Here is a 54,699-nt window from a genome sequence, read left to right on the forward strand (position 1 = left end):
GTTTGCCTCTGCCCATATCATTCAGCTGACCGCGCTCAGCGTCATCGGTTTCGTCATGGTCGGTATTGGTCAGGTGATTTCCGACCGGCCGGTGGTGCGCTTGTCGCTGTTGCTGGATCGGCAATTCGGCGCGGTCACCATCATGGCGGTGATGCTGGGGGTGGTGCTCTACGGCTCTTCCTACATGATCCCGCAGTTCCTGGCCGCGATTGCCGATTATGATGCGCTGCAGGCGGGCAAGATCGTCATGATCTCCGGTCTGCCGATGATGGTGCTGATGGTCATGACCCCGCTGCTGATGCGGCTGTTCGACATCCGCGTCGCGGTGATCCTGGGCCTGATGCTGCTGGCGATGAGCTGTTATGTCGATACGGCACTGAACGCCGATGCCGTGGGCGCGGACTTCGTTGAATCGCAATTGCTGCGTGGCGCCGGCACGGTGCTCGCCTTCGTCTTCCTCAACCAGGCGGCGATCTCTTCGGTACCGGTCCAGAATGCCGGGGACGCGGCGGGCCTCTTCAACGCGGCGCGCAATATCGGTGGCTCGCTGGCGCTGGCGGGCATCGCCACCGTGCAGGATCAGCGGCTGTGGTTCCATTCGCGCCGGATCGAGGAAAGCCTGCCCGCCAACAGCGTGGGTGTGCAGGATTACATGGCCGGCATGGCCCAGCAGCTGGGCAGCGCGGAAACCGCCCTGCGCGCGCTGGGCGGCACGATCACGCGCCAGGCGCTGGTGATGACCTATAACGACATGTTCTGGTTGTTGTTCGTCGGCATTGCCTGTGTCTGCCCGCTGGCCCTGCTGCTGCGCCCGCTGCCCAAAGACATCTCTGCCGCCCCGATGCATTGAGAAAACCATGCGTAACACACTGATCATCCCTGCCATCCTGCTGCCCCCCATCCTGCTGCCCCCCATCCTGCTGCTGGGCGCCTGCACCGTCGGTCCCGATTACGCCGGCCCGCCCGAACTCGCCGGTGCGGCCGCGCCGGGCGCAGGCTTCGTGCGCAATGGCGGGGATTTCGCCACCGCCACGCCGCAACTGGCCGATTGGTGGACCGTGCTGAACGATCCGGTGCTCAACCAGCTGGAACAGCGCGCCCTGGCCGGCAGCCCCGATCTCGCCGTGGCCCTGGCGCGGTTGAACCAGGCGCGCGCTGCGCTGCAGCTGGAAAAGCTGGAAGAAATGCCGCAGCTTGGCGCCATCGGCACTGCTGCGCATATTCGCCTGCCCGGCATCACCGGCGGTGAGGATGGGGAGGGGAGCGATGGCACCTCGACCAATTTCTACAACCTCGGCCTCAATGCCAGCTGGGAAGTCGATCTGTTCGGCGGCCATCGCCGCAGGATGGAAACCGCGCGGGCGCAGCTCGATGCCGCCGATGCCAGCGTGGCCGATGCGCGCGTCAGCCTCACCTCCGCCGTGGCGCAGGCCTATCTCGAATATCGCGATCGTCAGGCGCGGCTGGGGCTCGTGCGTGACGCCGTGGCCCAGCGCGAACAGCTGCTCGATTTCATCCGCCAACGGTTCGATCGCGGCGTCGGCACGCAGAGCGATGTCGAACGCGCGCAACTGGCGCTGGAAAACACGAAGCAGCAGATCGCCCCGCTGACGGCGGACAGCGCGCGCTTTGCCAATGCCCTGGCGATCCTGACCGGCGGCGTGCCCGGCGCGGTGGATCCGCTGCTGCAGGCACAGGCGCCGATCCCGCTGCCCCCGGCAAATGTGCCCGTGGGCGATCCGGCATCGCTGTTGGCTCGCCGGCCCGATATCCGCGTGGCAGAGCGCAAGATTGCCGCCGACAATGCGAAGATCGGCCTGGCAGAGGCGGCCCGGCTGCCCCGGCTCAGCTTCATGGGTATTCTCGGCATCGGCGGCACCCGGCCCGGCGATCTGGTCGATCTGGACGATTTCACCGCCATTGCCGCGCCCATGCTGCAATGGAACTTCCTCGATTTCGGCCGCGGTCGGGCGGAGGTAAATCAGGCAGAGGCGGTGCGCGATGAAAGCGAAGCCGCATGGCGCGGCACCGTGCTGGGCGCCCTGCGCGATGTGGAAGACGCGATGGGCAATTTCCGCGCATCGCGTGAAACCGTCGCCAGCCAGGCCCGCGCCGAAGCGGCCGAGGCGCGGCTGGAACAGATCGAACAGCAGCGCTTCGACGTCGGCACGGGCACGCGGCCGGCCGTGCTGGAAGCACAGCTGGCGCGCAACACCGCCCAGACGCAGCTGAGTCAGTCCAAGGCGCAATTGACGATGAATTTCATCACCTTGCAGAAGGCGCTCGGCCTGGGCTGGACCCCGGCACCCTGACATTCGGGCATTCGCCCGCTGTGAACGCAATCTTCCGTTCACAGCGGGCGAGAACTTTTATGTCCGAAATGGGTTCTGCTCTCTGAAAGAGAAACCAAGGGTCGATCCGCACCCGGCGCACCGCAAGGCGCGCCGGTTCGCGCCGCTGACACCCCGCCGTTTCTCCAACGGAAAAGAGAGAGGGTGACATGCAGGACACAGGCTGGGTTTCGGTAACGGAGTTCGTGCGCAACCCGAATATGGTCGGCTCCGCCTTTCCCGCTTCCGCCCGCATGGTGAACCGCATTCTGGACCCGATCGACTGGTCGACCATCAACCTGCTGATCGAATATGGCCCGGGCAGCGGTCGCTTCACCTTCGAAGCACTCCGGCGCATGCGCCCCGACGCCCGGCTGATGGCGATCGACACGGGCGAGGAATTTGTCGCCAAGCTCCGTTCCCACTGCCGCGATCCCCGGCTGATCATCGTCAACGGATGCGCGGGCGGGGTGAATACCTATCGTCACAATCACGATCTGCCGCTGGCCGATTGCGTGCTGACCGGCCTGCCGTTCTCCACCCTGGATGATGGCGAGGGCGAGGCCATCATGCGCGAAACCGCCGCCGCGCTGCAACCCGATGGCCTGCTGGCTGCCTATCAGATGCGCACCACCATCCGCCCGCTGATCGAACGGCATTTCCGGCAGATTTCGCATGATTTCGAATGGTGGAACATTCCGCCGTGCCATGTCTATCGGGCTACGGGGCCGGTGAGGGAGAGTATCCGGGGCTGGAACACGGCAACGGCAGGGTGATGCGTCATGCGTTTAAGGTGGAAGCCAAGGTCGCTCGGTCAAAAACGACTGGGACGACCTGCCAAGGCCAATTGTTTATGCGGAGGTTTCTTCCGGGGCGGCCCGCTTTGAACGTATCCGACGCAAGACCGACAGGCCAAAATCGAACGTCATGAATACCAGCATCATCGGGATGATCCAGTTGGGCAGGTCGATGCCTTTGGCGAAGCTGAGGGTTATCGCGATCCAGGCGATGAACAACGCAACTGGATAGAGCGCCTTGGATAAATGCTGCAAACCTTTCGCCATGCAGACAAGGTAACATCGCCGGCAGTGGCTGGAAATGCCTTTTTGCACATCGCAAGTCGGCCGCGGACTGAACCCCGCTGAAGTCGCCTTCTTCAATGCAGCCCTCCGCGCCCGCCTCACATTGACACCTTAAAACTGTCAATGGTATCGGTCCCATCAACGATACCATTGGGAAGAATGCAGATGGCCAAACAATCGCTCCGCCAGGTGCTCGAAGCTGCCGATCGCTGCGTGGTGGCGCCCTGCGTCTATGACTGCGCCTCTGCCCGGGCGGTGGAGATGGTCGGGTTTCCCGCCATGATGCTGAGCGGGGGGGAGGTGTCGATCGCCATGAATGGCGTCATCGATTACGGTTTTTCCAATCTGACCGATATCGAATGGATCACCAGCCGCATCACCCAGACCAATGCGATCCCGCTGGCCGCAGATATCGAGGATGGCTTCGGCGGGCCGCTGGCTGTCTATCGCAGCACAAAGCGGATGATCGCTGCGGGCGCCACTGCGCTGCAGCTGGAGGATTCGGGCGATATGGAAGAATCCACCAGCCTGCTCCCGCGCGAAAAATACTATGAGAAGGTCCGCGCCGCGCTCGCCGCGATGGAGGGCAGCGACTGCTTCCTGATCGCCCGCACCAATGCCGATCCGGAAACCGAAATGGATGAAGGCTGCGAACGCATGCGCGCGGCGGTGGAAATGGGCGCGAAGATGAGCACGGTCGTGCGCATTTCCACGCTCGACCACGCCGAATATGTCTCGGCCAGGGTGCCGGGGTGGAAGATGTTCCCCGATGTGCGCGATATCGACGGCAAGCCCGGCGTGACGGTGGAGGAGATCTATCCGCTCGGCTTCAATTTCCTGACCATGCATTACACGCTCAAGGCGGCGATGGATGGCATGCTGGAACATGGGCGGAAGAACTTCGCCCAGCAGGGATGCCATTACACCTGCGCAAAGCAGGATGCGACCGGCATCATGGGCATGAGCGCTACCCCGCTGTTCGATCCGCACAGCTATATGGAACTGGAAAGCCGTTTCGGCGGCCCGAAGAAGGATTTCACCATCGTCGGCAATGCGGTGGAAGATTTCCCCGCCGGCTTCATCCGCAGCCGGATCGACGACCGGCTGTAAGGCGATCAGCCATGCAACGGGCGGTGCCGATCAGCGCCGCCCGGCTTCCTCCAGCACGGCCAGCGCATGTTCGTGAAACGCCTGCCGCACGGGCGCGGCGAAGGGATTGCCGGCCTCGATCGCATGGGTGACATGGATCGTGTCATGCCGCACCATGTCGATCGCCTGCTGCAACAGTTCGAAACTGCGGGTGGTGATCCGGCCTGAGGTCTGGTGACCGGGCGCATCTTCCATCCGCATCATGATCCGCGCGATCAGATGGGTCAGCCCCTGGGCCACGGCGGCCTCCCGGTCATGCTCTTCCGGCGTGGTCAGCACCACATCCAGTTCCAACTGACGGGCCAGGAAGCGGGAAATGATCCGCGCCCGGCGGCCGCGCAACGGGCAGACGGCGATCTTCAGCCCGGCGATGCCATCCTGCGCGCTCTGCGGGCCGAACAACGGATGGGTGGCGATCAGATGCACATGCTCGGGCAGGCCGTCCAGCATGATGCGCGCCGGTTCCATCTTCACCGAACAGACATCCAGTACCACCGCGCCCGGCCGCAGCAGCGGCGCGATGGCCTGCACCACAGCGGCCAGCGTGGTCACCGGCACGGCCAGCACGACAATATCGCAACCCGCCACCGTGGCCAGATCGCCCATGGCAATGGTGGCATCATCGCTGCTGGTTGCGGCGGGATCGTGCACGCAGACGGCAAAATCCGGGCTCAGATGCCGGGCCGCCAACTGACCGAAGGCGCCATAGCCAAAAATGCCGACGCTGGTGCGGGTAAGGGGCGCGACCGGCTGCAGGGCAGGGCGCACGGGCGCAACGCCGCATGCGGGGCCGAACTGCATATCGATACTATCATGGCGCACGGCGGAAACTCCATTGCCGGGCTGCGCGACGATGACGGTTTGGGGGTTACTCAACCGCTGGTCGCGCAGCGGTTGAGGGTGACAAAGAACCTACCGCAAATGTTGCGGGTAATAATAGCGCGCGTTGGGGCAGGTTTTCTGAATCATGGCGGCGCGGCTAACGCCTTCATTTCACGCCGTCAACCGCCCTGCGCCCGATAGCGCGCAGGGGTGGCAGAAGACTGACAATTGTGTCGGTAAGGCCACTGTTTGCAGACGTGACAGCGGGCCTTCAGCACCCGCACTCAACCCACACCCGCCCCCGCACCAACAGCCGCTCAGGCCGAACCCGTCGAAGCATAGCCACCACATCCGCAGCAGATCATCTTGCGGAACAGCCGCCCGCAACGCTAGTTTTCCAACCATGACCATCCCCTCCCTGATCTCGCGCCATGTGCCCCTGCTCGCCGGGCTGATGCTCGCCAGCGCCGTTCCCGCCCATGCCGATGAGGCACCCGCGGCCGCTCTGGGGGAGACAACCCGCATTCTCGATCAGCGCAGCGCCGATCGGCTGGAACAGAACACAGGCCTGACGCTGCAATGGATCACCTGGGATCGGCGCGGGGTCGCGGTGATCAACCACCAGGGCGATCTGTGGAAACTGCGCGGCGAACAGAGTGAGCAGGGCGGACCGGGCAAGGTGGAGCTGGACGGCGTGATCAGCGAGATCGGCCAGGGCTATTTCACCTTCCGCGGCACCATCCGCATCACCGACACGCCGGACAAGGGCCGCGTGTGCGAACAGACCAAGGACTGGCATTTCGCCGTCACCCAGAACCGCCCCTATTACCGCCTGCGTGAATTCGAATGGTGCGACGGGCTGACCGATTACATCGATATCTATTTCTGATCGAACACCCATCCCGGCGATCGCTTGACCCTCAATTGCTTGACCCGGGCCTGTCCGGCTGAAATACGCGGCGGGTCGAGGTTCCCCGCTGGCGCAACCGGCGGGGCTAAGACGGGAAGCCGGTGCGATGCCGGCGCTGCCCCCGCAACTGTAAGCGGAGAGCATGGGCCCGACAAAGCCACTGGAGCGATCCGGGAAGGCGAGGCCCCATGCATTGACCCGTGAGCCAGGAGACCTGCCTCCGACGCGATAAAGTCCACCGGCGGGGTGCCCGGTCTGGTCGCAGATGCGCAACACCCTCTTTCCGGGGGTGCTGGCTCGCGGCTGCCTGCCCTGCCTGAAGATCAGGAAGTGCAGAGCCCGTGAGCGAACAGACCCCAGCCGTGCAGATCATCGATATGGTGTTCCCCGGCGATACCAACCACCATGGCACGCTGTTCGGCGGGGTGGCGCTGGCGCATATGGACAAGGTCGCCTTCCTGGCCGCCACCCGCCATGGCCGGGCCAGCTTCGTCACCGCCGCATCGGAAAAGATCGACTTCGCCAGCCCCGCTTATGCCGGCGAAATGGTGGAGGCGACCGGGCGCATCGTGCGGGTCGGGCGCAGTTCGCTCGATTGCGAAGTCGAGCTCGTGGCCGAAGCGCTGGTTTCAGGCGAGCGGCGGCTGTGCACGCGTGGGCGCTTCACACTGGTGGCGGTGAAGGAACCCGGCACGCGCCTGCCGCTCCCGCCGCTGGACGCAGATCCTGCGCCTGCCGTTCCCGACACCATGCTGCGCACCGTGGACATGGTCTTCCCGTCGCAGACCAATCATTACGGCACGCTCTATGGCGGCGATGCGCTCAAGATTATGGGCAAGGCCGCCTTCATCTGCGCCACCCGCCACACCCGCTCGGTGATCGTCATGGCCTCGAGCGACCGGATCGATTTCGTCTCCGCCATCCGGACGGGCGAGATGGTCGAACTGGCCTCGCAGGTCGTCTACACCGGGCGCAGCTCGGTCGTGGTCGCGGTGGAGCTCTGGGCCGAAGATCTGCTGACCGGCGAAAGGCGGCGCGCGGCCTGCGCCGGTTTCACCATGGTCTCCGTCGATGATCAGGGCCGGCCGACCCCGATCGTCGCCCAATCTGCGCAGGAGCCTGCGCTGTAGGCGCACTCATCCCGCCGTGCGGAAGGTCAGATTGTAACGCAGCGCCCCGGTGGCGGGATGCAGCCCATCCTTCAGCGGGGCAATGCCGTGGAAGTTCATCCGCGACGGTCCGCCCCACACCACCACATCGCCATGGAACAGCGCGTGGCGTGCCGCCCGTCCGGCGCGGCTTTCGCCACCCCACAGGAACACGGCGGGCAGGCCCAGGGACACCGAAACGATCGGCGCGCGCCGGTCCTGCTCGTCCCGGTCCTGATGCAGGGTCAGCTGGGTGCCGGGCTCATACCGGTTGATCAGGCAGGCATCGGGCGCAAAATCGGCAAAGCCGGCCTGCGCGGCGGCATCCTGCGCCAATGTCCGGAACAGCACCGGCATGGCAGGCCAAGGCTCCCCGCTCAGCGGGTCGCGCGCGGCATAGCGATACCCGCCCCGGTCGGAGACCCAGCCGAGCGGGCCGCAATTGCTCATCGCCACCGACATGCGCCGCCCGCCCGGCGTTTCCATATGCCGAAACGGCGCTGCCGCCGTCAGCGCGGCAATCGCCGCCACCAGCGGCTCGGCATGGGACAGGGCAAACCCGCCCAGCAACACGGCCCCCTCCGACAGGCGGATCTGCCGGCGATCCGCCCCAAAAAGATCAGGCTGCATGCTAGTCGGTTGTGGAACCGGCGATGATCGTCAGCCGGCGCGATTGCGGGGTGTAGAGGCTGAAGAGATAAACCCCCCACCATTCCATGCCCGCTTCGAAATAGGGGGAAACCTCGGCCAGGGCGGGGCTGGTCCAGTCGCGGATTTCGGTGATCGCATAGCCGGGCAGAATGAAGCTGCGGATGCTGTCGAACAGATCCTGTATTTCCAACGGCTCGGCCTGCAGGCCATAGGGCGGCTCGGTAAAGGCGAGCGCAAACTGGCCACCTTCGCCGACATTGGGCAGGCCCATGCTGCCATTCTCGACGCTATGCCCCTGCAGATCGATCAGCAGCGGATCTTCCAGCTCGATGCCGCCAGCCAGCGTCCAGGTGCCGCGCTTGAGCAATTGCCCGGCTTCGGGATCGAACCATTCGCCCAGAAACTCCGCCCCGCCGATAACCCGGCTGCCCGATTGCCGCAGCGCATCGGCATCGAACGGCGCGTCTTCGGGCAGAGCAGGGCGCAAAGTCTGCTCGATCGCCTCCAGCACCTCGGCTTCGCTGCCATCGCTGTCGTCGAACACGGCAAAATCGAGCACGCCACCGATGGCGCTGTAACGATCGAAGGCGGCGGGCAGGGCGGTCAGGCGTTCCATAATGGGGTGTGTAGAGTGAATTCGAAGCAGCTGCCATGGTCATCAGGAATGCAGCCGGATCGTGGCTCGCAATCTTGAGTTGGTGCAACAGTTGCACTATCAAGGCGTATGGTGACGATGTTTCGCGGCCCGCGCTGGAAAATTGCGATCTATGCTCGTGATCACGGCATTCCGCATTTTCATATCGAAGGCCCGGATTTTCGCTGCTCGGTGGCGATTGCGTCGCTGGAACTGATAGTAGGAACCGTACCTGCGTCAGTGCTTTCGGGCGCCTTGGAATGGGCTCAACCGAACCAGCAATTGCTCATGCAGACATGGCAGGAATTGAACGGATGAACATCAGCGAAAAGGCGCGAACCATTGCAGCGGTTCAGGTCATCGGTCGGACCTCGCTCCGCCTGTCGTGGTCGGATGAGACGCAGGTCGATCTCGATCTGGCGGCGATGCTCGATGATCCTGCACTGGCTGGTTTGCGTGACGAAGCGGAATTTGCCAGCGTTGCCGTTGGCGACTGGGGACACAGCCTGGTCTGGCCTTCCGGTATCGAATTGGGGGCAGATACACTCTGGCTCGAAACGCTTTCGGCGAAGGGGACCCAGGATGTTCGCCTGTTTCTCGAATGGCGGTTGCGCCATGGTCTGTCCCTAACCAAGGCGGCTGAGGCGTTGGGCATATCGCGCCGCATGGTTGCCTATTATTCCAATGGAGAGAAGCAGGTGCCCAAGGCGATCCTGCTGGCGTGTCGTGGATGGGAAGTCAGCCAGGGGACCTACCAGGCAGCCTGACGATGGTTAGCTGCAATCGGGTGTCCAGCCGGATCATCGGTCTGGTGATGGCGCGTGGCTTCCGGATGGCTGCATAAAAGAGCGTTGGAAAGCCAGCGTTGGCGGCGCTAGGCGCGCAGATCATTCCCTTGCCCGAGAATTGCCGTGCTCTCCGTCCTGCTCATCATCCTGCCCATCTTCGCGCTGATCCTGGCCGGCTGGGGCGCGCGCCGGATGGGCGTGCTGGGGCCGCAGGCGGCGACCGAAATCAACCGTTTCGTGGTGTGGCTGGCGCTGCCCGCGCTGCTGTTCGGCATCATGGCGAAGGCCCATTGGGGCGAGGTGTGGCAGCCCGATTTCATCGGCACCTTCGTCGGCGGGGCGCTGGCGGTGTTCGTGCTGACGCTGCTGTGGCGCCGCCGCAGCCGCCCGCTGGCCGATGCGGCCATCGATGGGCTGAACGCGGGCTATGCCAACACCGCCTTTCTCGGCTTCCCCCTGATGCTGGCGGTATTCGGATCGGCAGGGCTGGCGCCGACGCTGATCGCCACCATCCTGACCGTCTGCGTGCTGTTTGCCGGCGCCCTGATCGTGGTGGATATCGGCCTGCAGACCGGCGGCAGCAAGCGCGCGATGCTGGCCAATCTGCTGAAATCGCTGGCCCGCAACCCGCTGGTGCTCTCGCCAGCGGCCGGCGCTCTGTTCCTGCTGGCCGGGTGGGAACTGCCCGCACCGGTGGATCGCTTCGTCACTCTGCTGGGCGGCGCGGCATCGCCCTGCGCGCTGGTCGGGCTCGGCCTGTTTCTGGCCGATGCGCCCGCCGGGAAGGCCGCCGCCGGGCGCGTGGTCGCCGCGCTGGTGGCGCTCAAGCTGCTGGTCCAGCCGCTGCTGACCTGGCTGCTGGCCGCCCATGTGTTTCACCTCAGCCCGGCGATGACCGGCGCGGCGGTGCTGCTGGCAGCGCTGCCCACCGGCACCGGGCCTTTCATGGCCGCCGAATTCCACGGGCGCGAAGCCGGCGTCACCGCGCGGGTGATCCTGCTCTCAACCATATTGTCCCTCGCCACGCTCACGGTGTTGCTGACCGTGATCGGGTGACGCGTCAGCGGCTGGCGCTCAAACCTACCCCGCTGCGACTGGGTCTGCTGCGCTTCCCGCAAGCGGGAAGGGCTCGATCCAGCGCAACGCGACTCCCCTCCCGCTTGCGGGAGGGGCTGGGGGTGGGCAGGAAGCCACAGTTTTACCAGCAAGCGCCGCCCCACTCACGCGGCGTCGTGAAAAATCACCCCCAGCGTATGGCGCAATCCGCTGGTCAGTCTGCTCACCCCATGGCGCATGGTCACGCGATAATCGCCGCGCGTGCCGCGGTGCGGGCGGATGTTGACGGCAAAGATCACCGCATCGCCCCGGCGCAGCGGCACCACCATCGCGCGGGACTGCATGCGGGGGCGCTGTTCGGTCAGCACGAATTCCCCGCCGGTGAAATCATCGCCGGGTTCCGACAACAGCACGGCAATCTGCAGCGGGAAGACATGCTCGCCATACAAATCCTGATGCAGGCAATTGTAGTCGCCGGTCCGATATTGCAGCAGCAGTGGCGTCGGGCGGCGCTGCCCGGCGGCATGGCAGCGCTCCAGAAAATCGGCATGATCGGCGGGAAAACGCGGCGCCAGTCCCATGCGTTCGTGCCAGCGATTGGCCAGGGCTGACAGCGGCGGATAGGCTGCCTCACGCAAGGCCTGCACCACCGGCGGTAGCGGATAGGCGAAATAGCGATATTCCCCCTGGCCGAAGCCATGCCGCGCCATGTGGATATGGCTGCGAAATCCCTCCCCGGTTTCATACAGCGCGGCCAGATCGCCGCATTGCCCGGCCGACAGCAGGCCCGGAATCACGGCCCATCCTTCACGATCGAGATCGGCGACGATCGCCGGCCAGTCCGCGCCGGTAATGCGCGTGTGCATGTCGGTATCCATCATACGCAAGCTCTGGCGCAGGGCAGGGGGCGGTGCACCCCGTTTCCTGCGCCCGAACCGTCACCCCTTCACAAACAGCGGCGCCCCGACAAAATCCTCCGCCGCCACCTGATCGATCTCGCGCGCAATGCCCCGGGTCAGGGCGGCGGGCACGATCACGCGGAAACCGCGCGCGATCAGCCCGTCGATCGCCCAGCGCACGCAGTAATCGGCGGCAACCCCGATCACCTCGACCTCCTTGACGCCGGCCTGTTGCAGGTCGGCAAAAAAATCCTCCCGCAACACCGGCGGCGCAGCGGCATCGCGCGCATCCTGCATCGTCAGGCCATCTTCCGCCCACATGTCGAACACGGTCTTTTCCAGCCGCCACACGGGAATGGCCGGATCGATCACCCGCTCGTCCAGCATGTTGCGCCAGCCGTCGCTGCCGCGCACGCAGTGGATCGGGAAAGCCTCCGCCTCTGCCGAACCGGCATAGGCCTGCGGATCATGCGTGTCATAGGTGAACAGCACGCCGGCCGTCTTGGCGGGATCGCGCGCGGCCAGCCAGGCGTTCATCGGGTCGATCAGTGCATCCGCACCCGCCACGCTCAACGCGCTATCGGCGGCCATGAAATCCTTCTGCGTATCAATCACGATCACGAAGCGTGTCATCGTCGGTCTCCTTGTTGGCATTGACATATATCCGAATCACACATAAGTAAAGTGCAGATTGAATATAAGGGTGCAGACATGGACGAGCGCGAATTCCTGCAGGGTTATGATCCCGCCGCCTATGACCGGCCATCGCTCACGGTCGATCTGGTGTTGTTCGGCATTAGCCAGGGCCAGCCGGCCGTGTTGCTGCTGCGCCGGGACGATCACCCCTTTGCCAATCACTGGGCCCTGCCGGGTGGCTTCGTCGCGATGGATGAAGGGCTGGAGGATGCGGCGCAGCGCGTGCTGGCGGACAAGGCCCGGTTGCAGGCTGCCCATGTCCATCTCGAACAGCTCTACACCTTCGGCGCCGTCGATCGCGATCCGCGCATGCGCATCATCTCGGTCGCCTGGCTGGCCCTGCTGGACGACACTGCCTTTGCCTCCGCGCTGGCCGGCAATCCGGCGCTGATCCCGGCGCGGGTGGTGCTGGACGGCGATCACGCGACCGTGATCGATCCGGACGGCGCCGCGCTGCCGATCGCCTTCGACCATGCGCAGATCATCGCGCTGGCGCTGACCCGGCTGCGCGGCAAGCTCGACTATTCCGATGTCGGTTTCGCGCTGCTGCCCGCCTGCTTCACCCTGCGCGAATTGCAGCATGTGCACGAAGCGATCCTGGGCACGCCGCTCAACAAGCCTGCCTTCCGCCGGCGCATGCTGGACAAGGGCTGGCTCACCCCCACCGGCACGCGGGAACAGGGCACATCCTATCGCCCGGCCGAACTCTATCGCGTCACCAATTCTGTTTGAGGAGGATATCATGGCAACGATCCGCAACTATGGCTTCATTTCGCAATTGCGCAGCGAAGCGAGCAGCCACATCATCCGCTTCCGCAAGGGGCGCGTGGCCGCCAGCGGGCGCGGGCTGGTGTTCTGGTTCCGCCCGGAAACCGCCAGCATCGCCGAAATTCCGATGGATGACCGCGAAATGACCCTGTTCGTGCGCGGCCGCAGCCAGGATTTCCAGGCTGTCTCCGTGCAGGGCACGATCGGCTGGCATGTGACAGAGCCCGAACGGCTGGCCGAACGTGTTGATTTCAGCATCGGCCTCGCCACCGGCCGGCTGCAGAGCGAACCGGTCGAGAAGATCGAGGCGCGCATCGCCGGCATCGCCAACCAGGCCGTGCTGCAATATCTGGCCGGCCGGCCGGTGCGCGCCTTGCTGGACGAAGGGCCCGAACCCTTGCGGCAGACGCTGGCCGTGGCGCTGGCAGCCGATCCGGCGCTGGTGGAAATCGGCGTGGCGGCAGTGGCCGTGCGGCTGACCGGGCTGGCCCCCAGCAGCGAGCTGGAACGTGCGCTGCAAACGCCCACCTTCGAAGCCCTGCAGCAGAAGGCAGATGAGGCCAGCTTCGAACGCCGCGCGCTGGCGGTGGAGAAGGAACGCGCCATTGCCGAAAACGAACTGGCCACCCGCACCGAGCTGGCCCGCCGCGAAAAGCAGCTGATCGCGGAGGAAGCGGACAATGCCCGCAACCGCGCCACCGGTATTGCCGAGGCCGGCCAGGTGGAGGCAGAGGCTGAAGCCAACCGCATCCGCATGATCGAAGGGGCCAAGGTCGATGCCGAACAGCAGCGGATCGCCGTCTATCGCGATCTGCCCCCCGCCGTGCTGATGGGGCTGGCGGCGCAGCAACTGGCCGGCAAGCTGGACAAGATCGAACATGTGAACATCACACCCGATCTGCTGGCCAGCGTGCTGGGCGAATTCCGCAAACCGCCGGCCCTGCCGGAACGGTAAGGGAGGGGAGCTGCCATGTCCGCCATTCCACCCCGCGCGGTGTTCGTGACGCGCGAAAGCGATTACGAACTGCTGCTCGCCCGCCATGCCACCCGCGATCAGGCGCGGTTCTTCCTCGATACGCGCGGCCAGCGGATAGAGGAGGTGGAGGCGCGCCATCACCATTTCCAGGCCGTGCTCGCCAGTGCGCGCGGGGCGGTGCCGGGCGACTGGCGCCAGGCGCTGGTGCGGCGCGCGGATCTGGACCGCTTCCTGTTCGCGCCGCAGGATGTGGTGGTGGCCGTGGGGCAGGATGGGCTGGTGGCGAATGTCGCCAAATATCTGGCCGGCCAGCCGGTGATCGGCATCAATCCGGCGCCCGATCTCTATGATGGCGTGCTGGTCCGCTTCGCCGTCGATCGCCTCAACCAGCTGCTGCGCGCCAGCGTGGCGCAGGCGGCGGCGGTGGAGCCGCGCACCATGGTTCAGGCGCTGCTCGACAATGGCGAAACGCTGACCGCGCTGAACGAAATCTTCATCGGCCACCGCAGCCATCAATCGGCGCGCTATCGCATCGAACTGGCGACAGAGGCCGAAGATCACAGCTCCTCCGGCCTCATCGTCGCCTCGGGCACCGGCGCGACCGGCTGGGCCCGCTCGATTGCGGAGGCAACGCAATGCGCGCTGTCTTTGCAACCCGTGGAGCCGGCGGTCGGCTACTGGGTGCGCGAGCCTTTCCCCAGCCGGGCGACCGGCACCACCATGCGCGCCGGGCGGCTCACCGATCAGCCCTTGATCGTCACCTCCCGCATGAACGATGGCGGGGTGATCTTCGCCGACGGCATCGAACAGGATTTCATCGCATTCGACTGGGGCCGCCAGGTGCGCCTGGCACCCGCGCCCCGCGCTCTCAATCTCGTGACCGGATAGGATTTTCCATGGCCCTCAACGACATCGCCACCCGCGTCTACAACCACAATTTCCGCCTCGATCCGATCGTGCGCAGCCTGCTGGATACCGATTTCTACAAGCTGCTGATGCTGCAGATGATCTGGCGCGATTCCCGCGATGTGCAGGCGACCTTCTCGTTGATCAACCGCAGCAGGACCGTGCGCCTGGCCGATATCATCGATGAGGATGAACTGCGCGCCCAGCTCGATCACGCGCGTACGCTGCGCTTCACCCGGCGCGAATTGATCTGGCTGGCGGGCAACAGCTTCTATGGCCGGCAACAGATGTTCGCGCCCGATTTCCTGGCCTGGCTGGCCGATTTCCAGCTGCCCGAATACGACCTGCGCCGAACCGGTGACGATGGGCAGTATGAACTGCATTTCGCCGGCGCCTGGACCGATACCACCATGTGGGAAATCCCCGCGCTCTCGATCATCAACGAACTCAAATCGCGCGCTGCCCTGCGCCAGCACGGCCGCTTCGCCCTCGATGTGATCTACGCCCGGGCCAAGGCGCGGCTGTGGGACAAGGTGGAACGGCTGCGGCAACTGCCCGATCTGGTGCTGGCCGATTTCGGCACCCGCCGTCGCCATGGCTATCTGTGGCAGAACTGGTGTGTGGAGGCGCTGAAGGAAGGGCTGGGCAGCCGCTTCATCGGCACCTCCAACGTGCTGATCGCGATGAACAATGATCTGGAGGCGATCGGCACCAATGCCCATGAACTGCCGATGGTCACCGCCGCCCTGGCCGCCAGCGATGCCGAGCTGGCACAAGCCCCCTATCGCGTGCTCGAAGCGTGGCAGCGCCACTACAACGGCAATCTGCTGGTCGCATTGCCCGATGCCTATGGCACCACCGCCTTCCTGCGGCAGGCGCCGGCCTGGCTGGCCGAATGGACCGGCTTCCGCCCCGACAGCGCCCCGCCGATCGAAGGCGGCGAACAGATCATCCGCTGGTGGCAGGAACAGGGCGTCGACCCGCGTGAAAAGCTGCTGATCTTCTCGGACGGGATGGACATCGACACGATCGAGACGACCTGGCGCCACTTCCACGGCCGCGTGCGGATGAGCTTCGGCTGGGGCACCAATCTGACCAATGACTTCCGCGGCTGCGACCCGGACGGCGGCGACGCGCTCGATCCGATCTCGCTGGTCTGCAAGGTCACCAGCGCCAATGGCCGCCCGGCGGTGAAACTGTCGGACAATCCGGCCAAGGCCACCGGCGACCCGGACGAGATTGCGCGCTATCTGCGCGTGTTCGGCGATGCCGACCGGGTGGAAAGCGCGGTGGCGGTGTAGGAAAGGGGCAGGGCGGCTCAGGCAGTCCTGCCTACCCTTCGACAGGCTCAGGGTGAACGGATGTTGTTATGGGACCGGCATAAATGACAGCGTGTTCGCCTACCACATTCGCCCACCCACCACATCCGCTCGGCCTGAGCCCGTCGAAGGCCAGCCACAAGGCTTGCGAAGCCAACCCGCTTCCCATCCGCAAGAACCAGATATTTGATAAAACGTAAAAAAACTCCCCTCCCGCTTGCGGGAGGGGCCGGGGGTGGGCAGCGGAGCCACCACCCCCGAAACCCCTCACGCCGTATAGCGCGCTTCCATCAAATCCAGCTCGGTCACGATCTTGCGCGCCGCTTCGCTGCCCAGTTCGCGCCGGCGTACCCGGCGGAAGATCTCGGTCCGCTCCGCCTTCAGCGCGGCCAGCCGCAGATCGCGCTCCACCGCCTTCATCAGCAGCAACTCGTCGCGATGATCGTCATCGTCATTTTCCAGATGCTCGATCCGCTGGCGATAGAGATCCATGATCCGCGCCGCTGAGGTGACGTAAAGGTCAGCATCGCCGCGCCCGTCGGCCATGCTGTGCTGGGCGCGTTCGACCGCCGCGATGGCAGCTTCGGCAGCGGCGATGCGGGCGGCGTCTTCTTCGGGCGTGTGGCCATGCTCATCGGGCATTTCCAGCCCGCGCAGCAGCCAAGGCAGGCCGATGCTGGCCACGAACAGCGAAGTGATGATCACCCCCATCGCCAGGAAGATCGCCAAATCGCGCGCCGGGAAGGCGGATCCATCATTCATCACCAGCGGAATGGTCAGCACACCGGCCAGGGTGATCGCCCCGCGCACCCCGGAAAAGGACATGGCGCCAACGATCCGCCAATTGGGCGACTTGCGCCGCTCGCCCGCACGGAAGAGCGTCAGCTGGAACGACAGCCACACCCAGGCGAACCGCAGCCCTGCCAGCCCCAGGCTGATCGCCAGCACATAGATGCCCAGCCACCAGGGTTCGTGATGGCCGGTCAGCCGCACGGTATCGGCCGCATTGGCCAGAATGGCGGGCAGCTGTTCGCCCAGCAGCACGAAGATCACCCCGTTCAGCGTGAACTGGATCACATCCCACACCGAATTGCGCCGCATCCGGGTGTTGGCCTCGATCTGGCCGCGCACTTCGACGAAGCCCATGGTCAGCCCGGCGGCCACGGCTGCCAGAATGCCCGAACAGTGCAGATGCTCTGCCGCCAGATAGGATCCGAAGGGGATCAGCAGGCTGACCAGGATCTGCGCCCCGCCATCCTCACCATAACGCTGTGAAAACCAGTTCTTGGCCCGCGCCACGGCCCAGGTGAAACCGACGCCGATGGCAATGCCGCCAAATGCAACCCACAGGAAATTGAGCGCTGCGTCATAGACAGAGAATGTGCCGGTCAGCGCGGCAGCAATGGCAAAGCGCAGGCACACCAGGCCCGAGGCGTCGTTCAGCAGCGATTCCCCTTCCAGAATATGCAGCATGCGCTTGGGGATCGGCACCCGCTGCGCAATCGCGGATACAGCGATCGGGTCGGTCGGGGAAACCACCGCTGCCAGGGCGAATGCCACCGCCAGCGGCATGGCCGGGATCATCCAGTGAATGAACAGCCCCATGCCCACCACTGTCAGGATCACCAGCCCCAGCGCCAGTTCCACCACCGTCTTGCCGTCCTTGAACAATTCTTCGCGCGGGATGCGCCATCCATCCAGGAACAGCAGCGGCGGCAGGAACAGCAGGAAGAAGATCTGCGGATCAAGCTCCACCTTCCACCCCGATACCATGCCGATCAGCCCGCCCAGGGCGATCTGGAACAAAGGCACCGGCAGCGGAATGGGGATCATGCGTGACGCGATCCCGCTGACGATGACCGCCAGCAACAGCAACAGGACAATGGTGATGGTTTCCAAGAATGTCTCCCTACGGTCAGTTGGAGGATCCCGGTCCGGACGGATCGCGATCGCGGCAAAAGATCGGGCGATTTCGGCGCAGGTGAACACACCTGCCAACAATGAAATCGCGGCGTGCGATCTCACGGCAGATGGAACCATCCGCTGGGTCGGAAATCGCGGCAAGCGGATTGCTGCAGGACGCGGCATTCCGTCGATGTGGGTTGGAACCGCCAGCATGCCGGCGGATCAGCGATGACCGGAGTATTGAGGGGAAACTGCCCGGGCGCAAGGGCGAAACGAGTGTTTTTTGCGATTGGTTGATGACGTGGCTGGGGCCTGCGCTCAAGCCGTCGCGCGGGCCAAATCGACCGGGCGTCAGTCTTCCGAAAAACCCTCCGGCGTCATGGTCGTGTCGCGCATGTCATTGGTGGACATTTTCTGCATGTCGCGATGCACCGCGTCGGACAATTCGCGCATCTGATCGGGGTAGGGGCCGCGCACATAGGCTTCTTCCAGCCACAGCCCGGCCGTGATCAGCCGCAGATCGGCCTGGATCTGGCGCTGTTCGTCATTCTGCCGTTCCAGCGGATCACCGCGCAGCTTGGCCGTCACCTGCCGCAGGATCGCGGCATGGTCGGCCGGGGTCAGCTTGCGGCCATTGGCCAGTTCCCATGCCACGCCGAACATCAGCGCGGTGGGCCCGGCCAGATTGTCGGCCGGATAATTGCGCGCCGCCAGTTCGCGCTGCCAGACGTTGCGCACCTTGCCCGATCGAACGAATTCGCCGGCATCGGCCAGCGCAAACCGCAGGGTGAAATCCTTGGCCAACTGCCCGGCCATCGCCGTTTCCACCCGCCCGGTCAGCCTGTCCGACCGGTCGAACGGAATGCCCGCACGCGGATCGTCACTGGCTGCCACCTGCGCCGTGTCGGCGGGCGGATTGGCCTGTGCCTCGGCCGCCGGCTGCGGCGCGGCCCCGTCGAACCCTTCGGCAAACAGCGTGGGCACGATGCTGACATCCACCTCTTCCTCGTCATCGGAACGCGAACAGCCGCTCGCCAGAAGCAGCATGATGGGCAGCAGCCCGGCCCATGCGCGACCCGTGTGAGCGAATGTGCGATCCCTTGTGCGAAGAAGCGTCAAACCCGATCCTCTCTTGCCATCACGCGGCATCATCCGCCGATTTTCCTGTTCTGAAATAGTTGTTCCGATGAATCGATCCCTGGCAGCGATGGGGCGTTGCCGGAACGGCGCGGGGCAATCCGGCGTTCAGGGGCAAACCGGTCAAATCGCCGGTGAAGGAGAGATGCCGTGCGAAACTGTCTTTTCGGTCTGGCCCTGGCGATGACCGCCGCCGGTGCCCTGCAGGCGCAGGAAGTGTCCGTGCCATCCGTCACCACCGCCAGCCCGGGCGGTTATGCCAATCCGCTGCAGCTGGATACCGATCGTTATCAGCGCGAACAGCGCGGCAACAATCGCAGCGAACGCCGGGCGCAGACCCGCGAATGTTCGGCCGATGCGCTGCCGGCGGCCGATCGCCAGCGGATGGAGGCGGAATATGCCCGCCGTTTCCGGTCTGATGGCAAGGCCAGCGCAGATGCCTGGGTGCGCGAACAGGGCAAGCAGTTCCATCTGCGGCTGGTGGCAGAAGGTGTCTGCCTCGATCCGGCGGCAGGCAATCGTTCCGGCACGCAGACCGCCCGCAATGACCGGTCGGAATCCGGTGAGGGCTGCAAGATGGTGATGCGTCCGGTTGCCGGGCTGGGCGGCGGGCCGATGACCATGGGCATGGTCCCCGATTGCGGTGACGACGACTGATCGGTCGACCACTATTGCTTGATGGAGCGGGGCTCACCTAATCGTGATGCCCCGGCACCTTCGGCTCCCGCCCCAGCACCTGCCCGATATAGAGATGCTGGATCATGATATAGACCACCACCGTCAGCGGGGCGGCCAGGATCACCCCCAGCGGGCCGAACAGCGCCCCGGCGGCGAAGATCGAAAACAGCAGCACCAGCGGTGGCAGTTCCACCGCGCGTTTCTGCACCAGCGGCGTGATGACATAGCCTTCCAGCTGCTGGATCACGACATACAGCACCAGCGTCCATAGCCCGGTGGTGGGATCGACCGACAGGCCCAGGATGATCGCCGGAATGGCCGCCAGAATCGGCCCGACATAGGGGATCAGTTCCAGCACCGCCGCGATGATCGCCAGCGCTGCGGCTGACGGCACGCCGATCATCGTCAGCCCGACATAGGACAGCACGCCCACGAACACGCTCGCCACGGCCTGCCCGGCCAGCCACAGCTTCAGCCCATTGCCGCTGTCATCCAGCGTGCGGGCGGCCACCGGCTCGGCCGATCGGGGCAGCAGCCGCAGCACGCCCTTGCGATAGAATTCGGGATTGGCGGCCAGGAAGATCGCCCCCACCAGCACCAGCAGCATATCGGTCAGCACGCCGCCCGCCGTCAGCACGAAGCCGCCGGCGCGCTGGAATATGGTGGAGGCCTGCTGCGATGCCGCCTGCGCCACGGCCTGCAGATCGAAGTCCAGCCCCCAGCGGTTCAGCTGCCGCTGCACCTGCGTCGCGGCGCCGGGAAACTGTTCATAGAGCAGGGCGAACTGGCTGGAGATCAACCCGCCGAAAATCCACAGCAATCCTGCCAGCGCGCCGAAGATGCACAGCACCGCAATTGTCGTGGCGATGCCCTGGCTCAAGCCGATCCGTTCGAATTGTCGCGCGATCAGCCGGATGACCACCGCCACCACCACCGATCCGAACAGCAGCAACAGCAGATAGGTCATCTTGTAGGTCAGCGCGACCAGGGCCAGCAGTGCGATCAGCACCAGTACCCGGCGCACGAATTCCGCCATGCTGCCCCGTTCGCCCATCATTTGCTCCCGCTGTTTTGAACCCAACGCGTTCCGGCGTGGTTTTGTGCCCAGTGTGCAGGGATGGCTTGTCAGATCGTTGTAAAATTAATCGAAAATTTGAACATTTGATTCAGCTTGCAGCAGTCGGTTGAACTCGGCGTCCTGCGGCACTTGTCGATCTGAAAATATGACCTGTCCATGTGACGCCTTGATGGGAAAGCATCGTGTTTTGATGGGATCGTGGGCGCGACTGACACGCTTCGTGATTGGCATCTGTCTTGTCATGGCGATGCCGGTGCCAGCGGCGGCCTATTGCCTGGGCAGCGATGATGCCTTGGCAGAACGGATGATGCGGGAAGCCAGCCGCAATCCGGTTTCGGCCATTCGCAAGATTGATCAGGCCATTGCAGCCACTCCTGCCGAACAGCGCGACCGCATGGTTCGTTTGCAAATTGTGCGCAATCACGCTCGCCAGATGGCACTGCACCTGGATGGCGATTTTCTCAGCTTCGCCGAAATGGAAACAAAGCGGCTGTCCGACGATCAGCCCCTGTGGGTGATGCTGCGTCTGTGGGCCATCGACGCGCAGGATGGGCGGCAAAGAGATGCGATCAAGTCCATCATGCCGCAAATCCAGGCCTTGCCCGATACGAGCCCGGCGGGAATGTGCGCGCGATCGCTGGCGGCATTGTTCCTGCTGAACAGCGATTATCCCGAAGACGGTTTTCCCCTTGCCGCAGATGCCTATCGCAACAGCGCCGCCGGCAACAGGCCGGGGGAACACGCCATCGCGGCCTCCATCCTGGCGCAGATCGTTCGCTATCAGGGGGATTATCGCTACGCCATCGCTCTCAATACAGAGGCTCTCCGCCATTTTGAGCGCCAGGGTCTCAACGATCTGATCGTGAATGAGCTGTATATCCGCGGCTGGGTTTTCTGGCGCCAGGGGCAGCATGAATTGGCTTTGGCTGATTTCGAAAGATCACGCGCGCTCGCGATTTCAATCGGCAATCCTCTGGCGCGCGATCTGGCCGATACAGGATTGTGTGTTGCCACGCTGAAAACGGGGCCTCGGTCAGAAGCGATACGGCTGTGCGAGCGCGCTTATCGCGGAATGATCGGGGTAGGCAGCGCCTATGAATCACGGATCGCTGCGATCTATGCGGAAATTCTGGTCGATGAAGGGCAGCCAGGCGAAGCGCTGGCTATGCTCGACCGGTTGATCACGCACGATGATGGCTCCCTGGGATCCTTCTATCTTCCCGATGTCCATGCAACGCGCGGCAAGGCCTATGCAGCGCTGGGCGACAATGCGCGCGCCTTTGCCGACATGACCCGCGCCAACGAATTGATGCAACAGCGGGAAGATCAGGCCGCGATCAAGAGCATGGCGGTCACCCGCGCCCGGTTTCGGGCCGAAGAATTGCAGAACAGCCTGACGGTGCAGGAGGTTCACCATCGGCAGGATATTCGCCTGTTTGCCTTTGCTGGCGCGATGGGGGCGATCATCATAGCTCTGTTGGGGGCCTTGGCCTTTCTCCTTTACCGTCAGCGCCGGCTTTATCGGGAACAGGCCACGGTGGATCAATTGACCGGTCTGCCCAACCGTCGACATGCGGAAGAGCGGGCGACAGCGATCATTGCCCATGCTGCGACACGGGGCCGGCAAGCTTGTGTTGCAATTCTCGACCTCGATCATTTCAAGCTTTGCAATGACAGTCATGGCCATGATGCGGGCGACGATGCGTTGCGGACCTTCGCTGGCGTGGTCCGGCAAACCATGCGGCCCGGCGATTTCTTCGGCCGCTGGGGCGGGGAAGAGTTTCTGATGGTTATCCCGCAGGGCGGCGTGGCGGAGATGCGCGTTCTGCTCTATCGTGTCGCGGCGGAGGCTGAAACGGCCCCGATCGCGCTGGCGCCCGATTTCGTCCTGCGGTTCAGCGGTGGCGCGGTCGAAGTTCCTCAGGGCGGGGCGTCCCTGGCGGAGGTGATCGCCGAGGCTGATCGTCTGCTTTATGCGGCCAAGGCGTCAGGCCGCGGCCGTGTGCATTACGGCCCCAATCCGTAGCAAGCGCCACATTCAACCTACTGGCGGAAGTCTTGCCTGCACGCTTTCGGGAAACAATTGCATGATCCGCCGCCGGATGATCTGCCACCAGGCAGACAGCGCCAGCAGCGCCGAACCGATCACCAGCGCCGTCAGCGCCACATTCAGTTCCACCGCGCCATAGAGCTGGAACAGCTGGGCCAGCGCGATCAGCACATAGGCGAGCGCCGACACCAGCAGCGCCCGCCGGTCCACTGCCAGGGCAATCGCGGCAAAACCGACATAGATCGCCAGCACGCCGATGGCGGTCACCATGCTGATGCTCTCCCCGCTCGTCACGCCCATCCAGTGGAACAGCGGATGGGCGATCAGCGGCGCGGCCACCAGGTGCAGCCAGAATGCGATATCGGATCGCTGGGTGGTCCGCGCCCGGTCGGACATGTCCCACCACATGGCATAGGCGAACACGCCGATCCCGCAGATCAGCGCCGCCGGGGCGATCAGCGCATTGTCGTCCCATGGCTGGTTGCGCAGCGCCGCGACGGAGGCGAGCACGAACAGCGTCAACGCCGCAACGGCGGCTGCAATCGTGATCGCCACATGGAACCGGCGCCAGTGCAGCAGGGCGCCGATGCCGGCTGCGGCTGCAGCAGCGATCTGCATCACGGCAATCTGCCAGGGATGGTGTTGCCAGCTTTCGTATCTTTGCCGTTCGCCGGCGTAATCGTAATATTCGACGAGGCGGTGTTGCGGGATCGCCTGCTCCAGCCCGGACAGGACCGCCAGGCCCAGGCCCACCACGAAGGCTATCAGCAGCACGATCGATGGCAGCGCCATGCGCCGCTTGCGGGTGAAGGCCTCGGCCATGGCCCAGGCTGCGATGGCGACAAAGATCCCGCTGCAGGCCGCCAGGGGCAGCGGCTTGCCGACAGCAGCAGCGGCGAAGATCACCAGCAGGCAGGCAATGGTGACGAAGATATCGTTGAACCCGGTGATCAGGCGGAACTGTTCCTCGTCCACCGCTGGGCTGGCATTGATCCGGGCGACATGATCGCGCAGCGCCTGCGCCGCCTCGGCACTGATCGCGCCGGCTGTCACTGCGGACTGAACATCGCTCTCGCTATACATCGCATCCCCTGTCGGCTGCTTTTATTCACCGCGGAACCGGCGATAGGCAGGCATGGCCAGCAGCAGCATCACCACCATGATCGGGGCGGCGGTGCCGATGACCACACTCATGGAATAGCGGATATCGGCCGGGTCGCGAAACACATAGTCGGTCATCAGCCCGATCACCGTTGGCCCCACGCTGAGCCCCACCAGCGTGGTGAAGGTCACATAGATCGCACTCACCTGGGCCCGTGCCCGGTTCGGCACGATCAACTGCAGCGATGTCGCCGCACAGGGGAAGGGCATGTTGCAGAAGAACAGCGTTGCCGCCAGCAGCGCCAGCGCCAGTTCGCCACTCGGCATCAGCGGCGCCAGCGTGCCGCAGACCCCGCCAATGGCAAAGCCGCCCGCCGCCACCTTCAGCGGGGCATCGCGATGCCCCCGTGCCGCCAGCCGGTCGCTCAGCAGCCCGGCCACATACACGCCCGCCGTGCCAGCAATGATCAGCGCCAGGCCGAAGCCCAGCCCGATCCTCGCCGGGTCCCAGCCATAGCTGCGCTGGAACAGCGCCGGGGCCCAGATGGTCACCGAATAGGCAACCAGCAACACCATCGCGAAACCGATGAACATCGGCACAAGCGCCCGCCAGCGCTCCCCGACCAGCGAAACCACCTCGCGCGCAGGCAGCGCGCGTTCAGGCGGGGGCAGGGCGTGCTCCTGCGCACCCCGCCGCGCCGGTTCACGGCACAGCAGGAACAGCGGCACGAGCAGCAGGCCGGGCGCACCGACGATCAGAAAGGCGGCCTGCCAGGGAGCAAAACCGTCCAGCATTCCGCCATGGATCAGCGACGATCCGGCCAGCATGGTCAGCAGGCTACCCCCGCCGATGAAGGCCAGGCCCTGCCCCATCGGGGCGCTCATCAGAAAGCCGGATACCGGCCGGCCCAGCTTTTCGGGCGGGAAGTGATCGGCCAACATCGACAGCCCCGCCGGGGTCAGGCTCGCCTCACCAACAGCCACCCCGATCCGGGTCAGAAACAGTATGGCATAGCTGCGGGCCAGCCCCGATGCGCAGGCAAAAATGCTCCAGAAAAACAGGCAGATGGCGATCAGGTTCTTGCGCGAATGGTTGTCCGCCATGCGGCCCAGTGGGATGCAGGCGAGGACATAGAATATGCCGAAGGCGACGCTCTGCAGGGCTCCAAAGGCGGTGTCGTTCAACCCGAATTCGGCCTTGATCGGCTCGACCATCAGATTGATCACCGTGCGGTCGAATTGCGACACGATCGATGCCAGCGCCAGCAATCCCACCAGCAGCCAGCCGCGCCAGGGCGCCGGCCAAGCGTCAATCGTTTCCGCTCGAGTGGGGGTAGCCATCTCGCCCGTCATGCTGGCCATGCGGAATCCTCTGCCTCATGTCCGGTCCGGTCTGTTCCGGATCCATGTTAACGGTAACATGACGCGGCAGATGACAATGTCAACCGCATGGAAATCATGCGGCTCAACGGCTTGGAATGCTAAGGTAAAAGATACGCTGGCGGCCCCGCCGCCAGCGATTTTCGCGCGGCTTGTCTTCAGGCGGCCATGCGTGAGTTCAGGCTTGCCGCAGCACCTTGGCGCCTTTCGAATTCCTGCTGATCGGGCAGCTGGTCGAAGGCTGGCGCAAAGCCGAGCAGCTCATAGAGGGATCGGATCAGGAATGGATAGCCATCGCCTGATTTGGGGTCGGTTCTGGCGCATTCTCCAAGCACGGGATCAACCGTGCGATAGAGCCCGCGCCTCACAGGTTGGGTTCGCATGGCGGCCGCCTAACAGCGAGTCATGCGCCGCGCCATGGGCAGATGTGTGGTGTCATGGAGTCGTCACAAATGGCCGATTTGTGCGGCACACAGGCCCATCGGAGCGCAGAACCACCCCCTGTGCCGCTTGGCTCGCCCAAGCAATTGCTTTGCTGCCACGGGCGCTGCCCTGTGCCACGGCCGGGCAGATATGTTGTGGGTTCCCATCACCATCGCAGGTGCCGTGGCGCAAGTGCTGCGCAATGGCGCCCAGGCTTCGCTGACCGGCCGCATCGGCACGCTTGGCGCGACTCAGGTTCGCTTCGTGTTCGGCCTGCCGTTCGCGCTGCTGTTTCTGGGGCTGGTGCTTGCGGTCGGCGGCCAACCCCTGCCGCATTTCACGATGGATGTCTGGGGCTGGGCGGGGCTGGGCGCATTGGCGCAGATCTTCGCCACCGCGCTGATGTTGGCGGTGATGCGGCGGCGCGCCTTTGCCGTGGCATATGCCTATATCAAGACCGAACCGGTGGTGGTGGCGGTGCTCGGGGTGATCCTGCTCGGCGATCATTTGTCGGTGCTGGCCTGGATCGCCGTGGTGATCGTCACGGCCGGCGTGCTGATATCCTCCATCGCGCCACAGGATTTGCGCAACCTCCTGAAAGAAGGGCGGATGATGGCCGCGGGCGTGGTGTCGGGCGGGCTGTTCGGCCTGTCCTCGATCGCCTTTCGCGGCGCCATCGATGGATTGGAGGGCGGTGGCTTCGTCCTGCGGTCGATGACCATTCTCGTCACCTCCCTCACCATCCAGACTCTGCTGCTGGGCATCTGGCTGGCCCTGCGCGATCGGCAGGCATTCATCGGATCACTGCGCGAATGGCGCCGCAGCACCGGTGCAGGTTTTCTGGGGGCGCTGGCCTCTGCCTTCTGGTTCATGGCCTTCGCGCTGACCCCGGCCGCGAATGTCCGCACCCTGGCGCTGATAGAAGTTCCGGTGGCGGCCTTGCTGTCCCGCCGGGTATCCGGCCGCCGACTCTCGCTCCGGGAAATGGCCGGTCTCGTCATCATCACACTGGGGGTGGCACTGCTGTTTCTGTCTGCTGCGCTATGACCGCTGCCGTTGCACGGGCCGCCGATCCGTGCCTTGTATGGCGGAATTTCTCCCCGTTTGATGGGCAATCTGCCGGATTATAAGGAACCGCCATGCGCAAATGGATCATCATCACCGTGCTGGCGCTCTGCGCGGCGGCGGGCTGGGTCTATGCTTCCCCCTGGCTGGCGATGAGCGGCTTGCGCGATGCGGCCATGGCGCATGATGCTGATGGCCTGGAACAGCGGGTGGATTTCCCGGCCGTGCGGCAATCGCTGAAGGGGCAGTTGCAGGGCCAGATCTCGCGGGAGGCGCGGCAACGCCGGGATGATCCGATTGCCGGCGTGGGTGCGCTGCTGGCGGGAACGCTGGTCGGCAGCGTGGTGGACCGGATTGTCACGCCCGATGGCGTGGCCAATCTGCTCGCAACCGGGCAACTGACCCCGCAAACGCCGGGGCAGAGCGAGCCTGAGGCTGAATGGCAGGTGTCGCGCCAGGGGCTCACCCGCTTCACTGCGACCCCGAAATCCGGCAATGGCGATCCCGCACCAGTGCTGCATTTCGAACGGCAGGGCCTGTCCTGGAAGCTTGTCGGCGTGGATGTGCCGCAGCTGGATCGATAAGATCCCGCGCCCCTGCCTCAACGCGCTTGCTGCCAACGCCCCGGCTTGTCGAATTCGGGGCGGCGACCTATGCCGCGCGGCATGACTGATACGCCTCTGCAGCTGTTCAACAGCCTGACCCGCCAGCTGGAAACCTTCCAGCCCGTCCATCCGGGTGAGGCGCGCGTCTACAGCTGCGGGCCGACCGTCTACAACTATCCGCATATCGGCAATATGCGCGCCTATGTGTTTGCCGATGTGCTGGGTCGCACGCTCAGCTGGAAGGGCTATGCGCTCACCCATGTGATCAACATCACCGATGTCGGGCATCTGACCGATGATGCCGACGCGGGTGAGGACAAGATGGAAAAGATGGCTGCGCAACAGGCGCAGTCGATCTGGGATATCGCGGCGCATTACACCCAGGCCTATTGGGCCGATGTGAAGGCGCTGAACATCCGCCAGCCGGCGCAATGGTCGATCGCGACCGAATATGTCCCGGCGATGATCGAATTTGCCGAAAAGATCGCGGACAAGCACTGCTACGAACTCGACAGCGGGCTTTATTTCGATGTCGCTTCGGTCGCCGACTACGGTCGGCTGGCGCGTCACAGCACGGATGAGGGCGAAGGGCGGATCGAAGCGGTTGCCGGCAAGCGGCAGGCGGCCGATTTCGCGATCTGGCGCAAGACGCCGCCGGGCGAGACGCGGCAGATGGAATGGGATTCGCCCTGGGGTCGCGGCGCGCCGGGCTGGCATCTCGAATGTTCGGTGATGAGCGGGCAATTGCTCGGCTTCCCGTTCGATATCCATACCGGCGGGATCGACCATCGCGAAATCCACCACCCGAACGAGATTGCCCAGAACCAGGCGTTCTGCTGTACCAACGGGCTGGATGTCGCCGCCAACAGCGGCGCGCGCATGTGGATGCACAACAATTTCCTGGTCGAGCGGAGCGGGAAGATGAGCAAGAGCTCGGGCGAATTCCTGCGCCTGCAATTGCTGATCGACCGTGGCTATCATCCGCTCGCCTATCGTCTGATGTGCCTGCAGGCGCAGTATCGCAGTGAGCTGGAATTCAGCTGGGACGGGCTCGGCGCCGCGCTGGTGCGGTTGAAGCGCATGCTGATTGCCGTGGAAAAGCTGGGCGATGCCGCAGCGGGCGATGCCGATCACCCACGCTTCGCGCCCATGCTGGACAAGTTCGACGCTGCCATCAGCGACGATCTCAACACCGCCATCGCCCTGACCGCGTTGGAAGAGGTGCTGGCGCTGAAGAAGGTCGATGCCGGGGCCAAGCGCGCCGTCATCGCCCGCATGGATGCGGTGATGGGGCTGGGCCTGTTCGACATCACCCGCAGCGATCTGCGCCTGCGTCCGAAGGCAGCGGCCATAACGGAGGACGCGATCGACCAGGCACTCACCCGCCGCCTCGCCGCCCGTGCAGACAAGGATTTCGCTACCTCCGATGCGATCCGCGACGAACTGTCCGCCGCCGGGGTGGAGGTGATGGACGGGGATCCGATCGGTTGGGAATGGCGGCTGGGTGAGGGCTGAATCTCAGCGCGGCTGCGGCACGATCAGCAGCTTGTAAGGGATATACAGCAAAACTTCGGATGGGCTGGATCGTGCCCATTGCACGGGCATGTTCAGCCCTTCGATCTGCACGGCATAATCCGCGCCGATGCTGCCGGCCATTTCGTGTGCGTCGGCAGCAATCGCCTTGGCGATGTCGGCGCGGTAGCTGTCCGGCCCGATGATGGACAGGGTGGCGTCGCCCAATTCATCCATCTGCGCCCGTCCCACCTCGGGTACTGCCTCGATATAGCGGGCAATTCTCGCTTCGGCAGAACTGCCCGTTTCCGATCCGGATAGCGGGGCCTTTACCAGGAATATCAATCGCTCGCTGTCCGGCCGGTTGTCGTTCTGCAGCGAGATTTCGTCGATATTGTCCAGAGTCAGCGCGGTGAGAACATAATCGCCATAGGCCAGCTGCACCCCTTCGCGAGCGGCGATCTGCACCGCCCGGCGCAACATCTCGCGGATTTCCTGCCGCCGCTGGGTCTGATCGCGCGTGTCGCCACGGATGATCACCTGCTGGACCAGGAAATCGGCCTTCCGCCGCAGTCCCACCGCCGGCATGTCGCGCTCGTAATCATCCTGCTCTATGCGCGATCCGGTCACCACGATTTCCGCGCTGCGCAGATCCTGCGCCACGGCCGGCGCGGCCAGGCAGGCAGACAACAACAATGCGCCAATAAGCCTTTTCATCACTGCAACTCCCCCGTTACGGTGCCAGCGTCCTGCAAAGACCATGGGGTGTCAATTGACCATTGCCGTTCTGCCGGAATCGCTGCGCGCCACGCTGGAGCCGCGCCTGCCCGCTTGGGTGGTGCCGCGCTGGTGGGCCGATGTGGCGCAGATGCATGATCTGGCGCCGCAGGCGGAAATCGGCTGGTTCGATCTGCATGTGAAGCCGCCGGCCTTGCGCGCGGTCGAACTGGCGCAGGACCTGCGCTGGCTCAATTGCGGCTATGCCGGGGTCGACTGGCTGCCGCTGGCCGAACTGGACCAACGCGGCGTGGCGCTGACCTGCGGGGCCGGGCTCACCGCCATCCAGGTGGCGGAATTTGCCGTGATGGGCATGCTGACCATTGCCAAGGATTATCGGGCTGTCGTGCGCGCGCAGGATCGCCACGAATGGCTGGCCGCGGCACCGGGCACGCGCGAACTGGCGGGCAGCCGGGCGCTGCTGCTGGGCTATGGCGCGATCGGGCAGGCAATCGCCCGCATGCTGCGCGGTTTCGATGTCGATGTCGTCCCCGTGCGCAGCCGTTCGGGGGAGGGGGCACTGGGCCCCGATGAATGGCGGGCGCAATTGGGAAGTTTCGACTGGATCGTGCTGGCCTTGCCGGGCACGCCCGACACGGCGGGTATCATCGGTGCGGCCGAACTGGCAGTTTTGCGCCCCGATGCAGTGCTGATCAATTTCGCGCGCGCCGATTGCATCGATCAGCCGGCCCTGATCGACAGCCTGCAGCAGGGGCGCATCGCCGGTGCCATGCTCGATCTGACCGATCCGGAGCCTTTGCCGGCCGATCATCTGCTGTGGTCGCTACCCAACGCCCACATCACCATGCATCTCTCAGGCATTCCCACCCCGGCCAGCCGCCAGCGGGCGGCCGACCGCTTCATCCGCAACTGCGATGCCTTCCACCAGGGCGTGCCGCTGGAAGCCCAGGTCGATCTGTTGCGCGGATACTGATCCCCGCTCGCGCGTTCCCTTCCGGGAAGGGCCGCTGCGCGGGGTGACAGGCACCCCTCCGCTGGCTAGGCTGTCCCAAAATGGGAGGGATTCTTGACCGAACACACCGCCAGCCAGAAGGCATCCGACTTGTTTGTCGAATGCCTGGAAGCCGAAGGGGTGGAATATATCTTCGGGGTTCCGGGCGAGGAAAACCTCGATTTCCTCGATTCCCTGTCCCGTTCCGGTAAGATCCGGCTGGTGCTGACCCGCCATGAACAGGGCGCCGGTTTCATGGCTGCCACCTATGGCCGGCACACGGGCAAGGCCGGTGTCTGCCTGGCGACACTGGGCCCGGGGGCGACCAATCTGGTCACCAGCGCCGCTTATGCCCAGCTTGGCGGCATGCCGATGGTGATGATCACCGGGCAGAAACCGATCAGGAAATCCAAACAGGCGCGGTTCCAGATCCTGGACGTGGTTGCGATGATGGATCCGCTGACCAAATTCACCCATCAACTGGTGTCGGCGGACAATATACCCAGCCGCGTGCGCGAAGCCTTCCGCCTGGCGCAGGAGGAAAAACCCGGCGCCACCCATCTCGAACTGGCGGAAGATATCGCGGCGGAGCATGCGACATCCCGCCCGATCGCGGCATCGCATGCGCGGCGCCCCTCGGCAGACAGCAAATCGGTACGCCGCGCCGTCGCCGCAATCCAGAAGGCAAAATCGCCGCTGCTGGTGATCGGGGCCGGGGCCAATCGCACCATGACCTGCCGCATGCTGCGCCGCTTTGTCGACAAGACCGACATCCCCTTCATCACCACCCAGCTGGGCAAGGGGGTGATCGATGAACGCCATCCGCAGTTTCTGGGCTGCGCCGCGCTGTCCGCCGATGATTTCGTGCATCGGTCGGTCAAGGCGGCCGATGTGATCATCAATGTGGGTCATGACGTGATCGAGAAACCGCCGTTTTTCATGAAGGAGAGCGACGAGGGGCCGACCGTGATCCATGTGTCGACCCGCACGGCGGAGGTCGATCCGGTCTATTTCCCGCAGATCGAGGTGATCGGCGATCTCGCCAATGCCATCTGGCAAATCAAGCAGGGGCTGGAGCCGCAGAACCACTGGAACTTCGATGCCATGCTCGCCTTCCGCAAGGCAGAGGTGAAGCATACGGCGGCGCTGGCAGCGGATGCCCGTTTCCCCATCTTCCCGCCGCATCTGGTGCAGCAGGTGAGGGAGGTGATGCCCGATGACGGGATCATCTGCCTCGACAATGGCATTTACAAGATCTGGTTCGCCCGCGGATATGACGCCTATCTGCCCAACACAGTGCTGCTCGACAATGCCTTGGCCAGCATGGGCGCGGGCCTGCCCAGCGCGATGATGAGCGCCATGCTGTTCCCGGATCGCAAGGTGATGGCTATCTGCGGCGATGGCGGTTTCATGATGAACAGCCAGGAATTGGAAACCGCGGTCCGGCTGGGGCTGAACCTGACCGTGCTGGTGCTGCGCGATGATGCCTATGGCATGATCCGCTGGAAACAGGCGCATATGGGCTTTGCCGATTTCGGGCTGACCTACGGCAACCCCGATTTCGTCGCCTATGCGCAGGCCTATGGCGCGAAGGGTTATCGGGTGGAAAGCAGCGTCGATCTGGCCCGGTTGCTGGCCCATTGCCGCAGCGCGCCGGGCGTGCATCTGATCGATTGCCCGGTCGATTATTCGGAAAACGACGCCATACTCAACAATGACATCAAACGGCTAAGCGCGGCGCTCTGACAGCCGGTACCGACCGGGAAGAGGATATTTATGCCCAAATTGAAAGACGTCTATCCGCTCTATCTGAACAACAAGCCGGTGCAGCCCAACACCGATCTGGTGGTGACGGACAAATTCACCGGCGAAGTGGCCTTCCGCACCGCGCTCGCCACGCCCGATGTCATCGAGGAAGCGATCGCCGGTGCCGTGCGCGCCGCCGGCCCGATGGCGCGGCTGGCCAGCTATGAACGCCAGGCCGTGCTGCAGCATTGCGTGGACCGGTTCCGCGAACGCTTCGACGAACTGGCCTATGCGCTGTGCGTGGAGGCGGGCAAGCCGATCAAGGATGCTGAGGGCGAGGTTACCCGCCTGATCGATACCTTCCGCATCGGCGCGGAAGAGGCGGTGCGCAATTATGGCGAGGTTCAGCCGCTCGATATCTCGCCCCGGGCGAAGGGCTATATGGGCATCTGGCGGCGCGTGCCGATCGGGCCGTGCAGCTTCATCAGCCCGTTCAATTTCCCGCTCAACCTTGCCGCGCACAAGGTCGCCCCGGCCATCGCCATGGGCTGCCCCTTTGTGATGAAGCCCGCCAGCCTCACCCCGCTTGGCGCGATCATCATGGGCGAAGTGCTGGCCGAAACCGATCTGCCCGAAGGCGCGTTCTCGATCCTGCCGGCCCATCGCGACGGGGCCGATCTGTTCACGACGGATGAACGGCTGAAACTGCTCAGCTTCACCGGTTCGCCCGAGGTGGGTTGGGCGCTGAAGGCGAAGGCCGGCAAGAAGAAGATCGTGCTCGAACTGGGCGGCAATGCCGCCGCCGTGGTCGATCGGGATGCCGATCTCGATCACGCGGTCGAACGCATCGTGTTCGGTGCTTTCTACCAATCGGGGCAGAGCTGCATCGGGGTGCAGCGGATCATCGCCCATGCCGATATCTATGACGAATTGCGCGATCGATTGGTGGCGAAGACCAAGACATTGATCGCCGGCGATCCGAAAGATCGGGATACCTTCATCGGCCCGATGATCTCCGAGAAAGAGGCAAGCCGGCTGAAGGGCTGGATTGATGAGGCCGTGGCAGCTGGGGCGAAACTGCTCTGCGGCGGCGGCCTGACCGGCGCCATGCTGGAGGCGACACTCCTGGAAGATGTCCCGGCAGAATGCGCCGCCAACACCGAGGAGGCTTTCGGCCCGCTGGCCAATCTGTCCCGCTTCACCGATTGGGCCGATGCGCTGGCCCAGGTCAATGATAGCAAGTTCGGCCTGCAGGCCGGCATCTTCACCCGCGACATCCACCAGGTGCTGGAAGCCTGGGACGATCTGGATGTCGGGGGCGTGGTGGTGAACGATGTGCCCAGCTATCGCGTGGACAACATGCCTTATGGCGGGGTCAAGGATTCCGGCCTGGGCCGCGAAGGCATCCGCTTCGCGATGGAAGACATGAGCGAAATCCGCAATCTGGTGATCCGCCGCCTGTGACCTAGGGGGGAGGCGGCATGATGTTCCGCCTCCCCACTCATCACGCCTCTTCCAGCAACAGCAATTCGCACGACATCAGCAGCACCGGCGGGTGCATCTGATGATCGACCTCGCACACCCGTGCCTCTGCCACAAGCTGGCCGGGGATGGTGAATTCATGATCGGGCAGCTCCGCGATCATCTCTTCGGCCACGGCAATCGCCGCTTCGCCTTCGAACCGCAGATCGAACCGGTGGCGCGTGCCGGCGAAGCTGATGCTGGCCCAGTCGGTTTCCCGGTGGCGCAGCACGCAGCCGCGTCCATCCATCATTTTTTCCAGCGCATTGCGGGCGCGTTCGCCGGCGTTGCGGCGCGGGCGGTGGCGGCCGGAGGGGCGGATCGGTTCAATCTGCATGGGCATTCTCCCGGTATATGTTCATGAAATGTTCCACCCGTCTTTCCGTGGCAAGGCGCGGCTCCCGCCCGTTGCGCAGGCTGTAGACGAAATTGGGATCGCGCGTCGCCAGCCGGCCGAATCGGCTGGCGGGCATGCCGGTCTGGCGGAGAAAGACCTCGATCTTGCGGATCAGCATCCTTAAAATCCTCATGTTTGAATGGTCTGGTTCAGGGCAGCTGCGAGAGGGTGGAGTCGATGGAACCCTGTGTCGGATGAAATTTCCTACTTGTCTAGGAAAAATACTACGTATAGGGTGACTGTCCTATGATGACGCAGGATGATGCTCATGGACGCCCGTCAGACACTCGCCGAACTCGCCCGGCAACGTGGTACCAGCCTTGCCGCGCTTTCCCGTATGATCGGCAGGAATGGTACGTATTTACAGCAATATATAACCAAGGGTTCGCCCAAGAAGCTCGAAGAGGACGACCGGCGCAATCTCGCCCGTTTTTTCGGGGTGGATGAATCGCGGCTCGGCGGTGGGCCGGGCGGGGCGGGGGATAAATCCTACGAAGCTGCGCCACGCGATGATTGGGTCGATGTCCCGCGGCTGTCGCTCCGCGCCTCCGCCGGGCCCGGGGCTGTGGGGGGCGGGCAGGAAGTGGCCTTCGATGCCTTCCGCTTTTCCCGCCGCTGGCTGCGCGAACAGGGGCTGGAGCCCGGCATGCTGTCCGCCATCCGCGTGATGGGCGATTCCATGGAACCGCTGCTGCGCGACGGGGATGAGATCCTGGTCGATCGCAGCCAGCGCCCGTTCCGCGACGGGGTGCATGTGCTGCGGCTGGGCGATGTGCTGCATGTGAAGCGGGTGCAATCCGGGCAGCCGGGCCGCATGCTGCTGATCAGCGCCAACACCGCGTACGAACCGCTGGACGTGTCGGCGGGCGATGTCGAACTGGTCGGTCGGGTCGTGTGGAAGAGCGGGAGATTGTAATCCGGCGCCCGATTGGCCACTTACCGCCCATGACCGAAACCACCACCCAGGCCGCACTGCGCGCCGCGATCATTCCCGTCACGCCCTTTCAGCAGAATTGCTCGCTGATCTGGTGCAGCCGGACCATGCGCGGCGCCTTGGTCGATCCGGGCGGCGATCTGCCCAAGCTGAAGGACGCGGTGCAGCGCGCCGGGGTGACGCTGGAAAAGATCCTGATCACCCATGGCCATGCCGATCACTGCGGCCAGGCCGGCATGCTGGCGGCTGAACTCGGCCTGCCGATCGAGGGCCCTGCCGAGCCGGACCGGTTCTGGATCGCCCGGCTGGAAGATGATGGCCCGCGTTTCGGCATCGAGACCAAGGTGTTCGAACCGACCCGCTGGCTGGTCGATGGCGACACGGTCACCGTCGGTGATCTCGAACTCGAAGTGATCCATTGCCCCGGCCACACCCCGGGCCATGTGGTGTTCTTCCATCGCGGCACCAGCTTCGCCTTCGTCGGCGATGTGCTGTTCGCCGGCTCGATCGGGCGCACCGATTTTCCGATGGGCAATCATCAGGATCTGCTCGACGCAATCACCGGCAAGCTCTGGCCCTTGGGCGACGGCGTGACCTTCGTGCCCGGCCATGGCGATGTCAGCACATTCGGACAGGAACGCCAGACCAACCCCTATGTCAGCGACCGGGCGATCGCTGCGGGGTAAATTGCCCGGCGATCAAACGGCTGCGATGAAGCTTTCGCTGTCCTGCAGCCGCTCGATATCCTGACGCGGCGGCGCGCCGAACAGGCGGCGGTATTCGCGGCTGAACTGGGACTGGCTTTCATAACCCACCGCAAATCCGGCGGCGCCCGCCGGGGCGCTTTCCGTCATCATCAGTCGGCGGGCTTCCTGCAGGCGCAACTGCTTCTGATATTCCAGCGGCGTCAGGCGCGTGATGGCCTTGAAATGGGCATGCAACGATGATGCGCTCATCCCGGCGGCTTCGGCAATCTCCTGGATCCGCAGCTTTTCGTGGAAGCTCTGCCGGATAATCGCGATGGCGCGGCTGATCTGGCTCAGGTGATTGTCGGCGGTCGACATCTGCCGCAGCAGCGGGCCGTGCGGTCCATGCAGCAGCCGATAGAGGATTTCCCGCTCCACCAGCGGGGCCAGCGCGCCGATGCTGGCCGGTTGTTCCAGCAGTTCGATCAGCCGGCACGCGGCATCGATCAGCGCAGGCTCCCCCGGATAGACGGCCAGCACCGGCAGATCGGATCGGACGGGGGCCGCACCTTCGGCAATTATCAGATCTGCCAGCGCCGCCATGTTCAGGTCGATCTTGGCACAGAGATAGGGCCGATCCGGGCTGGCATCGATCACATGGCCGACCAGCGGCAGATCGACCGAAACCAGCAGATAGCGGGAGGCATCATAGACGACACTGTGATCACCCAGCGATGCCTGCTTGGCGCCTTGGGCGATAAGGCAAAGCGATGCCTCATAGACCGACGGCACGGGCACGGTCGGATGATCGGCCCGGATCACGGACAGCCCGGCTATCGCTGTCCCGCTCATTCCGGATGGCGGCGCATGCTGCAGGATGGAATTGGCCAGATCGGTAATCGTTCGCATGTCGCCATACTTTCCCAAGCTGCCCGCTACCCGCAAGCGCATTCTGGCTGATATGGACAATCAGGCAAAGATCCCGGTCGATCGATCTAACGCATGGCCGCCGCTGTCCGGCACAAGTGCTGCATGATTGAACGGAAGGATTGATGTCATGAACGGAATTGACGGCAAAACCATTCTCATCAGCGGCGCGTCGAGCGGGATCGGCGAAGCCAGCGTGCGCGAACTTGCTGCGGCCGGGGCGCGGCTGTTCATCGGTGCGCGGCGGGCAGACCGGCTGCAGGCACTGGCCGATGAACTGGGGGACAATGTCGCCTGGCGGCCACTCGACGTCACCAGCCCGGACAGCTTCGCCGCTTTCGCCGATGCTGCAGAGGCGCGGTTCGGCCGCATAGATGTGCTGGTGAACAATGCCGGCATCATGCCGCTGTCCCCGCTCGCCGCGCTCAAGCGGGACGAATGGGCGCGGATGATCGATGTGAACATCCATGGCGTGCTCAATGGCATTGCGGCGGTTTTGCCGCGCTTCACCGCCCAGGGCGCAGGGCATGTGGTCAATGTCGCATCGATCGGCGCCCATCTCGTCGTCCCGGCCGCGGCAGTCTATTGCGCCACCAAATATGCGGTCTGGGCCATCACCGAAGGGCTGCGGCAGGAACATGACGATATTCGCGCCACAGTGATTTCCCCCGGGATTGTCGCGACCGAACTGGGCCATGACATCACCGATCCGCAGGTGTCCGATGCCCTGAAGGGCTGGCGACAGCAAGCCCTGACCCCGGACGCCATCGCGCGTGCGATCCGCTATGCGCTGGAACAGCCCGAAGGCGTCGATGTGAACGAGATCATCGTCCGCCCGACCGCCGCGAATATGTAGGACATGCCAAGGGGCGGCGCAGGGCTGCCCCCTATTTCGATCAGCTGTGGCGGGATCGGTCAGTAATGAAACCGGCACTGGGCGATTTCCAGCTGCTGGTTGGGCGCCGTGCCGGTGACGCGATAGACCAGCCGATCTTCCAGCGTGATCCGTCTGGACCACCAGCCCTTCAGATCGCCTTTCAACGGTTCCGGCTTACCGGTGCCCTTGAACGGCGTGCACTGGCATTCATTGATCAGATCATTGACTCTCCGCAGCGTGTTGGGCGCATGGGCCTGCCAGTGAAGATAGTCTTCCCAGGCCGTGTCAGCGAAAACGAGCTTCATGGCTCGATAAGATCACGCGCCTTGCCTTTGCCGCCATCCAGCTGATCCACCGCATCCAGCAGTCGTGCACGATTTGCCTTGCTCGAAAGCAGATGCATCGTTTCTTCGATCGCATTCCAGTCCGACAGGGAAATCATCACCACCGATTCCGCCTTCTGGCGAGATACGATCACGGGCGATCGATCCGCGACCACGCGGTCCATGATTTCTTTTAGATGAGCGCGGGTATCGGAATAGCTGATCACATCCATGGCGGTCTCCTGGCGTTAATATGTACAGTAACTTGTACAATTGCAAGATCGGCAGGTGTGGAACGCCCGACGATCTGCCGCGCTACCGCACCAGCTGATCCAACCCATTTCGCCCCAGTACAAAAATACTGCGCCCTCATGCAGGCCCGCCGGAAATGCGCCGCCTATCGTCATGTCTGAACCCAGCGACCCGCCGGATGCCCTCTGGCCCGGGTTTCAAAAGCTGGAATGACGGAGAGGCTTGAATGGCAAATGCAATATTGGACCAGCTGATCGCCGGCATGCGTGCCGGTGGGCCGGACTTCAGCGATCCCCCGCTCGAAGTGCGCGCAACCTTTGCTGCTTTGCTGGATACCATGCCCGAACCCGATGGGGTGGTTTTCACCGAAACCACGCTGGGCGGGGTCCCTGCGCTTGAATGCCGGGCGGATGGCACGTCAGATGATGGCGTGCTGCTCTATCTGCATGGCGGCGGCTATGTCGCGGGCAGTGCGCGCGGCTATCGCGGCCTGCCGGCGGCGCTGGGCCGGGCGGCGGGCATTCGCGCCATCGCGCTCGATTACCGCCTCGCGCCGGAGGCTCCCTTTCCCGCCCCGGTCGATGATGTTCTGGCCGCCTATGATGCGCTGATCGATCAGGGTGTTCCCGCCGCCCGCATCCTGCTGGCCGGGGATTCGGCCGGCGGCGGGCTGACCATGGCAACGCTGATCGCCCTGCGCGACGCTGGCAAGCCGGCGCCCGGCGGGGCGCTGCTGCTGTCCCCCTGGGTCGATCTGACCGGGCAGAGCGCCAGCTGGCAGAGCAAGGCCGATGCCGATCCTTCGCTCACCCCGGCCGGGCTGGCCGCTGCGGCGGGGCATTATCTGCAGGGGCAGGACGCGCGCGCGCCGCTCGCCTCACCGCTGTTTGCCGATCTCTCCGATCTGCCGCCGCTGATGATCCAGGTCGGATCGTCCGAAATCCTGCTCGACGATGCCACCGGGCTTGCGGCCCGCGCGGGCGCGGCGGGCACCTCTGTCCGGCTGGAGGTCTGGCCGCAGATGATCCACGTCTGGCAGGCATTTTCCTTCATGCTGCCCGAAGGCCAGCAGGCAATCGATGCCGCCGGCCAGTTCTTCCGTGATCGCTTGGCGGGGGCACAGTGACATGGCTGAAACTGTGAAACTCGATGCGCTGGTGGTGGGCGCCGGCTTTGCCGGGCTCTACATGCTGCACAAGCTGCGCGAACAGGGCCTCTCCGCCCAAGTGGTCGAAGCCGGCAAGGGTGTCGGCGGCACCTGGTACTGGAACCGCTATCCCGGCGCGCGCTGCGATATTCCCAGCGTCGAATACAGCTTCTCCTTCTCTCCGGAACTGGAGCGGGATTGGCGCTGGAGCGAACGCTACGCCCCGCAGCCGGAAATCCTCGCCTATCTCGAACATGTCGCCGATCGGTTCGATCTCAACCGCAATATCCAATTCGAAACGCGGGTGACGGCGGCGCAATGGGATGAAGCGGCCACCTACTGGCATGTCGAAACCGACCGGGGGCAGGCCTATACCGCCCATTATCTGATCCTGGCCACTGGTGCCCTTTCGGCACCCAATCTGCCCGATCTGCCGGGGTTGGACAGCTTCACCGGCACAGTGCTGCACACCGCGAAATGGGATGAAAGCGTCGATCTGACCGGCCGCAATGTCGCCCTGTTCGGTACCGGATCTTCGGGAATTCAGGTCACTCCCGAACTCGCGAAGCGGGCCGCGCAACTCACTGTGTTCCAGCGCACCCCGAATTTCGCGGTGCCCGCTGGCAATCATCCGCTGAGCGATGAATATCTGGCCGAAATCGCCCCGCAATTGCCGGGCCTGCGCGAACAGGCGCGGCAATCCCCGCTTGGCTTCTTCGCCACCCCCAGTCCGGGCCTGGCGAAGGAGGCGACGGCCGATGCCCGTGCGCAGCGGCTGGAACAGCATTGGGCCGCCGGCACCACCGGGCTGCTGCTCGCTTACGAGGATCTGCTGTTCGATGAAGAATCGAACAGCCACGCCGCCGAATTCGCGCGGAGCAAGATCGCCGGGCAGATCAACGATCCCGAAACCGCCCGCAAGGTCACGCCGCAGGGCTATCCGCTCGGCTCCCGCCGCCTGTGTTCGGAAATCGGTTTCTACGATGCGCTGAACCGCGACAATGTGGCCGTGGTGGATGTGCGCGAAGAACCGGTCACGCAGATCACCGGCGATGCGATCCAGACGTCGGATGGCACCTATCCCGCCGATGTGATCGTCTTCGCCACCGGCTTCGATGCTGTCGTGGGCGCGATCAATGCGATCGACATCCGTGGGGAAGGCGGGCGGTCGCTGCGGGAAGAATGGGCCGATGGGCCACGCGCCTATCTCGGCCTGGCGGTGGCCGGTTTCCCCAATCTCTTCACCATCACCGGCCCCGGCAGCCCGTCGGTCCTCAGCAATGTCGTACTGTCGATCGAACAGCATGTCGAATGGATCGCGCAATGCCTGTCCGATCTGGATGCACGCGGCGTTACCCGGCTGGAAGCGCAGGCAGATGCGGAACAGGAATGGATGGAACATTCCGATGCCATCGCGCAGCAGACGCTCTTTCCGCGCGCCAACAGCTGGTACCACGGCCGCACGCGTGACGGGCGGCGGGTGTTCCTGCCCTATCTGGGCGGCTGCGGCGCCTATCGGGACAAATGCAATGCGGTGGCCGCTGACAATTACGCCGGCTTCGATCTGGGGAGGGACTGATGGGACGTTTCACAGGCAAGGTGGCGCTCGTCACCGGAGCAGCCGGCGGGCTGGGCGGCGCATCGGCACGCCTGTTTGCGGAAGAGGGCGCGCAGGTCGTGCTCACCGATGTCGCGGCGCAGGCCGGGCAGGCGATCGCGCAGGAGATCGACGGGCGCTTCATCGCCCATGACGTATCCGATCCCGCGCAATGGGATGCGGTGGTGGCCGAAACCCTGGGCATCAGCGGGCAGATCGACGTGCTCGTCAATGCGGCGGGGATAGAGGGCGATCTGGGGCAGGGCGGCCTCGCCACCAGCTATGCAGAATTTCGCCGCGTGCTGTCGATCAATCTCGACGGCACCTTCCTGGGCTGCATGGCGGTGATGCCGCATATGATGGAACAGCGGCGCGGCGCGATCGTCAACATCGCCTCGATCGTGTCCTTCATGGGCACGCCGTCTGGCCTGGCCTATGGCGTCAGCAAGGCGGGCGTCGAACAGCTGACCCGATCGCTGTCGATCATCGGGGCGGAAGACGGCCGGCGCGTGCGCTGCAATTCGGTTCACCCCGGCGTGATCCGCACCCGCATGACCGACAGCATCATCGCCACCTTCGCCGCTGCGCAGGGAATTACGGAGGATGAGGCGGAAGCAATCGTCAATTCCGCCGTGCATTTCCGCGAACGCGGATCCCCGCGCGACATCGCCGAAACGGTCGCCTTCCTCGCCAGCGATGCGGCCGGCTATGTCACCGGCGCCGCCTTCCGCGTGGACGGCGGCTGGAGCGTCACCAGCGCAGGGTGAACTGAGCGTAGACTGCGGAGGGCTTCAGACAGGGTTGCCAGCAGGCTGGCATCCCTGTTGGCCTGCAATCAGTACGGGGGCCTTGATGCTGAGACTCGCGCCCCCGCACAAACACTGTTAACATCCCCTCATGACTGCCGAACGCGCCATTTTTGACCGTCCTGATCAGGAAGATGCGGATTCGCAGGCCGATATCGAGGCGGACGCAGAGGATAGAGCGGGCAAGGTCGTCGACCACGCTGAGGTCGCTGCGTAGCTGAAGAAATGGGGAACAGATGCTGAAACAGGCCTGCCCCCTGAATGGCTCAGGTAGTCTGGACGCAGCGGGCTCTGCGTCGGCTCGAAGCCGATCTGGCTGACCCTTTAGTCGCCTCCCAAGAGACGCCCGGAGAACCCGCCTCGCATGCTCCAATTGCATCAGAGGTGCCAGCCAGACCGGAGCGCAAAATACTGTCGCGCCGTGACATTGTAAATAATCTGGGTCAGAAAATGGGCGGGCGCATCACGTTCACCGAGAGTGAGCGGATCGCTGAACTGTTTAAAACCCGCAATCTGTCCATCGCGCTGCATGAGCTGCGGTACCGGAAAACGCAGCCCACGCCTTCTCCCGCACGCGAGAGCCCCTATCTGGTCACTTCATCCGCGCTCGAGGACCAGTCCCATCTCCCATCTCTTCTTCGCAATTCCCTGCGCCTATGTTCTTGCGCGCTGGCTCTGGCCGCTTTCCATCCCGATGGCATGGAAGGCCGGTTTGGGCGTGCTGCTGCTGATCGGTTCGCAATATCATCTGTGGAGCAGGCTTTCCTCCGGCTCGATCTTCGATCCGGAATTCCCGCGCGAAATCGTGATCGCGTTCAATGGGCTTTTCGGCGCGCTGCTGATCCTGGCGGTGTTGCAGATCCTGCTCGATCTGGGCCTGATCGCCACCGCCATTGTGCGGCGCGGTTTCATCGGCGCGCCGGACTGGCTTCGTTTCGCCATGGGTGGCACTGCGGCCATTCTTTCCGGGATAGGCGTCTGGAACGCGATCCGCGTGCCGCCGGTCAAGGATGTGGAGATCGCCATTGCCGGCCTGCCGCCCCGGTTTGACGGCTATCGCATCATCCAGCTGACGGACATGCACATCAGCCGACTGTTCCCCGCGACATGGACGCGCAGCGTGGTGGATCGCACCAATGCCGCCGGGGCGGATCTGATCGTCGTCACCGGCGATTTCATCGATGGTTCCGTCGCCCTGCGCCGCGCCGATGTCGAACCGCTGCGCGATCTGCGTGCGCCCGATGGCGTCTATGCGATCCCCGGCAACCACGAATATTACTTCAGCTACCCCGACTGGATGCGCCATCTGACGGGCATGGGTTTCCGCATGCTGCCCAATGCCCATGCGGTGCTGTCACGCGGCGCTGACCGGCTGGTGCTGGCGGGAGTAACCGATCTGTCGGCGCCCGCCATCGGCCAGCCAGGCCCCGATCTGCGCGCCGCACTGAATGGCGCGCCGCAGGGCGTACCGGTCATCCTGCTGGACCATCAGCCCAAGCTGGCACGCAAGGCCGCCGATGCCGGGGTCGCGCTCCAGCTGTCGGGGCACACGCATGGCGGGATGATCACCGGACTCGACCGGCTGGTCGCCCCGGCCAACAATGGCTTCGTGTCCGGCCGCTACGATCTCGGCGGCATGGTGCTTTATGTCAGCAATGGCACGGCCTTGTGGCCCGGTTTCGCCCTGCGCCTTGGCCGCCCGTCAGAATTGACCCGCATCACCCTGCGCCGTCGATGATGGAGGGTGCGTGCTGGAAGAATCGGGGGCATCACAACAGCTTCGAGTCGAATTGAAACCCGTAAGCCAGCTCTCAGTCGAACAATTGCTTCATTATGTCGTCGCTTTGCCGCAATGGGCGCCTATTCGAGAGTGTTGCCCGGGCATAACCCCGCGCAGCATCGCTTGCGCCGCCGCGAAAAATCGGTATAGCGCGCGGCTTCACCGCATGGTCGCTTCGTCGCCGTTTCCCTTGCGAATGCAGGGGGCATGGCCTAGGGGCAACCGTCAAAGCTGACCTAAAGATTTCAAGGAACAGGTGCCGAAATGGCTGTCCCTAAAAGAAAAGTATCCCCGTCACGTCGTGGCATGCGTCGTTCGCACGATGCGCTGAAGGTTGAAGCCTTCCATGAATGCGGCAATTGCGGCGAACTGAAGCGCCCGCACAATCTGTGCAATGCTTGCGGCCACTACAACGGTCGCGAAGTCGTTTCGGTCGGGCTCTAAGCCCTTACTTAGCCAAGGAATTCGCGCATGAGCTTGCCGCGTATCGCCGTCGATGCGATGGGCGGGGACGAAGGCGTGGGGGTAATGGTGTCCGGCGCGGCTCTCGCCCGCCGGCGGCATGACCGTTTCAAATTCCTGCTTGTGGGTGATGAAGAGCGCATCAAGCGGGCGCTCGATTCTCACCCCAACATGCGCGAAGCATCCGAAATCCTCCATTGTGAGGATGTTGTGGCGGGCGATGAAAAGCCCACCCAGGCGCTTCGTCGTGCCAAGACGACATCCATGGGCCTTGCCATCAATGCGGTAAAACGCGGCGATGCGGGGGCCGCCGTCAGTGCCGGCAATACCGGCGCGCTGATGGCCATGTCCAAGCTGGCCCTGCGCACCATGCCAGGGATCGACCGGCCCGCGCTCGCCGCGCTGATGCCCACGCTCGAAGATCACGATGTGATCATGCTCGATCTGGGCGCGAACACCGAATGCGATGCCCGCAATCTGGTGCAGTTCGCCATCATGGGGGCGGCTTATTCGCGGATCGTGACCGGCAGCGATGCCCCGCGTGTGCGCCTGCTCAACATCGGCACCGAAGACACCAAGGGCACCGAATCGCTCCAGGCTGCCGCCACGCGGCTGCGCGAAGCAACCGGCCTGGCGCTGCGTTTCGAAGGCTTTGTCGAGGCGGACAAGATAAATCGCGGCAATGTCGATGTGGTCGTGACCGACGGATTTTCCGGCAATATCGCCCTGAAGGCGATCGAGGGGGCGGCCCGTTTCGTCACCGATCTGCTGAAAGATGCGTTCCGCAGCTCCGTCCGTTCGAAGATCGGCTTCCTGATCTCCCGCCCGGCGACCGAATTGCTGCGCCATCATCTCGATCCCAACAACCACAATGGCGCCGTTTTCCTCGGCCTCAATGGTGTGGTGGTGAAATCGCACGGCAGCGCCAATGCTGCCGGCGTTGCCAATGCGGTCGCCGTGGCCGCTCGCTTGCTGGAAGAAGACCTGACACACAGGATTGCTGCCGACCTCGCCGAATTGGGGGAAGACCGCCTGCGCGATCATGGCAATGGGATAGTCTACAAGTGATCCGTTCCGTGCTGAAGGGTGTCGGTTCGGCCTTGCCGAAGCGTGCCGTGTCGAATGATGAACTGGCCAGCCAGGTCGACACCAGTGACGAATGGATCCGGGAACGCACCGGCATCACCGTGCGCCATATTGCAGGGGAGGGGGAAACGACCTCCAGCCTGGCAACCGATGCGGCCCGCGCCGCGCTGGCCGATGCGGGCATCGATGCCTCCGCCATTGATCTGATTGTCGTCGCCACGGCCACGCCGGACCAGACTTTCCCCGCCACGGCCACGCTGGTGCAGAATGCCCTGGGCTGCAACGGCGGCGCGGCGTTCGATGTGGCGGCGGTGTGCTCCGGCTTTCTATATGCCTTGAGCACGGCCGATTCGATGCTGCGCTGTGGCATGGCCCGCACTGCGCTGGTGATCGGGGCAGAAACTTTCAGCCGTATTCTGGACTGGGAAGATCGCGCCACCTGCGTGCTGTTCGGCGATGGCGCGGGCGCCTTCGTCCTGGCGGCAGAGGATGTGGCGGAAGATGGCCCGGGCGTGCTCGCCTCGCGCTTGCATGCTGATGGCGCGCACAATCAGTTGCTGTTCGTCGATGGCGGCCCGTCCACCACCGGCACCGTGGGCAAGCTGCGGATGAAGGGGCGCGAAGTGTTTCGCCACGCCGTGGTCAATCTGGCCCAGGTGCTGCAGGAAGTGCTCGAACTCGGCGGTAAGGCGCCGGCGGATATCGACTGGGTCGTGCCGCATCAGGCGAATATGCGCATTCTCGATGCCACCGCCCGCAAGCTCGGCCTGCCGTTCGAAAAAGTGGTGGTCACCGTGGATCGGCATGCCAACACCTCGGCCGCTTCGGTACCGCTGGCGTTTGATGTCGCCTGGCGCGACGGGCGGATCCAGCGCGGCCAATTGGTCATGCTGGAGGCCATGGGCGGCGGCTTCACCTGGGGTGCAAGCCTGCTGCGGGTCTGACCGGAGCATCGCGTTAACCACTCAGGCCGCAACGCTGCATCCCGGCGCGAAATTTTCTAACTAATCCGAGCCATGCGGCGGTTAATTTGTAACCCGCGCCGCTTGCCAGACCATTGCATTTCCTGCATCAAGTCCGCCTTACTGCAAGCAGGTAGAGGGAAGGTTTCGCAATATGATGCGATCCGTGGGCACGCTGACTCGCGCCGATCTGGCCGAAACAATCAACCGTCGCATGGGATTCTCCCGTGCCGAAAGTCTGGCTCTGGTCGAAGAGATCCTGGGCAAGATGGGCGATGCCATGGCTGAAGGCCAGAATGTGAAGATTTCCGGTTTCGGCAGCTTTGTTCTGCGTGACAAGAAGGAACGTATCGGCCGCAACCCCAAGACGGGCGTCGAGGCTGCGATCACGCCCCGCCGCGTGATGACCTTCCGTGCCAGCCAGAAGCTGAAAGACAGGATTTCGGAGGGCGAGTGAGCGACGACCGCCAACTGCGTTTTGACGACGGTAAGGACCCGGGCGCGCTGCGCACCATCGGGGAGCTTTCGCAGGCACTCGACATTCGTCAGCATGTCTTGCGCTATTGGGAACAGCAGTTCCCCATGCTCAAACCGCTCAAGCGCAGTGGCGGCAGGCGCTATTATCGCCCCGAAGATGTGACGCTTGTCGAAACCATCAATCGACTGGTCAATCACGAAGGCTACACGCTGAAGGGGGCCCGCCAGGCGATCGCCGCAAAATCGGTTTCGGAGGCAGAAGCGCAGGCTGCACCGACCGCCCCGATGGCAGAGCCGGCGGCCGTTCTCGCCGCCAGTATCCTGCCTGAATTGCGCCAGATTCGCGATCGGCTTGCTCGCGCACTAGCGGCCTGACCGGCTCGACGCCGGTCATCTCACTCCATCACTGGATCCAGCACCAGCAGCAGGCGCTGCGTGCCAGTTCCCGCAATCGGCGGGGACCGGTGGAGCACGGCAGGCTCCTCCGTCAGCAATCTGCCTTTCAGCACAGCGACATCGCCGGTTTGCAACTGTGCGATATCATCAGGATGCTTTGCCCTGATCCATTGCGTGGCCGGCCCGCGATAGGTGGTGAGCATTCGGTAGGTGACATAATCGGCGTGAAACCGGCGGCAGGCATCGGTCTCGATGATTTCCAGCCGCAGTTTCATTCGCGCGCAGCCGCTGATCTGCGCCAGATGATGGGCCAGTTGCGCAGCATCGGCGGCCAGCAGTCGCGCGGATGGGGCGTCATAACCGGCAATCACCAGATTGGCGGCCAGCCCATCTACCGTGACCGGCAGGTCCAATGTCAGGGTTACGTCGTCGAGTCCGTCCAGATCGAGTGCAGGGAGGGCATCAGCCAGATCTGACGGCAGCGGACGTTGCCACACCGCCATTTCGGCCGCCTCATTACGCAGCGCTTGCAGAGCTGCCGAAGAGGGAGACTGGAAAACCGGGTCGGTGATTGTATTTAAATGATATAACATATCATTCCGTTTAGAGCGATCAGCGCCGCCTGTCCAGCCGCCCCGCATCGCCAGGGTGCTAGGCGAACAGCGTTCCGCTGGCACAGGTTACGCAGGCCCCGCCGATGGAAATGCTGCCCTGGGCGGAAATCCGGACCGCAACACGGCCATCGCGCCCGGTGCGGATACCCTGTGTCGCCGAATAGCGGCCGCCCGCGGGCAGGGCACCGTGCAACTGGCGATAGGCGGCGATGCTGCCATTGCCGCTGCCGCACACGGGATCTTCATTCACCCCGCAGGATGCGGCGAAGGATCGCACTTCGATATCCGCCGAATGACCGTCTGCATGTGCGCCGAAGAGGGAAAGGCCCGTCGCCCCCAGCCTGGCCTCGAAAGCGGCCGATCGGGCGAAGTCGGGCTCAAGGGCGAGCAGGGCCTCTGCACTGGCCGCTTGCGCCACCACCCAGATGGCGCCGACATCGACGATGGCCGGCGGCAGGCTGCGATCCACAGGGGCACCCAGCACCGCCTCCAACTCGTCCACATCGTCTGGCGCCAGTGTGGTTATCGCTGCCTCCGGCAATCCGAGGTGCAGCATCCGCTCCGCGCCCGTCCCCTCGATCGCGATGGTCACCAGCCCCTTCGCGCATTGCTGCACCAGCATGCCGTCGCGTGGCTGGATCAGCCCGGCCTCCAGCACGGCATGGGCGCTGCCCAGCGTGGGATGGCCGGCAAAGGGCAGTTCGGACCGGGGCGTGAAGATGCGCAGCCGATAATCGGCGCCAGCCTGCGTGGCCGGCAGGACGAAGGTCGTCTCCGACAGATTGGTCCAGTTGGCGATTGCCTGCATTTCGCCATCGCTCAGCCCGTCGGCTTCCAGCACCACCGCGACCGGGTTGCCCTTGAACGGCGTGGCGGAGAAGGCATCGACGACGGTGTAGGCGCGCATGATCGGGGTCCGGTTCAAGTGGTCCTGGGGCGGGGCGACTGCATACCAGATCGGAACTGGAACGTCCGGCCATTTCACGGGTTTCGCCCCCATGCAGATGCTCACCGTTCATTCCGGAACAAACCCATGACAGCGGTCACCACGGCGACGCTGACTGTAAATGGCACCGATCGCGCGTTTGAGGGAGATCCACGGCGGAGCCTGCTTGATTTTCTCAGGCTGGATCTGCAGCTCACTGGCACAAAAAAGGGCTGCGATCACGGCCAGTGCGGGGCCTGCACGGTGCTGGTGGATGGCAGAAGGATCAATTCCTGCCTCTCGCTCGCCATCATGCATGATGGGCAGCAGATCACGACGATTGAAGGAATCGGGACACCGGAGGCGCCATCCGCCTTGCAGTCCGCGTTCGTTTGTCATGATGGGTTCCAGTGCGGCTATTGCACCCCCGGGCAAATCGTTTCTGCCACCGCCATGGTCGCCGAACTGGAATGGGGATGGGCCAGCGATGCGGGGCACGATGTCGCCGATGCACCCTTGTTCACCGAAGAGGAAATTCGCGAACGCATGAGCGGCAATCTCTGCCGTTGCGGCGCCTATCCCAACATCGTTGCGGCCATTCGCAGCACCATGGACGATCCGGCATGAAGGCCTTTGCCTATGCCCGCGCCGCCGCCCTTGCCGATGCGCAAAGCGTGAGGGAAGGGGCCAGGATCATCGCTGGCGGAACCAATCTGCTCGATCTGATGAAGCTGGAGGTGGAAACGCCTGACCAGTTGATGGACATCAATCACCTGCCCTTGAGCGGTATCGATGCACATGGTGAAGGTCTTGCCATCGGTGCCCTGGTTACCAACAGCGATTGCGCCGCCGATCTGCGGGTTCGCCACGATTATCCGCTGCTGGCCCAGGCAATTCTGGCCGGTGCCAGCCCGCAATTGCGCAACAAGGCCACCACCGGCGGCAATCTGTGCCAGCGCACCCGCTGCACCTATTTCACCGATACCACGCAGCGCTGCAACAAGCGCGCGCCGGGATCGGGTTGTGGGGCCCAGGGCGGGTACACCCGCCTGCATGCCATTCTGGGGGCCAGCGACGCCTGTATCGCGACCTATCCGGGGGACATGGCGGTCGCGCTTGCCGCGCTCGATGCGCAGATCGTGGTGGAAGGGGTCGCAGGCGAACGCATGGTTGCCGCGCGGGATTTTCATCGACTGCCGGCGGATCATCCTGAACAGGACAATGTTCTTCAGCCCGGCGATGTCATAACGGGGGTGCGCCTTCCTGCCCCGGCAGGCGGGCGGCATATCTATCGCAAGATCCGTGATCGGTCGTCCTACGCGTTTGCGCTGGTTTCGGTTGCTGCGATCGTGACCATGGCGAATGGCCGGATGGATCGCGTTCGAATTGCCTTTGGCGGGCTTGCGCACAAGCCGTGGCACGATCCGGAGGTGGAGGCAGCTCTCGTCGGGCAGGTGCCTGACCCTGCCCTGTTCGATCGGGCGGCCGACATTCTGCTGCGCGACGCACAGGGGCAAGGCAGCAATGATTTCAAGATCCCGCTGGTCCGTCGCGCATTGATCGCGACCCTGATCGAAGCGACCTCCAACGCACCGACGGGAGCGTGACGAATGTTCGGCATGTACAACAAGCCTGATACGGACAATTTCCTCGACACCACCGCCCAGGGGCTGATCGGTGCTCCGCTTGACCGGCCGGAGGGGAAGCTCAAGGTCACCGGGACAGCGTGCTACGCTGCCGAATATGTGCTGCCGGATTGTGTGGAAGGCGCCTTTGTTCTGGCCCCCATCTCTGCCGGCACGGTCAAATGGATCGATCGCGCTTCCATCGCGGGCATGCCCGGCGTCCTCGGCGTTTTTGCAGATGATGCCATGCTTCGCCGCGCTGCCCAGGGGACTGCAGGGAAGGCGCCGGCCCAGGGCGTGCAGACAGTGGATTACTTCGGTCAGCCCGTGGCCCTGGTCGTTGCCGAAACCTTCGAACAGGCTGTCGCCGCCGCCAATGCGCTGCAAATCGAATATGCTGCGACCGATCCCGTGCAACTCGATTTCGATCCCGAGGCAGAGACCACGCCCGTTGTTGATGCGCGCGAAGACAGCGCAGTCGACCAGGGCGATCTGGATCAGGCGATGCGCGACGCCATTCACAGCGTCGATGTCACCTATCGGACGGAAGCGCATGCCGCCGCTGCCATGGAACCGCATGCGGCCATGGCGGAATGGAACGATGATCATCTTACCCTGCGTGGCAGCTACCAGATGATCGGGCACAATGTCGCAGAACTGGCAGACAGCCTGGGCATTTCCGAAAAGAATGTCCGCATCCTCGCACCCTATGTGGGTGGCGGCTTCGGTTCCAAACTCGGCATTTCCTATGAAGCGGTTGCTGCGGCCATCGCCGCGCGGGAACTGGCGCGGCCGGTCCGCGTCGTGCTCAGCCGGCAGCAGGTGTTTCGCGCGGTCATGCGCCGTTCGGAAACCCGCCAGCACATCCGGCTTGCCGCCGATGCCGAAGGGCGGCTGACCGGGATCGGGCATGAGGCGCTGACGTCCAATCTGCCGGACGAGGATTTTGCAGAGCCGGTAACCCAGGCCACCGATTTCCTGTATCGCGGGGAGCATCGACGCCTCGCCGTAAAGCGGGCCAAGATCGCGCGCACGCCGGCAGGTTCGGTGCGCGCCCCTGGCGAAGCTGTCGGCATGCAAGCACTCGAAGCGGCGATGGACGAACTGGCCGAACGCGTCGGCCTGGATCCGGTCGAACTGCGCCTGCGCAACATCCCGGAACGGCATCCGTCGAGCGGCACGCCCTACAGTTCTCGCATGCTGGCGCAGGCCCTTGAAGAAGGGGCGCGCAGTTTCGGCTGGGATCGCCGCAAGCCGCAGCCTTGCGCCAGGCGGGAAGGGGATTGGTGGATCGGAATGGGCATGGCCTCCGCCGCCCGCGTCAACATGATGATGCCGGCAAAAGCCCGCGTTACCCTGACCCCGCAGGGTGGCCTGGTGGTGGAAAGCGACCAGACCGATATCGGCACCGGCAGCTACGCCATTCTGGGTCAGATCGCCGGCGAAACTCTTGGGATTCCCATCGATCATGTCAGTGTGCGCCTGGGTGACAGTGCCCTGCCGACCGGTGCCGGGTCAGGCGGCAGCTTCGGCGCTATTTCCACCGGTTCAGCGGTGCTGAGCGCCAGCCGCGCGATCCGTAAAACGCTTGCGTCGCGTTTGGGTTGCCGGACGGATGAGCTGGTGCTGCGCGACGGGCACGCCGCTGGGGGCAACCGCAGCGCTTCCATCGCCGATCTCGTCGGAGAAGAGGCGTTGGTCGAAACAGGCCGTATCAAGCCGGGCAAGACGGCGATGCAATATACGCAGGCCAGCTACGGCGCGTTTTTTGCAGAAGTGGCCGTGAATGTCTGGACCGGGGAGACCCGCGTCCGCAGGATGACCGGTGCTTTCGGATTTGGCCGGGTGCTGAATGCGAAAACGGCACGGTCCCAGTGCCTGGGCGGTATGGTGTGGTGCATCGGCAGCGCGCTGACGGAAGAGCTGGCATTCGACCGGCGCGATGGTCATCTCGCCAATCCGGATCTCGCCGAATATCACGTGCCTGTTCATCGCGATGTGCCCGATCTTGATGTCATCCTGCTGGAAGAACGCGATCCGGCCGCCAGCCCGCTCCAGGCCAAAGGCGTGGGCGAGCTCGGGATTTGCGGTGGAGCAGGCGCCATCTGCAACGCCATCTACAATGCCTGCGGGGTGCGGGTGCGCAGCTTCCCGATGACGCTGGACAAGATCATCGAACACCTGCCCGACCCGCTGGCAAACTGATCGGGCAGGGTGATCACGAGGTTGCAAATTGTTCCTTGTTTGTTCCATACTCATTGGATGGAACGAATCGACCCGCTTATCGTGTGTGAGGCCATTCTGACGGTGCCGGACTGGGCTCGTCTCGGCATCGCCACGCCAGACAAGGCCATGCGTCAGAAAGCTGCCCAGGAAATGGCAGAAAGCGTTATCCGCGCTCTGACCACGCAATCGGATGATGATCGCTGCCAATTGGCCCTGCCTCTGTGATGCGGGCAGGAATATGGGCAGCCCCGCAAATTTGAGATGGCGGACGCTGAATGATTACCGGCGACAGCAGGCCAATCTGGCGGCCACTTGCGGCAAATGCCGACGGACTGCCATCCTCGACATCAACAAGCTGATCCACTGGTTCTTCCTGCAACAGTGGAATGACGCCATCCCGGTTGTCGAACGCCGGCTGTACTGCGTGAAGTGTCGCCGGCGGCCAAGTGATCTCAAGCCCACCACCCAGGCGCCCGATCATCTGCCGTTTTTCCCGCGCAATGATATGGAATGGCGAAGTGTGATCCGGCGGTTGCGGGATTAGCCGGGGGCAGGGGTACCCTGCGCGGCGCGTCGTTCTGCGATCAGCGCCACGTAGCGTCCGCGCCGTTTGGCCGGCGAGGTGGCAATGAGTCTCCTTCCAGCCATAGGTTGAAGCGATGATATTAATGTCGTGCAACAGCCGGGCTAAGGTATTGTCGATGTCGTCCGCCACCAAGATGACAAGATTCTGCCGGGTCCGGATTGCTTCTCCGCACTGTGAACAGGTTGTTTCGACTGTTCAGTACCCTGGCAGTGGATTGCCGGTGGGCAAGAAAAAAGGCCCAACCGTTGCCGGCGGGCCTTGGAGTTTTGGGAGAGGATGCCTGAAAGGCACCCCCTTTATCCATCAGCGAGCCCGGATCCTCAAACGCAAAAGCCGCATCAACTGATGCAGTTCTTGCAACTCAGGGGAAAGGGCGCAGGATTTTAGGCCGTCTTCAGCATCCGCTCGGCAATCTGCACTGCGTTCAGCGCGGCGCCCTTGCGCAGATTGTCGCTCGCGACGAACAGCACCAGCCCGTGTTCGACCGAACGATCCGGGCGCACGCGGCCTACGAAAACGGGGTCCTGGCCCGTCGCATCGAGCGGGTTGGGCACGTCGACCACTTCCACGCCCTCTGCCTGGTTGAGCAGTTCCAGCGCGCGTTCCACGTCGATTGCGCTGTCGAATTCGGCATTGATGGACAGGGCATGGCCGGTGAACACCGGTACGCGCACGCAGGTGCCCGATACGGCCAGGTTCGGCAGCTTCAGGATCTTGCGGCTTTCATCGCGCAGCTTCAGTTCTTCTTCGGTGTAGCCGTCTTCGCCCAGCACATAGTTCAGCGGCACCACATTGTAGGCGATCGGCACGGCCCACTTGCGCACTTCGCCCAGATCCACGGCCTTGCCGTCGCGCGCCAGACCGGCGCAGCCATCGGCGCCCGCCACGGCCTGATCGCGCAGCACTTCCACGCCTTCCACGCCGCCGCCGGACACCGCCTGATAGGTGCTGGCCACCAGCCGCTTCAACCCGGCTGCATCATGCAGCGGCTTCAGAACGGGCATGGCTGCCATGGTGGTGCAATTGGGGTTGGCGACGATGCCCTTGGGCAGGTTGGCCAGCGCATCGGGGTTCACCTCTGCCACCACCAGCGGCACTTCGGGGTCCGAACGCCAGGCGCTGGAATTGTCGATCACCACCGCGCCGGCCGCTGCCACGACCGGGGCCAGCCGCTTGGAGGTGGAACCACCGGCCGAAAAGAACACCACGTCCAGCCCGGCGTAATCGGCGGTATCGGCATCCTCGACCGTCACTTCGCCACCGGCAAAGGGAATGGTCTTGCCGGCCGAACGGGCAGAGGCGAACACGCGCAGCGATGCCAGCGGAAATCCGCGTTCTGCCAGCAGTTCCAGCATCATGCCGCCCACCAGACCGGTGGCACCGACGATGCCGACGTTGGGATTGGCGGGAAGGTTTTGAATTGACGTCATGCTATGGTCTCCTGGCTGGGCAGAGACGCGGGGCATCACATTCCTGATGGAAGGCCCCGCGTTCCGCAGGGCTGTGTCCGGGGCTGGCTTGTCAGTTAGCCAGCGCAACCCGGACCGCCC

Annotated in this window: 61 protein-coding genes and 1 riboswitch (1 of these 62 only partly in view); of the genes, 40 read left to right on the plus strand and 21 right to left on the minus strand. The window is 64.0% G+C overall.

The genetic code is table 11. The features are described 5' to 3' along the window. The 3 genes from GRI97_RS06205 to GRI97_RS06215 all read left to right on the plus strand — a co-directional run. Positions 1–850 carry the 3' portion of a DHA2 family efflux MFS transporter permease subunit gene (locus GRI97_RS06205; protein WP_161390201.1) on the plus strand. It extends 737 nt beyond the left edge of the window, so 850 of the gene's 1,587 nt are visible here — the last part of the coding sequence; its start codon lies off the left edge, out of view; it ends in the stop codon at positions 848–850. Positions 851–857: 7 nt separating this feature from the next. Then, on the plus strand, positions 858–2,312 hold the full coding sequence (locus tag GRI97_RS06210) for an efflux transporter outer membrane subunit (RefSeq protein WP_161390202.1): 1,455 nt from the start codon (positions 858–860) through the stop codon (positions 2,310–2,312). 188 nt (positions 2,313–2,500) lie between these two features. After that, on the plus strand, positions 2,501–3,106 hold the full coding sequence (locus tag GRI97_RS06215) for a class I SAM-dependent methyltransferase (protein ID WP_161390203.1): 606 nt from the start codon (positions 2,501–2,503) through the stop codon (positions 3,104–3,106). A 75-nt stretch (positions 3,107–3,181) separates the two neighbouring features. Here the strand turns inward: GRI97_RS06215 and GRI97_RS06220 are convergent, their stop codons facing one another. After that, complete coding sequence (locus GRI97_RS06220; RefSeq protein WP_161390204.1) at positions 3,182–3,394, minus strand: hypothetical protein; 213 nt, start codon at positions 3,392–3,394, stop codon at positions 3,182–3,184. Positions 3,395–3,577: 183 nt separating this feature from the next. On the opposite strand from GRI97_RS06220, the gene GRI97_RS06225 reads away from it, so the two are divergent. Next, complete coding sequence (locus tag GRI97_RS06225) at positions 3,578–4,522, plus strand: isocitrate lyase/PEP mutase family protein (RefSeq protein WP_161390205.1); 945 nt, start codon at positions 3,578–3,580, stop codon at positions 4,520–4,522. 30 nt (positions 4,523–4,552) lie between these two features. On the opposite strand, the gene GRI97_RS06230 is transcribed toward GRI97_RS06225, so the two are convergent. Further along, complete coding sequence (locus GRI97_RS06230; RefSeq protein ID WP_202392593.1) at positions 4,553–5,437, minus strand: prephenate dehydrogenase/arogenate dehydrogenase family protein; 885 nt, start codon at positions 5,435–5,437, stop codon at positions 4,553–4,555. Between the two features lie 349 nt (positions 5,438–5,786). Between GRI97_RS06230 and GRI97_RS06235 the strand changes: the two genes are divergently transcribed. Together GRI97_RS06235 and GRI97_RS06240 are read left to right on the plus strand one after the other, a co-directional pair. Continuing rightward, complete coding sequence (locus tag GRI97_RS06235; protein ID WP_161390206.1) at positions 5,787–6,272, plus strand: hypothetical protein; 486 nt, start codon at positions 5,787–5,789, stop codon at positions 6,270–6,272. 61 nt (positions 6,273–6,333) lie between these two features. After that, a riboswitch (cobalamin riboswitch) is annotated at positions 6,334–6,530 on the plus strand. Between the two features lie 104 nt (positions 6,531–6,634). After that, positions 6,635–7,423 carry an acyl-CoA thioesterase gene (locus GRI97_RS06240; protein ID WP_328598504.1) on the plus strand — a complete coding sequence of 263 codons (789 nt, stop codon included), beginning with the start codon at positions 6,635–6,637 and terminating at the stop codon, positions 7,421–7,423. Between the two features lie 6 nt (positions 7,424–7,429). Here the strand turns inward: GRI97_RS06240 and alkB are convergent, their stop codons facing one another. Then, positions 7,430–8,071: a DNA oxidative demethylase AlkB gene (gene alkB, locus GRI97_RS06245; protein WP_161390207.1), complete on the minus strand. Its 642-nt coding sequence runs from the start codon at positions 8,069–8,071 to the stop codon at positions 7,430–7,432. 1 nt (position 8,072) lies between these two features. Beyond that, positions 8,073–8,708: a hypothetical protein gene (locus GRI97_RS06250; protein WP_161390208.1), complete on the minus strand. Its 636-nt coding sequence runs from the start codon at positions 8,706–8,708 to the stop codon at positions 8,073–8,075. Between the two features lie 108 nt (positions 8,709–8,816). Between GRI97_RS06250 and GRI97_RS06255 the strand changes: the two genes are divergently transcribed. The 3 genes from GRI97_RS06255 (at position 8,817) to GRI97_RS06265 (ending at position 10,570) form a co-directional block, all read left to right on the plus strand. Next, positions 8,817–9,044, plus strand: coding sequence for a DUF4160 domain-containing protein (locus tag GRI97_RS06255; RefSeq protein ID WP_202392594.1), 228 nt, complete (start codon positions 8,817–8,819; stop codon positions 9,042–9,044). After that, positions 9,023–9,493, plus strand: a complete 471-nt coding sequence (locus tag GRI97_RS06260) for a DUF2442 domain-containing protein (RefSeq protein ID WP_235917625.1) — start codon at positions 9,023–9,025, stop codon at positions 9,491–9,493. The genes GRI97_RS06255 and GRI97_RS06260 overlap by 22 nt, the downstream gene beginning before the upstream one ends. Positions 9,494–9,637: 144 nt before the next feature. Continuing rightward, positions 9,638–10,570 carry an AEC family transporter gene (locus GRI97_RS06265; protein WP_161390209.1) on the plus strand — a complete coding sequence of 311 codons (933 nt, stop codon included), beginning with the start codon at positions 9,638–9,640 and terminating at the stop codon, positions 10,568–10,570. 164 nt (positions 10,571–10,734) lie between these two features. Here GRI97_RS06265 and GRI97_RS06270 read toward each other — a convergent pair whose 3' ends face one another. After that, the gene (locus GRI97_RS06270) at positions 10,735–11,436 is read right to left on the minus strand and encodes a 2OG-Fe(II) oxygenase (RefSeq protein WP_161390210.1); all 702 of its coding nucleotides are present in this window, start codon (positions 11,434–11,436) and stop codon (positions 10,735–10,737) included. A gap of 72 nt (positions 11,437–11,508) precedes the next feature. Beyond that, entirely contained in the window at positions 11,509–12,102 is a 594-nt protein-coding gene (locus tag GRI97_RS06275; protein ID WP_161390211.1) for a cysteine hydrolase family protein, read from the minus strand. 78 nt (positions 12,103–12,180) lie between these two features. Between GRI97_RS06275 and GRI97_RS06280 the strand changes: the two genes are divergently transcribed. Genes GRI97_RS06280 through pncB form a run of 4 tightly spaced genes read left to right on the plus strand, consistent with a single transcriptional unit; the run spans position 12,181 to position 16,116 of the window. After that, complete coding sequence (locus tag GRI97_RS06280) at positions 12,181–12,897, plus strand: NUDIX hydrolase (protein WP_161390212.1); 717 nt, start codon at positions 12,181–12,183, stop codon at positions 12,895–12,897. Between the two features lie 10 nt (positions 12,898–12,907). Beyond that, positions 12,908–13,888 (plus strand): band 7 protein, encoded by a 981-nt coding sequence (locus GRI97_RS06285; protein ID WP_161390213.1) that lies wholly within the window; start codon positions 12,908–12,910, stop codon positions 13,886–13,888. A 15-nt stretch (positions 13,889–13,903) separates the two neighbouring features. Further along, positions 13,904–14,797 carry an NAD(+)/NADH kinase gene (locus GRI97_RS06290; protein WP_161390214.1) on the plus strand — a complete coding sequence of 298 codons (894 nt, stop codon included), beginning with the start codon at positions 13,904–13,906 and terminating at the stop codon, positions 14,795–14,797. A gap of 8 nt (positions 14,798–14,805) precedes the next feature. After that, entirely contained in the window at positions 14,806–16,116 is a 1,311-nt protein-coding gene (pncB, locus tag GRI97_RS06295) for a nicotinate phosphoribosyltransferase (protein ID WP_161390215.1), read from the plus strand. A 285-nt stretch (positions 16,117–16,401) separates the two neighbouring features. Here pncB and GRI97_RS06300 read toward each other — a convergent pair whose 3' ends face one another. Then, a complete protein-coding gene (locus GRI97_RS06300) occupies positions 16,402–18,033 on the minus strand; it encodes a Na+/H+ antiporter (RefSeq protein WP_161390216.1) in 1,632 nt (543 codons plus the stop codon). Here GRI97_RS06300 and GRI97_RS06305 point away from each other — a divergent pair. After that, positions 17,966–18,271 (plus strand): hypothetical protein, encoded by a 306-nt coding sequence (locus tag GRI97_RS06305; protein ID WP_202392686.1) that lies wholly within the window; start codon positions 17,966–17,968, stop codon positions 18,269–18,271. The two genes, GRI97_RS06300 and GRI97_RS06305, sit on opposite strands and share 68 nt — an antisense overlap. Positions 18,272–18,390: 119 nt before the next feature. Here GRI97_RS06305 and GRI97_RS06310 read toward each other — a convergent pair whose 3' ends face one another. Further along, positions 18,391–19,086: a hypothetical protein gene (locus tag GRI97_RS06310; RefSeq protein WP_161390218.1), complete on the minus strand. Its 696-nt coding sequence runs from the start codon at positions 19,084–19,086 to the stop codon at positions 18,391–18,393. A 240-nt stretch (positions 19,087–19,326) separates the two neighbouring features. Here GRI97_RS06310 and GRI97_RS06315 point away from each other — a divergent pair, with 240 nt between their 5' ends. Next, complete coding sequence (locus tag GRI97_RS06315) at positions 19,327–19,833, plus strand: hypothetical protein (RefSeq protein ID WP_161390219.1); 507 nt, start codon at positions 19,327–19,329, stop codon at positions 19,831–19,833. A gap of 37 nt (positions 19,834–19,870) precedes the next feature. Here the strand turns inward: GRI97_RS06315 and GRI97_RS06320 are convergent, their stop codons facing one another. After that, on the minus strand, positions 19,871–20,911 hold the full coding sequence (locus GRI97_RS06320; protein WP_161390220.1) for an AI-2E family transporter: 1,041 nt from the start codon (positions 20,909–20,911) through the stop codon (positions 19,871–19,873). Positions 20,912–21,173: 262 nt separating this feature from the next. Between GRI97_RS06320 and GRI97_RS06325 the strand changes: the two genes are divergently transcribed. After that, entirely contained in the window at positions 21,174–22,958 is a 1,785-nt protein-coding gene (locus tag GRI97_RS06325) for a GGDEF domain-containing protein (RefSeq protein WP_161390221.1), read from the plus strand. Between the two features lie 12 nt (positions 22,959–22,970). Here the strand turns inward: GRI97_RS06325 and GRI97_RS06330 are convergent, their stop codons facing one another. The 3 genes from GRI97_RS06330 to GRI97_RS06340 all read right to left on the minus strand — a co-directional run bounded on the left by GRI97_RS06330 (position 22,971) and on the right by GRI97_RS06340 (position 25,846). Beyond that, entirely contained in the window at positions 22,971–24,065 is a 1,095-nt protein-coding gene (locus GRI97_RS06330; RefSeq protein WP_161390222.1) for a hypothetical protein, read from the minus strand. A 21-nt stretch (positions 24,066–24,086) separates the two neighbouring features. Then, complete coding sequence (locus GRI97_RS06335; protein ID WP_161390223.1) at positions 24,087–25,445, minus strand: spinster family MFS transporter; 1,359 nt, start codon at positions 25,443–25,445, stop codon at positions 24,087–24,089. A 176-nt stretch (positions 25,446–25,621) separates the two neighbouring features. Then, on the minus strand, positions 25,622–25,846 hold the full coding sequence (locus GRI97_RS06340) for a hypothetical protein (RefSeq protein WP_161390224.1): 225 nt from the start codon (positions 25,844–25,846) through the stop codon (positions 25,622–25,624). 190 nt (positions 25,847–26,036) lie between these two features. Here GRI97_RS06340 and GRI97_RS06345 point away from each other — a divergent pair, with 190 nt between their 5' ends. The 3 genes from GRI97_RS06345 (at position 26,037) to cysS (ending at position 29,071) form a co-directional block, all read left to right on the plus strand. After that, positions 26,037–26,933, plus strand: a complete 897-nt coding sequence (locus GRI97_RS06345) for an EamA family transporter (RefSeq protein ID WP_161390225.1) — start codon at positions 26,037–26,039, stop codon at positions 26,931–26,933. A 92-nt stretch (positions 26,934–27,025) separates the two neighbouring features. Then, on the plus strand, positions 27,026–27,535 hold the full coding sequence (locus GRI97_RS06350; protein ID WP_161390226.1) for a DUF2939 domain-containing protein: 510 nt from the start codon (positions 27,026–27,028) through the stop codon (positions 27,533–27,535). 81 nt (positions 27,536–27,616) lie between these two features. Beyond that, positions 27,617–29,071 carry a cysteine--tRNA ligase gene (gene cysS, locus GRI97_RS06355; RefSeq protein ID WP_161390227.1) on the plus strand — a complete coding sequence of 485 codons (1,455 nt, stop codon included), beginning with the start codon at positions 27,617–27,619 and terminating at the stop codon, positions 29,069–29,071. A 3-nt stretch (positions 29,072–29,074) separates the two neighbouring features. Here the strand turns inward: cysS and GRI97_RS06360 are convergent, their stop codons facing one another. Then, positions 29,075–29,785, minus strand: coding sequence for a TonB-dependent receptor (locus GRI97_RS06360; protein ID WP_161390228.1), 711 nt, complete (start codon positions 29,783–29,785; stop codon positions 29,075–29,077). A 55-nt stretch (positions 29,786–29,840) separates the two neighbouring features. On the opposite strand from GRI97_RS06360, the gene GRI97_RS06365 reads away from it, so the two are divergent. The 3 genes from GRI97_RS06365 (at position 29,841) to GRI97_RS06375 (ending at position 34,007) form a co-directional block, all read left to right on the plus strand. Then, a complete protein-coding gene (locus tag GRI97_RS06365) occupies positions 29,841–30,779 on the plus strand; it encodes a D-2-hydroxyacid dehydrogenase (RefSeq protein ID WP_161390229.1) in 939 nt (312 codons plus the stop codon). 93 nt (positions 30,780–30,872) lie between these two features. After that, the gene (locus GRI97_RS06370) at positions 30,873–32,543 is read left to right on the plus strand and encodes an acetolactate synthase large subunit (RefSeq protein WP_161390230.1); all 1,671 of its coding nucleotides are present in this window, start codon (positions 30,873–30,875) and stop codon (positions 32,541–32,543) included. Positions 32,544–32,573: 30 nt separating this feature from the next. After that, entirely contained in the window at positions 32,574–34,007 is a 1,434-nt protein-coding gene (locus GRI97_RS06375) for an aldehyde dehydrogenase family protein (protein WP_202392595.1), read from the plus strand. A 40-nt stretch (positions 34,008–34,047) separates the two neighbouring features. On the opposite strand, the gene GRI97_RS06380 is transcribed toward GRI97_RS06375, so the two are convergent. Beyond that, a complete protein-coding gene (locus GRI97_RS06380) occupies positions 34,048–34,401 on the minus strand; it encodes a hypothetical protein (protein WP_161390231.1) in 354 nt (117 codons plus the stop codon). Continuing rightward, positions 34,391–34,579 (minus strand): hypothetical protein, encoded by a 189-nt coding sequence (locus GRI97_RS06385; RefSeq protein ID WP_161390232.1) that lies wholly within the window; start codon positions 34,577–34,579, stop codon positions 34,391–34,393. Before GRI97_RS06385 ends, GRI97_RS06380 begins: the two co-directional genes overlap by 11 nt. 141 nt (positions 34,580–34,720) lie before the next feature. Here GRI97_RS06385 and GRI97_RS06390 point away from each other — a divergent pair, with 141 nt between their 5' ends. Together GRI97_RS06390 and GRI97_RS06395 are read left to right on the plus strand one after the other, a co-directional pair. Then, a complete protein-coding gene (locus tag GRI97_RS06390) occupies positions 34,721–35,377 on the plus strand; it encodes a S24 family peptidase (RefSeq protein WP_161390233.1) in 657 nt (218 codons plus the stop codon). A 29-nt stretch (positions 35,378–35,406) separates the two neighbouring features. Beyond that, on the plus strand, positions 35,407–36,081 hold the full coding sequence (locus GRI97_RS06395) for an MBL fold metallo-hydrolase (RefSeq protein ID WP_328598505.1): 675 nt from the start codon (positions 35,407–35,409) through the stop codon (positions 36,079–36,081). Positions 36,082–36,093: 12 nt separating this feature from the next. On the opposite strand, the gene GRI97_RS06400 is transcribed toward GRI97_RS06395, so the two are convergent. Beyond that, positions 36,094–36,990: an AraC family transcriptional regulator gene (locus GRI97_RS06400; RefSeq protein ID WP_161390234.1), complete on the minus strand. Its 897-nt coding sequence runs from the start codon at positions 36,988–36,990 to the stop codon at positions 36,094–36,096. A gap of 148 nt (positions 36,991–37,138) precedes the next feature. On the opposite strand from GRI97_RS06400, the gene GRI97_RS06405 reads away from it, so the two are divergent. After that, complete coding sequence (locus tag GRI97_RS06405) at positions 37,139–37,864, plus strand: SDR family oxidoreductase (protein ID WP_161390235.1); 726 nt, start codon at positions 37,139–37,141, stop codon at positions 37,862–37,864. A 59-nt stretch (positions 37,865–37,923) separates the two neighbouring features. On the opposite strand, the gene GRI97_RS06410 is transcribed toward GRI97_RS06405, so the two are convergent. Further along, a complete protein-coding gene (locus GRI97_RS06410) occupies positions 37,924–38,190 on the minus strand; it encodes a Txe/YoeB family addiction module toxin (protein ID WP_161390236.1) in 267 nt (88 codons plus the stop codon). Next, positions 38,187–38,441: a type II toxin-antitoxin system Phd/YefM family antitoxin gene (locus tag GRI97_RS06415; RefSeq protein ID WP_161390237.1), complete on the minus strand. Its 255-nt coding sequence runs from the start codon at positions 38,439–38,441 to the stop codon at positions 38,187–38,189. Before GRI97_RS06415 ends, GRI97_RS06410 begins: the two co-directional genes overlap by 4 nt. Before the next feature lie 245 nt (positions 38,442–38,686). Between GRI97_RS06415 and GRI97_RS06420 the strand changes: the two genes are divergently transcribed. From GRI97_RS06420 to GRI97_RS06460, 10 genes are all read left to right on the plus strand, one after another. Further along, on the plus strand, positions 38,687–39,586 hold the full coding sequence (locus GRI97_RS06420) for an alpha/beta hydrolase (protein WP_161390238.1): 900 nt from the start codon (positions 38,687–38,689) through the stop codon (positions 39,584–39,586). 1 nt (position 39,587) lies between these two features. Next, complete coding sequence (locus GRI97_RS06425; RefSeq protein WP_161390239.1) at positions 39,588–41,186, plus strand: flavin-containing monooxygenase; 1,599 nt, start codon at positions 39,588–39,590, stop codon at positions 41,184–41,186. Continuing rightward, positions 41,186–41,971: an SDR family NAD(P)-dependent oxidoreductase gene (locus GRI97_RS06430; protein ID WP_161390240.1), complete on the plus strand. Its 786-nt coding sequence runs from the start codon at positions 41,186–41,188 to the stop codon at positions 41,969–41,971. Before GRI97_RS06425 ends, GRI97_RS06430 begins: the two co-directional genes overlap by 1 nt. 130 nt (positions 41,972–42,101) lie before the next feature. Further along, positions 42,102–42,227 (plus strand): hypothetical protein, encoded by a 126-nt coding sequence (locus GRI97_RS18785; RefSeq protein WP_268891155.1) that lies wholly within the window; start codon positions 42,102–42,104, stop codon positions 42,225–42,227. A 477-nt stretch (positions 42,228–42,704) separates the two neighbouring features. Then, on the plus strand, positions 42,705–43,748 hold the full coding sequence (locus tag GRI97_RS06435; RefSeq protein ID WP_235917626.1) for a metallophosphoesterase: 1,044 nt from the start codon (positions 42,705–42,707) through the stop codon (positions 43,746–43,748). 306 nt (positions 43,749–44,054) lie between these two features. Then, positions 44,055–44,234: a 50S ribosomal protein L32 gene (gene rpmF / locus GRI97_RS06440; RefSeq protein WP_161390242.1), complete on the plus strand. Its 180-nt coding sequence runs from the start codon at positions 44,055–44,057 to the stop codon at positions 44,232–44,234. A gap of 27 nt (positions 44,235–44,261) precedes the next feature. Then, positions 44,262–45,320 carry a phosphate acyltransferase PlsX gene (gene plsX, locus GRI97_RS06445; protein WP_161390243.1) on the plus strand — a complete coding sequence of 353 codons (1,059 nt, stop codon included), beginning with the start codon at positions 44,262–44,264 and terminating at the stop codon, positions 45,318–45,320. After that, the gene (locus tag GRI97_RS06450; RefSeq protein WP_161390244.1) at positions 45,317–46,282 is read left to right on the plus strand and encodes a beta-ketoacyl-ACP synthase III; all 966 of its coding nucleotides are present in this window, start codon (positions 45,317–45,319) and stop codon (positions 46,280–46,282) included. Before plsX ends, GRI97_RS06450 begins: the two co-directional genes overlap by 4 nt. A 172-nt stretch (positions 46,283–46,454) precedes the next feature. After that, positions 46,455–46,757, plus strand: a complete 303-nt coding sequence (locus GRI97_RS06455) for an integration host factor subunit alpha (protein WP_161390245.1) — start codon at positions 46,455–46,457, stop codon at positions 46,755–46,757. Continuing rightward, complete coding sequence (locus tag GRI97_RS06460; RefSeq protein ID WP_328598506.1) at positions 46,754–47,152, plus strand: MerR family transcriptional regulator; 399 nt, start codon at positions 46,754–46,756, stop codon at positions 47,150–47,152. The genes GRI97_RS06455 and GRI97_RS06460 overlap by 4 nt, the downstream gene beginning before the upstream one ends. A gap of 20 nt (positions 47,153–47,172) precedes the next feature. Here GRI97_RS06460 and GRI97_RS06465 read toward each other — a convergent pair whose 3' ends face one another. Both GRI97_RS06465 and GRI97_RS06470 read right to left on the minus strand, forming a co-directional pair. Further along, positions 47,173–47,814 carry a DUF1826 domain-containing protein gene (locus GRI97_RS06465; protein ID WP_161390246.1) on the minus strand — a complete coding sequence of 214 codons (642 nt, stop codon included), beginning with the start codon at positions 47,812–47,814 and terminating at the stop codon, positions 47,173–47,175. 10 nt (positions 47,815–47,824) lie between these two features. Next, a complete protein-coding gene (locus GRI97_RS06470; protein WP_235917627.1) occupies positions 47,825–48,694 on the minus strand; it encodes a PhzF family phenazine biosynthesis protein in 870 nt (289 codons plus the stop codon). Between the two features lie 126 nt (positions 48,695–48,820). Between GRI97_RS06470 and GRI97_RS06475 the strand changes: the two genes are divergently transcribed. The 5 genes from GRI97_RS06475 to GRI97_RS06495 are packed head-to-tail and all read left to right on the plus strand — an operon-like array spanning position 48,821 to position 53,107. Then, complete coding sequence (locus tag GRI97_RS06475) at positions 48,821–49,339, plus strand: 2Fe-2S iron-sulfur cluster-binding protein (RefSeq protein WP_161390247.1); 519 nt, start codon at positions 48,821–48,823, stop codon at positions 49,337–49,339. Continuing rightward, positions 49,336–50,319, plus strand: a complete 984-nt coding sequence (locus GRI97_RS06480) for an FAD binding domain-containing protein (RefSeq protein WP_161390248.1) — start codon at positions 49,336–49,338, stop codon at positions 50,317–50,319. The genes GRI97_RS06475 and GRI97_RS06480 overlap by 4 nt, the downstream gene beginning before the upstream one ends. 3 nt (positions 50,320–50,322) lie before the next feature. Then, positions 50,323–52,542: a xanthine dehydrogenase family protein molybdopterin-binding subunit gene (locus tag GRI97_RS06485; RefSeq protein WP_161390249.1), complete on the plus strand. Its 2,220-nt coding sequence runs from the start codon at positions 50,323–50,325 to the stop codon at positions 52,540–52,542. Between the two features lie 9 nt (positions 52,543–52,551). Continuing rightward, entirely contained in the window at positions 52,552–52,788 is a 237-nt protein-coding gene (locus GRI97_RS06490) for a DUF6771 family protein (protein ID WP_328598507.1), read from the plus strand. 13 nt (positions 52,789–52,801) lie between these two features. Then, the gene (locus GRI97_RS06495) at positions 52,802–53,107 is read left to right on the plus strand and encodes a hypothetical protein (protein ID WP_161390251.1); all 306 of its coding nucleotides are present in this window, start codon (positions 52,802–52,804) and stop codon (positions 53,105–53,107) included. 425 nt (positions 53,108–53,532) lie between these two features. Here the strand turns inward: GRI97_RS06495 and GRI97_RS06500 are convergent, their stop codons facing one another. Beyond that, entirely contained in the window at positions 53,533–54,579 is a 1,047-nt protein-coding gene (locus GRI97_RS06500) for an aspartate-semialdehyde dehydrogenase (RefSeq protein ID WP_161390252.1), read from the minus strand. Between the last annotated feature and the right edge of the window lie 120 nt (positions 54,580–54,699).

The sequence above is a fragment of the Croceibacterium xixiisoli genome, assembly GCF_009827305.1.
GTDB lineage: Bacteria > Pseudomonadota > Alphaproteobacteria > Sphingomonadales > Sphingomonadaceae > Croceibacterium_C > Croceibacterium_C xixiisoli.

Excerpts from the sequence above, each read along its gene's own strand:
- GRI97_RS06255 (WP_202392594.1), top strand. The coding sequence starts at position 8,817 with ATGGTGACGATGTTTCGCGGCCCGCGCTGGAAAATTGCGATCTATGCT.
- GRI97_RS06305 (WP_202392686.1), top strand. The coding sequence starts at position 17,966 with ATGCGTGACGCGATCCCGCTGACGATGACCGCCAGCAACAGCAACAGG.
- GRI97_RS06270 (WP_161390210.1), bottom strand. The coding sequence starts at position 11,436 with ATGCACACGCGCATTACCGGCGCGGACTGGCCGGCGATCGTCGCCGAT.
- GRI97_RS06480 (WP_161390248.1), top strand. The coding sequence starts at position 49,336 with ATGAAGGCCTTTGCCTATGCCCGCGCCGCCGCCCTTGCCGATGCGCAA.
- GRI97_RS06310 (WP_161390218.1), bottom strand. The coding sequence starts at position 19,086 with ATGCTGCTTCTGGCGAGCGGCTGTTCGCGTTCCGATGACGAGGAAGAG.
- GRI97_RS06350 (WP_161390226.1), top strand. The coding sequence starts at position 27,026 with ATGCGCAAATGGATCATCATCACCGTGCTGGCGCTCTGCGCGGCGGCG.
- GRI97_RS06235 (WP_161390206.1), top strand. The coding sequence starts at position 5,787 with ATGACCATCCCCTCCCTGATCTCGCGCCATGTGCCCCTGCTCGCCGGG.
- GRI97_RS06325 (WP_161390221.1), top strand. The coding sequence starts at position 21,174 with ATGGCGATGCCGGTGCCAGCGGCGGCCTATTGCCTGGGCAGCGATGAT.
- GRI97_RS06285 (WP_161390213.1), top strand. The coding sequence starts at position 12,908 with ATGGCAACGATCCGCAACTATGGCTTCATTTCGCAATTGCGCAGCGAA.
- GRI97_RS06455 (WP_161390245.1), top strand. The coding sequence starts at position 46,455 with ATGATGCGATCCGTGGGCACGCTGACTCGCGCCGATCTGGCCGAAACA.
- GRI97_RS06215 (WP_161390203.1), top strand. The coding sequence starts at position 2,501 with ATGCAGGACACAGGCTGGGTTTCGGTAACGGAGTTCGTGCGCAACCCG.
- GRI97_RS06380 (WP_161390231.1), bottom strand. The coding sequence starts at position 34,401 with ATGCAGATTGAACCGATCCGCCCCTCCGGCCGCCACCGCCCGCGCCGC.
- GRI97_RS06405 (WP_161390235.1), top strand. The coding sequence starts at position 37,139 with ATGAACGGAATTGACGGCAAAACCATTCTCATCAGCGGCGCGTCGAGC.
- GRI97_RS06335 (WP_161390223.1), bottom strand. The coding sequence starts at position 25,445 with ATGGCCAGCATGACGGGCGAGATGGCTACCCCCACTCGAGCGGAAACG.
- GRI97_RS06430 (WP_161390240.1), top strand. The coding sequence starts at position 41,186 with ATGGGACGTTTCACAGGCAAGGTGGCGCTCGTCACCGGAGCAGCCGGC.
- GRI97_RS06495 (WP_161390251.1), top strand. The coding sequence starts at position 52,802 with ATGGGCAGCCCCGCAAATTTGAGATGGCGGACGCTGAATGATTACCGG.
- GRI97_RS06475 (WP_161390247.1), top strand. The coding sequence starts at position 48,821 with ATGACAGCGGTCACCACGGCGACGCTGACTGTAAATGGCACCGATCGC.
- GRI97_RS06320 (WP_161390220.1), bottom strand. The coding sequence starts at position 20,911 with ATGATGGGCGAACGGGGCAGCATGGCGGAATTCGTGCGCCGGGTACTG.
- GRI97_RS06385 (WP_161390232.1), bottom strand. The coding sequence starts at position 34,579 with ATGCTGATCCGCAAGATCGAGGTCTTTCTCCGCCAGACCGGCATGCCC.
- GRI97_RS06225 (WP_161390205.1), top strand. The coding sequence starts at position 3,578 with ATGGCCAAACAATCGCTCCGCCAGGTGCTCGAAGCTGCCGATCGCTGC.
- GRI97_RS06420 (WP_161390238.1), top strand. The coding sequence starts at position 38,687 with ATGGCAAATGCAATATTGGACCAGCTGATCGCCGGCATGCGTGCCGGT.
- GRI97_RS06395 (WP_328598505.1), top strand. The coding sequence starts at position 35,407 with ATGACCGAAACCACCACCCAGGCCGCACTGCGCGCCGCGATCATTCCC.
- GRI97_RS06375 (WP_202392595.1), top strand. The coding sequence starts at position 32,574 with ATGCCCAAATTGAAAGACGTCTATCCGCTCTATCTGAACAACAAGCCG.
- GRI97_RS06465 (WP_161390246.1), bottom strand. The coding sequence starts at position 47,814 with ATGCGGGGCGGCTGGACAGGCGGCGCTGATCGCTCTAAACGGAATGAT.
- GRI97_RS06260 (WP_235917625.1), top strand. The coding sequence starts at position 9,023 with ATGGCAGGAATTGAACGGATGAACATCAGCGAAAAGGCGCGAACCATT.
- GRI97_RS06500 (WP_161390252.1), bottom strand. The coding sequence starts at position 54,579 with ATGACGTCAATTCAAAACCTTCCCGCCAATCCCAACGTCGGCATCGTC.
- GRI97_RS06330 (WP_161390222.1), bottom strand. The coding sequence starts at position 24,065 with ATGTATAGCGAGAGCGATGTTCAGTCCGCAGTGACAGCCGGCGCGATC.
- rpmF (WP_161390242.1), top strand. The coding sequence starts at position 44,055 with ATGGCTGTCCCTAAAAGAAAAGTATCCCCGTCACGTCGTGGCATGCGT.
- GRI97_RS06360 (WP_161390228.1), bottom strand. The coding sequence starts at position 29,785 with ATGAAAAGGCTTATTGGCGCATTGTTGTTGTCTGCCTGCCTGGCCGCG.
- GRI97_RS06340 (WP_161390224.1), bottom strand. The coding sequence starts at position 25,846 with ATGCGAACCCAACCTGTGAGGCGCGGGCTCTATCGCACGGTTGATCCC.
- pncB (WP_161390215.1), top strand. The coding sequence starts at position 14,806 with ATGGCCCTCAACGACATCGCCACCCGCGTCTACAACCACAATTTCCGC.
- GRI97_RS06220 (WP_161390204.1), bottom strand. The coding sequence starts at position 3,394 with ATGGCGAAAGGTTTGCAGCATTTATCCAAGGCGCTCTATCCAGTTGCG.
- GRI97_RS06290 (WP_161390214.1), top strand. The coding sequence starts at position 13,904 with ATGTCCGCCATTCCACCCCGCGCGGTGTTCGTGACGCGCGAAAGCGAT.
- GRI97_RS06210 (WP_161390202.1), top strand. The coding sequence starts at position 858 with ATGCGTAACACACTGATCATCCCTGCCATCCTGCTGCCCCCCATCCTG.
- GRI97_RS06410 (WP_161390236.1), bottom strand. The coding sequence starts at position 38,190 with ATGAAGCTCGTTTTCGCTGACACGGCCTGGGAAGACTATCTTCACTGG.
- GRI97_RS06415 (WP_161390237.1), bottom strand. The coding sequence starts at position 38,441 with ATGGATGTGATCAGCTATTCCGATACCCGCGCTCATCTAAAAGAAATC.
- GRI97_RS06470 (WP_235917627.1), bottom strand. The coding sequence starts at position 48,694 with ATGCGCGCCTACACCGTCGTCGATGCCTTCTCCGCCACGCCGTTCAAG.
- GRI97_RS06390 (WP_161390233.1), top strand. The coding sequence starts at position 34,721 with ATGATGCTCATGGACGCCCGTCAGACACTCGCCGAACTCGCCCGGCAA.
- GRI97_RS06345 (WP_161390225.1), top strand. The coding sequence starts at position 26,037 with ATGTTGTGGGTTCCCATCACCATCGCAGGTGCCGTGGCGCAAGTGCTG.
- GRI97_RS06485 (WP_161390249.1), top strand. The coding sequence starts at position 50,323 with ATGTTCGGCATGTACAACAAGCCTGATACGGACAATTTCCTCGACACC.
- plsX (WP_161390243.1), top strand. The coding sequence starts at position 44,262 with ATGAGCTTGCCGCGTATCGCCGTCGATGCGATGGGCGGGGACGAAGGC.
- GRI97_RS06400 (WP_161390234.1), bottom strand. The coding sequence starts at position 36,990 with ATGCGAACGATTACCGATCTGGCCAATTCCATCCTGCAGCATGCGCCG.
- GRI97_RS06435 (WP_235917626.1), top strand. The coding sequence starts at position 42,705 with ATGGCATGGAAGGCCGGTTTGGGCGTGCTGCTGCTGATCGGTTCGCAA.
- alkB (WP_161390207.1), bottom strand. The coding sequence starts at position 8,071 with ATGCAGCCTGATCTTTTTGGGGCGGATCGCCGGCAGATCCGCCTGTCG.
- GRI97_RS06425 (WP_161390239.1), top strand. The coding sequence starts at position 39,588 with ATGGCTGAAACTGTGAAACTCGATGCGCTGGTGGTGGGCGCCGGCTTT.
- GRI97_RS06250 (WP_161390208.1), bottom strand. The coding sequence starts at position 8,708 with ATGGAACGCCTGACCGCCCTGCCCGCCGCCTTCGATCGTTACAGCGCC.
- GRI97_RS06280 (WP_161390212.1), top strand. The coding sequence starts at position 12,181 with ATGGACGAGCGCGAATTCCTGCAGGGTTATGATCCCGCCGCCTATGAC.
- GRI97_RS18785 (WP_268891155.1), top strand. The coding sequence starts at position 42,102 with ATGACTGCCGAACGCGCCATTTTTGACCGTCCTGATCAGGAAGATGCG.
- cysS (WP_161390227.1), top strand. The coding sequence starts at position 27,617 with ATGACTGATACGCCTCTGCAGCTGTTCAACAGCCTGACCCGCCAGCTG.
- GRI97_RS06275 (WP_161390211.1), bottom strand. The coding sequence starts at position 12,102 with ATGACACGCTTCGTGATCGTGATTGATACGCAGAAGGATTTCATGGCC.